Origin of the sequence: Bradyrhizobium sp. BR 10289, assembly GCF_019455385.1 — a bacterium.
Taxonomy (GTDB): domain Bacteria; phylum Pseudomonadota; class Alphaproteobacteria; order Rhizobiales; family Xanthobacteraceae; genus Bradyrhizobium.
Window position 1 is genome coordinate 1 of the sequence record NZ_JACOFR010000020.1, and the last position, 57,671, is coordinate 57,671.

49 protein-coding genes and 2 tRNA genes (1 of these 51 running past the window's edge) are annotated in these 57,671 nt (G+C 64.9%); 13 read left to right on the forward strand and 38 right to left on the reverse strand.

The features are described 5' to 3' along the window. Positions 1-154 precede the first annotated feature (154 nt). Positions 155-868, reverse strand: coding sequence for a 7-cyano-7-deazaguanine synthase QueC (gene queC, locus HYH08_RS27070; RefSeq protein ID WP_220012883.1), 714 nt, complete (start codon positions 866-868; stop codon positions 155-157). Positions 869-994: 126 nt separating this feature from the next. Here queC and mazG point away from each other — a divergent pair, with 126 nt between their 5' ends. After that, a complete protein-coding gene (gene mazG, locus HYH08_RS27075) occupies positions 995-1,840 on the forward strand; it encodes a nucleoside triphosphate pyrophosphohydrolase (protein WP_220012884.1) in 846 nt (281 codons plus the stop codon). A 90-nt stretch (positions 1,841-1,930) separates the two neighbouring features. Here the strand turns inward: mazG and hflX are convergent, their stop codons facing one another. From hflX to dusB, 7 genes are all read right to left on the reverse strand, one after another. Further along, complete coding sequence (hflX, locus tag HYH08_RS27080; protein WP_220012885.1) at positions 1,931-3,313, reverse strand: GTPase HflX; 1,383 nt, start codon at positions 3,311-3,313, stop codon at positions 1,931-1,933. A gap of 11 nt (positions 3,314-3,324) precedes the next feature. Continuing rightward, positions 3,325-3,573: an RNA chaperone Hfq gene (hfq, locus tag HYH08_RS27085; RefSeq protein ID WP_007591126.1), complete on the reverse strand. Its 249-nt coding sequence runs from the start codon at positions 3,571-3,573 to the stop codon at positions 3,325-3,327. A gap of 247 nt (positions 3,574-3,820) precedes the next feature. Then, positions 3,821-5,191 (reverse strand): nitrogen assimilation response regulator NtrX, encoded by a 1,371-nt coding sequence (gene ntrX / locus HYH08_RS27090; protein ID WP_220012886.1) that lies wholly within the window; start codon positions 5,189-5,191, stop codon positions 3,821-3,823. A 17-nt stretch (positions 5,192-5,208) separates the two neighbouring features. Continuing rightward, positions 5,209-7,611 carry a sensor histidine kinase NtrY-like gene (locus HYH08_RS27095; protein ID WP_220012887.1) on the reverse strand — a complete coding sequence of 801 codons (2,403 nt, stop codon included), beginning with the start codon at positions 7,609-7,611 and terminating at the stop codon, positions 5,209-5,211. A 484-nt stretch (positions 7,612-8,095) separates the two neighbouring features. After that, positions 8,096-9,538, reverse strand: coding sequence for a nitrogen regulation protein NR(I) (gene ntrC / locus HYH08_RS27100; protein ID WP_220012888.1), 1,443 nt, complete (start codon positions 9,536-9,538; stop codon positions 8,096-8,098). Positions 9,539-9,547: 9 nt separating this feature from the next. Beyond that, positions 9,548-10,723 carry a two-component system sensor histidine kinase NtrB gene (locus HYH08_RS27105; protein WP_220012889.1) on the reverse strand — a complete coding sequence of 392 codons (1,176 nt, stop codon included), beginning with the start codon at positions 10,721-10,723 and terminating at the stop codon, positions 9,548-9,550. Continuing rightward, positions 10,720-11,721: a tRNA dihydrouridine synthase DusB gene (dusB, locus tag HYH08_RS27110; RefSeq protein ID WP_220013020.1), complete on the reverse strand. Its 1,002-nt coding sequence runs from the start codon at positions 11,719-11,721 to the stop codon at positions 10,720-10,722. Before dusB ends, HYH08_RS27105 begins: the two co-directional genes overlap by 4 nt. Positions 11,722-12,004: 283 nt before the next feature. Here dusB and HYH08_RS27115 point away from each other — a divergent pair, with 283 nt between their 5' ends. Continuing rightward, positions 12,005-13,186, forward strand: coding sequence for a bifunctional 2-C-methyl-D-erythritol 4-phosphate cytidylyltransferase/2-C-methyl-D-erythritol 2,4-cyclodiphosphate synthase (locus HYH08_RS27115; RefSeq protein ID WP_220012890.1), 1,182 nt, complete (start codon positions 12,005-12,007; stop codon positions 13,184-13,186). Between the two features lie 3 nt (positions 13,187-13,189). After that, the gene (locus HYH08_RS27120) at positions 13,190-13,801 is read left to right on the forward strand and encodes a CinA family protein (protein ID WP_220012891.1); all 612 of its coding nucleotides are present in this window, start codon (positions 13,190-13,192) and stop codon (positions 13,799-13,801) included. 6 nt (positions 13,802-13,807) lie between these two features. Here the strand turns inward: HYH08_RS27120 and HYH08_RS27125 are convergent, their stop codons facing one another. Beyond that, entirely contained in the window at positions 13,808-14,587 is a 780-nt protein-coding gene (locus HYH08_RS27125; protein ID WP_220012892.1) for a mechanosensitive ion channel family protein, read from the reverse strand. Positions 14,588-15,528: 941 nt separating this feature from the next. Here HYH08_RS27125 and HYH08_RS27130 point away from each other — a divergent pair. From HYH08_RS27130 to HYH08_RS27155, 6 genes are read left to right on the forward strand one after another with little or no spacing between them, the layout of a single operon-like run. Continuing rightward, a complete protein-coding gene (locus HYH08_RS27130) occupies positions 15,529-16,236 on the forward strand; it encodes a c-type cytochrome (protein WP_220012893.1) in 708 nt (235 codons plus the stop codon). 11 nt (positions 16,237-16,247) lie between these two features. After that, positions 16,248-17,498: a c-type cytochrome gene (locus tag HYH08_RS27135; protein ID WP_220013021.1), complete on the forward strand. Its 1,251-nt coding sequence runs from the start codon at positions 16,248-16,250 to the stop codon at positions 17,496-17,498. A gap of 8 nt (positions 17,499-17,506) precedes the next feature. Further along, a complete protein-coding gene (locus tag HYH08_RS27140; RefSeq protein ID WP_220012894.1) occupies positions 17,507-17,683 on the forward strand; it encodes a hypothetical protein in 177 nt (58 codons plus the stop codon). Beyond that, a complete protein-coding gene (locus HYH08_RS27145) occupies positions 17,680-18,246 on the forward strand; it encodes a cupredoxin domain-containing protein (RefSeq protein ID WP_220012895.1) in 567 nt (188 codons plus the stop codon). Before HYH08_RS27140 ends, HYH08_RS27145 begins: the two co-directional genes overlap by 4 nt. Next, positions 18,233-19,855: a b(o/a)3-type cytochrome-c oxidase subunit 1 gene (locus tag HYH08_RS27150; protein ID WP_220012896.1), complete on the forward strand. Its 1,623-nt coding sequence runs from the start codon at positions 18,233-18,235 to the stop codon at positions 19,853-19,855. Before HYH08_RS27145 ends, HYH08_RS27150 begins: the two co-directional genes overlap by 14 nt. Further along, positions 19,855-20,670 carry a c-type cytochrome gene (locus HYH08_RS27155; RefSeq protein ID WP_220012897.1) on the forward strand — a complete coding sequence of 272 codons (816 nt, stop codon included), beginning with the start codon at positions 19,855-19,857 and terminating at the stop codon, positions 20,668-20,670. Before HYH08_RS27150 ends, HYH08_RS27155 begins: the two co-directional genes overlap by 1 nt. 78 nt (positions 20,671-20,748) lie before the next feature. On the opposite strand, the gene HYH08_RS27160 is transcribed toward HYH08_RS27155, so the two are convergent. Together HYH08_RS27160 and lipA are read right to left on the reverse strand one after the other, a co-directional pair. Continuing rightward, the gene (locus tag HYH08_RS27160) at positions 20,749-21,219 is read right to left on the reverse strand and encodes a type II toxin-antitoxin system RatA family toxin (RefSeq protein WP_220012898.1); all 471 of its coding nucleotides are present in this window, start codon (positions 21,217-21,219) and stop codon (positions 20,749-20,751) included. A 6-nt stretch (positions 21,220-21,225) separates the two neighbouring features. Continuing rightward, positions 21,226-22,182 carry a lipoyl synthase gene (gene lipA, locus HYH08_RS27165; RefSeq protein ID WP_220012899.1) on the reverse strand — a complete coding sequence of 319 codons (957 nt, stop codon included), beginning with the start codon at positions 22,180-22,182 and terminating at the stop codon, positions 21,226-21,228. A gap of 130 nt (positions 22,183-22,312) precedes the next feature. Here lipA and HYH08_RS27170 point away from each other — a divergent pair, with 130 nt between their 5' ends. Beyond that, on the forward strand, positions 22,313-22,915 hold the full coding sequence (locus tag HYH08_RS27170) for a DNA-3-methyladenine glycosylase (protein WP_220012900.1): 603 nt from the start codon (positions 22,313-22,315) through the stop codon (positions 22,913-22,915). Positions 22,916-22,917: 2 nt separating this feature from the next. Here HYH08_RS27170 and HYH08_RS27175 read toward each other — a convergent pair whose 3' ends face one another. From HYH08_RS27175 to HYH08_RS27235, 13 genes are all read right to left on the reverse strand, one after another. Then, positions 22,918-25,794: a valine--tRNA ligase gene (locus tag HYH08_RS27175; protein WP_220012901.1), complete on the reverse strand. Its 2,877-nt coding sequence runs from the start codon at positions 25,792-25,794 to the stop codon at positions 22,918-22,920. 128 nt (positions 25,795-25,922) lie between these two features. Next, a complete protein-coding gene (locus tag HYH08_RS27180; RefSeq protein ID WP_220012902.1) occupies positions 25,923-26,690 on the reverse strand; it encodes a PopZ family protein in 768 nt (255 codons plus the stop codon). A gap of 304 nt (positions 26,691-26,994) precedes the next feature. After that, a complete protein-coding gene (locus HYH08_RS27185) occupies positions 26,995-28,380 on the reverse strand; it encodes a TolC family outer membrane protein (protein WP_220012903.1) in 1,386 nt (461 codons plus the stop codon). A 216-nt stretch (positions 28,381-28,596) separates the two neighbouring features. Beyond that, positions 28,597-29,259 carry a protein-L-isoaspartate O-methyltransferase family protein gene (locus HYH08_RS27190; protein ID WP_220012904.1) on the reverse strand — a complete coding sequence of 221 codons (663 nt, stop codon included), beginning with the start codon at positions 29,257-29,259 and terminating at the stop codon, positions 28,597-28,599. A 139-nt stretch (positions 29,260-29,398) separates the two neighbouring features. Continuing rightward, positions 29,399-29,578 carry a hypothetical protein gene (locus HYH08_RS27195; RefSeq protein WP_220012905.1) on the reverse strand — a complete coding sequence of 60 codons (180 nt, stop codon included), beginning with the start codon at positions 29,576-29,578 and terminating at the stop codon, positions 29,399-29,401. A gap of 214 nt (positions 29,579-29,792) precedes the next feature. After that, a tRNA-Asn gene (locus HYH08_RS27200) sits at positions 29,793-29,867 on the reverse strand. Between the two features lie 147 nt (positions 29,868-30,014). Next, positions 30,015-30,383, reverse strand: a complete 369-nt coding sequence (locus HYH08_RS27205) for a hypothetical protein (protein WP_220012906.1) — start codon at positions 30,381-30,383, stop codon at positions 30,015-30,017. Between the two features lie 937 nt (positions 30,384-31,320). After that, on the reverse strand, positions 31,321-31,704 hold the full coding sequence (locus HYH08_RS27210; protein ID WP_220012907.1) for a RidA family protein: 384 nt from the start codon (positions 31,702-31,704) through the stop codon (positions 31,321-31,323). Positions 31,705-31,718: 14 nt separating this feature from the next. Then, positions 31,719-34,049 (reverse strand): acetamidase/formamidase family protein, encoded by a 2,331-nt coding sequence (locus HYH08_RS27215; protein ID WP_220013022.1) that lies wholly within the window; start codon positions 34,047-34,049, stop codon positions 31,719-31,721. Between the two features lie 262 nt (positions 34,050-34,311). After that, positions 34,312-35,553: an acetamidase/formamidase family protein gene (locus tag HYH08_RS27220; protein ID WP_220012908.1), complete on the reverse strand. Its 1,242-nt coding sequence runs from the start codon at positions 35,551-35,553 to the stop codon at positions 34,312-34,314. 43 nt (positions 35,554-35,596) lie between these two features. Then, positions 35,597-37,219 (reverse strand): amino acid ABC transporter permease/ATP-binding protein, encoded by a 1,623-nt coding sequence (locus tag HYH08_RS27225; protein WP_220013023.1) that lies wholly within the window; start codon positions 37,217-37,219, stop codon positions 35,597-35,599. 255 nt (positions 37,220-37,474) lie between these two features. Then, positions 37,475-38,374 (reverse strand): ABC transporter substrate-binding protein, encoded by a 900-nt coding sequence (locus HYH08_RS27230; protein WP_502788922.1) that lies wholly within the window; start codon positions 38,372-38,374, stop codon positions 37,475-37,477. Positions 38,375-38,819: 445 nt separating this feature from the next. After that, positions 38,820-39,083: a hypothetical protein gene (locus HYH08_RS27235; RefSeq protein WP_220012910.1), complete on the reverse strand. Its 264-nt coding sequence runs from the start codon at positions 39,081-39,083 to the stop codon at positions 38,820-38,822. 267 nt (positions 39,084-39,350) lie between these two features. On the opposite strand from HYH08_RS27235, the gene HYH08_RS27240 reads away from it, so the two are divergent. Next, positions 39,351-39,545, forward strand: a complete 195-nt coding sequence (locus tag HYH08_RS27240) for a hypothetical protein (protein WP_220012911.1) — start codon at positions 39,351-39,353, stop codon at positions 39,543-39,545. 71 nt (positions 39,546-39,616) lie between these two features. On the opposite strand, the gene HYH08_RS27245 is transcribed toward HYH08_RS27240, so the two are convergent. From HYH08_RS27245 to HYH08_RS27300, 12 genes are all read right to left on the reverse strand, one after another. Beyond that, positions 39,617-39,763 (reverse strand): hypothetical protein, encoded by a 147-nt coding sequence (locus HYH08_RS27245; RefSeq protein WP_220012912.1) that lies wholly within the window; start codon positions 39,761-39,763, stop codon positions 39,617-39,619. Positions 39,764-39,954: 191 nt separating this feature from the next. Beyond that, positions 39,955-40,028: transfer RNA gene (locus tag HYH08_RS27250), tRNA-Cys, on the reverse strand. A gap of 56 nt (positions 40,029-40,084) precedes the next feature. Further along, entirely contained in the window at positions 40,085-40,837 is a 753-nt protein-coding gene (locus HYH08_RS27255) for an ABC transporter ATP-binding protein (RefSeq protein WP_220012913.1), read from the reverse strand. A gap of 7 nt (positions 40,838-40,844) precedes the next feature. After that, positions 40,845-41,669: an ABC transporter permease gene (locus HYH08_RS27260; protein ID WP_502788883.1), complete on the reverse strand. Its 825-nt coding sequence runs from the start codon at positions 41,667-41,669 to the stop codon at positions 40,845-40,847. Between the two features lie 84 nt (positions 41,670-41,753). Then, positions 41,754-42,482: a tRNA-uridine aminocarboxypropyltransferase gene (locus tag HYH08_RS27265; RefSeq protein WP_220012914.1), complete on the reverse strand. Its 729-nt coding sequence runs from the start codon at positions 42,480-42,482 to the stop codon at positions 41,754-41,756. 37 nt (positions 42,483-42,519) lie between these two features. Beyond that, positions 42,520-45,627 (reverse strand): efflux RND transporter permease subunit, encoded by a 3,108-nt coding sequence (locus HYH08_RS27270; protein ID WP_220012915.1) that lies wholly within the window; start codon positions 45,625-45,627, stop codon positions 42,520-42,522. Next, positions 45,627-48,776 (reverse strand): efflux RND transporter permease subunit, encoded by a 3,150-nt coding sequence (locus HYH08_RS27275; RefSeq protein ID WP_220012916.1) that lies wholly within the window; start codon positions 48,774-48,776, stop codon positions 45,627-45,629. The genes HYH08_RS27270 and HYH08_RS27275 overlap by 1 nt, the downstream gene beginning before the upstream one ends. A gap of 37 nt (positions 48,777-48,813) precedes the next feature. Further along, a complete protein-coding gene (locus HYH08_RS27280) occupies positions 48,814-50,211 on the reverse strand; it encodes an efflux RND transporter periplasmic adaptor subunit (RefSeq protein ID WP_220012917.1) in 1,398 nt (465 codons plus the stop codon). Beyond that, positions 50,201-51,685, reverse strand: coding sequence for an efflux transporter outer membrane subunit (locus HYH08_RS27285; protein ID WP_220012918.1), 1,485 nt, complete (start codon positions 51,683-51,685; stop codon positions 50,201-50,203). Before HYH08_RS27285 ends, HYH08_RS27280 begins: the two co-directional genes overlap by 11 nt. 514 nt (positions 51,686-52,199) lie before the next feature. Continuing rightward, a complete protein-coding gene (locus HYH08_RS27290) occupies positions 52,200-53,417 on the reverse strand; it encodes an SAM-dependent methyltransferase (RefSeq protein ID WP_220012919.1) in 1,218 nt (405 codons plus the stop codon). 3 nt (positions 53,418-53,420) lie between these two features. After that, positions 53,421-54,209: a DUF1365 domain-containing protein gene (locus tag HYH08_RS27295; RefSeq protein ID WP_220012920.1), complete on the reverse strand. Its 789-nt coding sequence runs from the start codon at positions 54,207-54,209 to the stop codon at positions 53,421-53,423. Between the two features lie 5 nt (positions 54,210-54,214). Then, positions 54,215-55,528 carry an NAD(P)/FAD-dependent oxidoreductase gene (locus tag HYH08_RS27300; protein ID WP_220012921.1) on the reverse strand — a complete coding sequence of 438 codons (1,314 nt, stop codon included), beginning with the start codon at positions 55,526-55,528 and terminating at the stop codon, positions 54,215-54,217. A gap of 153 nt (positions 55,529-55,681) precedes the next feature. Between HYH08_RS27300 and HYH08_RS27305 the strand changes: the two genes are divergently transcribed. After that, complete coding sequence (locus HYH08_RS27305; RefSeq protein ID WP_220012922.1) at positions 55,682-56,476, forward strand: DUF1295 domain-containing protein; 795 nt, start codon at positions 55,682-55,684, stop codon at positions 56,474-56,476. A gap of 137 nt (positions 56,477-56,613) precedes the next feature. Next, positions 56,614-57,015, forward strand: coding sequence for a DUF2177 family protein (locus HYH08_RS27310; RefSeq protein ID WP_220012923.1), 402 nt, complete (start codon positions 56,614-56,616; stop codon positions 57,013-57,015). A 48-nt stretch (positions 57,016-57,063) separates the two neighbouring features. Here HYH08_RS27310 and HYH08_RS27315 read toward each other — a convergent pair whose 3' ends face one another. Together HYH08_RS27315 and HYH08_RS27320 are read right to left on the reverse strand one after the other, a co-directional pair. Then, complete coding sequence (locus tag HYH08_RS27315) at positions 57,064-57,366, reverse strand: hypothetical protein (RefSeq protein ID WP_220012924.1); 303 nt, start codon at positions 57,364-57,366, stop codon at positions 57,064-57,066. A gap of 19 nt (positions 57,367-57,385) precedes the next feature. Further along, on the reverse strand, positions 57,386-57,671 hold the end of the coding sequence (locus HYH08_RS27320) for an RNA polymerase sigma factor (protein ID WP_220012925.1). 296 nt of this gene lie beyond the right edge of the window; only the last 286 of its 582 coding nucleotides appear in the window; its start codon lies off the right edge, out of view — the gene reads right to left on this strand; it ends in the stop codon at positions 57,386-57,388.

Sequence of the window (57,671 nt, forward strand, 5' to 3'; positions counted from 1 at the left end):
AACCTCATTCTGGCACAACTGATGCCGTAGGGGGCCGTCCACACCATCAGAAAGCCACATGGCACCCTGCAGAGACATGGGCCCCGGCTCTGCGGCGCACCGCTGAAGGAGCGCTGCGCCGCGTCCGGGGCACGAGAGGAGTGTGGCGAGACAGCTACCTGCCTGCCACATACTCCCGCCAACCCTTCGCGCGCAGGCTGCAGGCCGGGCACTCGCCGCAGCCATAGCCCCAATCATGCTGCGCGCCGCGTTCGCCGAGATAGCAGGTGTGCGACTGCTCGCGGATGAGATCGACGAGCCCGTCGCCGCCGAGATCGTGCGCGAGCTGCCAGGTTGCGGCCTTGTCGATCCACATCAAGGGCGTATGCAGCTCGAACGTCCTCGCCATGCCGAGCGAGAGCGCGGCCTGCATGGCGCGGATGGTGTCGTCGCGGCAATCGGGATAGCCGGAATAATCGGTCTCGCACATGCCGCCGACGATGTGGCTGATGCCGCGCCGATAGGCCAGCGCCGCGGCAAAGGTCAGGAACACCAGATTGCGGCCGGGTACGAACGTATTGGGCAGGCCGTCGGCGCCCATCGCGATCGCGACATCGCGCGTCAGCGCCGTCTCGGAGACGGCTGCGAGCGTCGGGATCGACAGCGTGTGGCTCTCGCCGAGCTTTGCCGCCCAATCCGCGCGCAGGCGCTTGAGGCCAGCGAACAGCCGGTCACGGCAATCGAGCTCGACGGCGTGGCGCTGGCCGTAGTCGAAGCCCAGCGTCTCCACCCGCGCGAAGCGGCTGAGCGCCCAGGCGAGGCAGGTGGTGGAATCCTGGCCGCCGGAGAACAGCACCAGCGCGGTTTGTGATGAAAATGCGTCGCTCATGGGCCGCGCTTTAGCACTGCGGGAGGTATCAGCCAATCGGTGGAAATCGCCCTGTTCCGCGCCGCCACGCTGGGATCGGCCGGCCGCTTTTGGCATAAGGTTGGGGACCCCGGAGACTGCCCCGCAATGACCCCTTCCCGCGAAATTTCCCGCCTGATCGAGATCATGGCAGCGCTGCGCACGCCGGTGACTGGCTGCCCCTGGGACCTCGAGCAGAACTTTTCGACCATCGCGCCCTACACGATCGAGGAGGCCTATGAGGTGGTGGACGCCATCGATCGCGGCGATCTCGACGACTTGCGTGAAGAGCTCGGCGACCTCCTGCTCCAGGTCGTGTTCCACGCCCAGATGGCGTCGGAGCAGAACGCGTTTGCGTTCGGCGACGTCGTCGAGGCCATCACGCGAAAAATGATCCGAAGGCATCCCCATGTCTTCGCCGACAAGGACGGCAATCTCGCCCCGCACCACGTCAAGGAGGTCTGGGACCGCATCAAGGCCGAGGAGAAGGCCGAACGCGCGGCGCGCCGGCCGAAGGAAGAAGCTTCAGAACACAAGTCCCTGCTCGCGGGCGTGAAGGCCGGCCAGCCCGCGCTGACCCGTGCGATGGAGCTGCAGCGCAAGGCCTCAAAGGTCGGCTTCGACTGGAATGATCCGCGTGCGGTTTTGCAAAAGATCCGCGAAGAAGCCGACGAGATCGAGGCCGCGCTCGACCGCAATGACAAGCAGGAGATCGCGGAAGAGACCGGCGATCTCATGTTCGCCCTCGTCAACCTCGCCCGCCATGTCGATGCCGATCCGGAAGCTGCGCTGCGCGCCACCAATGCGAAGTTCGAGCGGCGGTTTGCCTATATCGAACGCGCGTTGGAGGCGCAGGGCCGCACGCTGGAACAGGCGTCGCTGGCGGAGATGGATGCGCTATGGAATGCGGCGAAGGGTGCGGAAAAGCCGGGGCCGGAATTGTCCGGCCTGTAGCCCGTATGGAGCGAAGCGCAATCCGGGGTCGTTGGCTTGTGACAAGAATCCCGGATTACGCTTCGCTCCATCCGGGCTACAAACTATGCCTCACGCGGCATCGCGCGGCACGGCGTCGAACCTCGACACCACGATATCCCGCTTGGTCTCGTCCACCCGCACGGTCATGTCGAACCGGCCGTCGTGCAGCTCTTTCGCCAGCACCTCGGAATTGCGGTGCAGCCAGCTGATGCCGGCACCATCCGCTGCGTCGATCGAGAGATCGAGCGTGGTGCGTTTCGCCGCGAGCCGTTCCTCGATCGCGGCGAGCAGCGCATCGATCCCCTCGCCCGACACGGCCGAGACCAGCATGGCCGGATGATCTTCCGGCCGGCGCGCGGCGATGTTCAGGAGCTCTTCGCGCTGCTCCGCTCCGTATCGATCGATCTTGTTCCAGACCTCGATGATGCGGCCGCTATCATCTGGGTTGATGCCGAGCTGCCGCAGCACGGCGTCGACGTCGCTCTGCTGCGCTTCGGCGTCCTCGTGCGAGATGTCGCGCACATGCAGGATGACGTCGGCCTCCAGCACCTCCTCCAGCGTGGCGCGGAAGGCGGCGACAAGCTGGGTCGGCAGATTGGAGATGAAGCCGACGGTGTCGGACAACATCGCCTTGCCGCCATGCGGCAGCGTCAGCGCGCGCAGGGTCGGATCGAGCGTGGCGAACAGCATGTCGGCGGCCTGCACGTCGGCACGGGTCAGGCGGTTGAACAGCGTCGACTTGCCGGCATTGGTGTAGCCGACCAGCGCGACGACGCGGTACGGCACGCGCTGGCGCCCGGCGCGGTGCAAGCGCCGTGTTGCCTGCACCTTCTTCAGCTCGCCCTCGAGCTTGGTGATGCGCTCCTGGATCAGGCGGCGGTCGGCTTCGATCTGCGTCTCGCCGGGACCGCCCATAAATCCGAAGCCGCCGCGCTGGCGCTCCAGATGGGTCCACGAGCGCACCAAGCGCGAGCGCTGGTAGTTGAGATGGGCGAGCTCGACCTGGAGCGAGCCTTCTTTCGTCTTGGCGCGGCGGCCGAAGATTTCGAGGATCAAGCCGGTGCGGTCGAGCACCTTGGCGTGCAATTCCTTCTCGAGGTTGCGCTGCTGGATCGGCGCCAGCGCGCAATCCATCACCACGAGCTCGACGTCGAGGCTCTTGGCGAGCGCGGCGATCTCCTCGACCTTGCCCTTGCCGATATAGGTGGCCGGCCGGATCTGGCTGATCGGCGCGATGATCGCATCCGCAATGACGAGGTCGATCGCACGGGCAAGGCCCGCGGCTTCGTCGAGCCGGGCCTCGGCGTTGCGCTGGACATGAGCCTCCGATTGCGCGTCGGCACTTCCCGCGCGCGCTCGTAGATAGGGGCCGACGACAAGCACCCGCCCCGTTTGCTTAGCCCCTGCCGACCGCGGACGGTCGGCATCCCCGTCGAAGTTTCGGGGTTCCAATCAAATCACTCTCAAGCCGGCTGATCCTCGCCGCCTTCGAACAGCTGGATCGGAGCGCCCGGCATGATGGTCGAGATCGCATGCTTGTAGACCAGCTGCGAGTGACCGTCGCGCCGAAGCAGCAAACAGAAATTGTCGAACCAGGTCACGATGCCCTGGAGCTTCACTCCGTTGACCAGAAAGATCGTCAGTGGCGTCTTGGTTTTGCGAACGTGATTGAGGAAGGTGTCCTGTAGGTTTTGTGCGCGGTCTGCCGCCATTGTTTTTTTCTCGCTTTGAGTTTCTTTTTATTGCGCCGGTTGTGCCCCGCTTCTGAAAATGTGGGGTCTCATCCGGTTGCCGTTCCCATGAGATCCCCCTCGGAGGAACAGCGGTTCGATTAGAGGGCAGGATGGCTTATTAGGCAAGCCGCTTCACGCGGCAGGCCATGCCCAATTGGCCCGAAAGACTACGGAAACCGATGATTTTCCTTAGCTATCCCTGACGGATACCGGCGACATCGAAATATTAGCCGACGCCGAGCGCCTTCAACTTCCGATGCAGTGCCGAGCGTTCCATACCAACAAACTCGGCCGTGCGAGAAATATTTCCTGAAAAGCGGCTGATCTGTGCAATCAAATAGTCGCGTTCGAACACTTCGCGGGCCTCGCGCAGCGGCAGGCCCATGATGTGCTCGCCATTGTTGCTGGTCGGCATCGCCGGCACCATCGAGCCGACGTCCTGCGGCAGCATATCGGCGGTGATGATCACCTCCGGCCCGCCCGCGGCCAGAATCATGACTCTCTCAACGTTATTGCGGAGCTGGCGCACATTGCCCGGCCAGACATGCGATTGCAGCACCGCCATCGCATCCTGTCCGATCTGCCGCTTCGGCAGGCCGCTGCCGGCCGAGATCTGCTCCATGAAATAATCGATCAACTCCGGGATGTCCTCGCGCCGCTCCGACAGCGCGGGCACGCGGATCGGCACCACCGAGAGGCGGTGATAGAGGTCCTCGCGGAAATGCCCCGCCGCGATCTCCTCTTCGAGATTGCGCGCGGTCGATGAAATAATGCGGACGTCGACCTGCACCTTCGAGGTGCCGCCGACACGCTGGAACGACTGCTCGACCAGCACGCGCAAGATCTTGTTCTGGGTCTCGCGCGGCATGTCCGCGATCTCGTCGATGAACAGCGTGCCGCCATGGGCTTCCTCGAGCGCGCCGGGCTTGCGCGCCTGCTCGCCGTTGGATTGCTCGACGCCGAACAGCTCGTGCTCCATCCGCTCGGGCGTGATCGCGGCGGCGTTGATGACGACGAACGGACCGTCGGCACGGCCCGAGGCCGTATGCAGCGTGCGCGCCGTCAATTCCTTGCCGGCGCCGGCGGGGCCGACGATCAGGATGCGGCTGTTGGCTTTGGCCGCCCGCTCGATGGTCTGGCGCAGCTGGTTCATGCTGGGCGAGCGGCCGACCAGCTGGCTTGCGCTCGGCGCGAGCTGCTTCAGCTCCTTGACCTCGCGCTTGAGGCGCGAGTTTTCCAGCGCGCGGGTCGCGACCAGGATCAGGCGGTCGGCCTTGAACGGCTTTTCGATGAAGTCATAGGCGCCGCGCTTGATCGCCGCGACCGCGGTCTCGATGTTGCCGTGGCCGGAGATCATCACGACCGGCAGATCGGCGTTGTCCTTCTTGACCTGCTCCAGGAGCTGCAAGCCGTCGAGCTTGGAGCCCTGCAGCCAGATGTCGAGGAACACCAGATGTGGCCTGCGATTGGCGATTTCGGCCAGCGCCGTATCGCTGTCGCGCGCGGTGCGGGTGACGAAACCCTCGTCTTCGAGAATGCCCGCAACGAGATCCCGAATATCGGCCTCATCATCGACAATCAGAATTTCACTTGCCATGGGTCGCGCCTGTCTTGTCAGCTGCCTGTTGAGGCTTCGATTTTCGTTGAATCATTGGTCTTTTCAGCGGGCTCTTTGGTTTCGCCCGCCACCTCTTTTGTTTCCGGCGCCGCGTCCTTGACCGGCTCCGTCGCGGCTTCCTTGGTCGTGTCCTTGCCCGTTTCCTTGACCACCGGCCCCGGCTCGGCGCCGTCGGACTTGGCCGGCTGGCCGGAGATCGCAAAGCGCATCCGCATCCAGGCGCCGCGCTGGCCCTCGCGGAAGTCGGAGGCGTCCTTCAGCTCGATGCGGCCGCCATGGTCTTCCAGCACGCGGCCGACGATCGCAAGGCCAAGGCCGGTGCCCTTGGCGCGCGTTGTGACGTACGGCTCAAGAAGCCGCGAGCGTGCGACCTTGGGCAGGCCGATGCCGTTGTCGATGACGTCGATCAGCACGTCCTCGCCCTCGCGCGAGACCACGACGTCGATGCGGCCTTTGCCGAGCTCCTCCTGCGGCACCTGCTCGATCGCCTCGGTGGCGTTCTTGATGATGTTGGTGACCGCCTGCGAGATCAGCCGCCGGTCGAACTGCGCGCGCAACGGATCTTCCCTGAACTCGGCCTCGATATCGAGCTCGGGATGGGCGACCTTCATCAGGAACACCGCCTGCCGCACGGTGTCGGCGACGTCCTCGCCTTCCATCACGGGTTTCGGCATCCGCGCAAAGCGCGAGAACTCGTCGACCATGCGCCTGATGTCGTCGACCTGGCGCACGATGGTGTCGGTGCACTGGTCGAAGATCTGCTTGTCCTTGGCCTCGGTGATGTCCTTGCCGAATTTGCGGCGGATGCGCTCGGCGGAGAGCTGAATCGGCGTCAGCGGATTCTTGATCTCGTGGGCGATGCGGCGCGCCACGTCGCCCCAGGCCGAGGTGCGCTGCGCCGAGACCAGCTCGGTGATGTCGTCGAGCGTGATGATGTAGCTGTCGTGCGGCTGGTTCTTCTCGGCGCTGACCCGGACCGACAAATTGCGCTCGTTGCCGTCGCGCGTGATGGTGATCTGTCCCTGCACCAGGCGCTGGGTCCCTTCCCGCGCCGTCTTCATCATCTCGTCGAGCTCGGGCAGCACGTCGGAGAGCGGATGGCCGAGCGTCTCCGCCTCGGAGTGCCCGATCAGCTTTTCGGCGGATCGGTTGAGGATGCCGACGCTGCCGGACGTATCGACGCCGATGATGCCGGCGCTGGCCGAGGACAGCACGGCCTCGATGAAGCGGCGCCGGCTGTCGATGAGGTCGCTGGCGTTGACGAGCTCGTCGCGCTGGCTGCGCAGCTCCTGCGTCATCTTGTTGAAGGTCTCACCCAGCTGGGCGAGGTCGCCTTCGGACTGATGCACCGGCACCTTCACATGGAGGTCGCCGGTCGAGACGGTGTGGGCGGCGTTCATCAGCCGCCGGATCGGCGCCACCAGGGAATTGGCGAAGTTCAGCCCGATCAGCACCGAAGCCATCAGGATGGTTAGCGCGATCACCGCAAACATCAGCGCAAAGGCGACCTGGATGCCGAGCCTGCGCGACTCGATCTGGGCATATTCGGCGACGCTGACCTCGGTCTGCTTGAGCTGATTGACCACGTTAGGATCGAGCGGCCGTGCGACATAGAGGAAGGTGTCGCTGAAGGCCCGCAGGCGGATCACCGCGGCGACATAGCTCGCATCCGGCAGCACCGCGATCTCGGGCTCGTTCTCGTTGACGTTGCTGAGGAAGTCCGGCGCCGGTGGCGAATAGGCCAGCCGCATGCCGGTGTCGGCGGATTCCAGAATGTTGGTGTTCTTGTCGATGATCATCGCACCCGGCAGGTTGCGGGAGCTGGCGCTGGCGGTCAGCAGCTCGCGGAACGAGCGGCGGTCCTGGTCGTAGAGCGGCCTTGCATGGGCGATGTCGTTGGCCATACCGAGAATGTCGCCGCGGATCAGCTGCGCGTGATCCTGCATGTAGGCCCGCGCGATGTTCAGCGAGTTCTGGATCACCTCCTTGGTCGGCCCGGAGAACAGCCGGTCGAGACCGCGCTCGAGGGTCACGTTGGCGACGACCGAGACCAGCACCGCCGGCAGCACCGCCACGATCGAGAACAGGCTGACGATCTGGACATGGAGACGGGCGGCCGCCCTGCCCCGGCGCCTGGCCAGGATGAGCTGCCAGAGCTCGCGGACGATGATCCCGACCAGCAGCAGGATGGTGCCCGCATTGATCAGGTAGAACGAGCGGACCACCTCGGGCGTCGGATCGATCCGGGTCAGGCCGGTCAGCACCAGGAAGGTCAGAAGGCCCGAGAGCAGCGCCAGCGCCACGGCAAACGGCGCCAGCCAGCGGCGCGGCGACCAGCGTCGCGCCTCTTCGGCTGGGGCCGTGTCAAAGGATGCGGCCGAGGTATCTGCGCTGGTCATTCCGGCAATGGGTGCTGAAAACTGGGTCCGCTAAGGGCGGATACTGATGTATTCGTACCACATTGTTGCCGAATTGCGACAATTCCGCGGCGTCTCAGGCGCGGCCGACCGGCGCATCCACAGGCCATGCAGGATCAGCCGGAACGGAATCGGCCCGTTCCGGCTTGTCCCGGCATGGACAGGTTCTTTCTCGCAATGATGGTGTCGGCGGTGTTGCTGCTGATCGTGGCTTCTGACCTGCTGGTCAATGGCCCCGGCATACAGCCCCCGGCGGCTGTCGTCATGGTGCCGGCATCAACCCGCGTGGTCCGATAGGCGCGACCACGCGCCACGCGGCCGAATGTCCAATTTGAATGTTCCGCCGGAACGTTTCAGCCTGATTCCGACTTCTGATCTCCGCGTCAGCCATCAAGGCCAGCGCGATCCGGACAGGCTCAGCTCCGCTGTGGTAGGGGAGCTGAGCCATTCGTCCGAAGCGGGAGGCCTAGCCCCCGCTCCTGTACACCTGGATATCGAGATCCCGGATCTTCTTCCGCAGCGTGTTGCGGTTGAGGCCGAGCAGGTCGGCGGCGCGGATCTGGTTGCCGCGGGTGGCGGCGAGCGCGGCCGTGAGCAGCGGCACCTCGATCTCCTTGAGGATGCGGTGGTAGAGGCCCGGCGGCGGCACGCCGTTCGGAAAGCCCTGGAAGTGCGAGGACAGATAGGCTTCCACCGCGCCGCCAAGATTGTCGACACCCTGCTGGACCGCGGCACCCGGGCTGACCGAGGGCGGCGCCAGCTCGCCGTCGATGACGGAGGACGTGATGACGTCCTGCGGATAGAGCGCGGCGAGACGGCGTGCGAGGTTTTCCAGCTCGCGCACGTTGCCGGGCCAGCGGTGCTGCTTGAGCCGCTCCAGCGCCAGCGCATCGAGCTTCTTCGGCGGCAGGCCGTCCTTCTCGGCCAGCGCGAAGAAGTGCCGCACCAGATCGGGCAGGTCCTCGATGCGTTCGCGCAAGGGCGGCAGCCGCAGCGGCACGACGTTGAGGCGGAAGAACAGATCCTCGCGGAACAGCCCCTGCTGGATCAGCACGCGCAGATCCTTGTTGGAGGCCGCGACGATGCGGACGTCGGTCTTGATCGGGGTGCGGCCGCCGACGGTCGTGTATTCGCCCTGCTGCAGGACGCGCAGCAGGCGGGTCTGCGCCTCCATCGGCATGTCGCCGATCTCATCCAGGAACAGCGTGCCGCCCTCGGCCTGCTCGAACCGGCCGGAGGCGCGGGTGTTGGCGCCGGTGAAGGCGCCGCGCTCATGGCCGAACAATTCGGATTCAATGAGGTCGCGCGGGATCGCCGCCATGTTGACCGCGACGAACGGCCCGTTGCGACGCTTGCCGTAATCGTGCAGCGCGCGCGCCACCAGCTCCTTGCCGGTGCCTGATTCACCCGTGATCATCACGGTGAGATCGGTCTGCATCAGGCGTGCGAGCACGCGGTAGATTTCCTGCATCGCCGGCGAGCGGCCGACCAGCGGGATCGCCTCCATCTCGGCGTCCTCGTCCGGCGTCGAGACCCGCTCCTTCGGCTCGGCCAGCGCGCGGCCGACGATGGCGATCAGCTCCTTCAGGTCGAAGGGCTTTGGCAGATATTCATAGGCCCCGCGCTCGCTGGCGCGGATCGCCGTCATGAAGGTGTTTTGCGCGCTCATGACGATGACGGGCAGATTCGGCCGCATCTTCTTGATCCGCGGCAGCAGGTCGAAGGCGTTTTCGTCCGGCATCACCACGTCGGTGATGACGAGATCGCCCTCCCCCTGGCTGACCCAACGCCACAGCGTTGCGGCATTGCCGGTGAGCCTGACTTCGTATCCGGCCCGGGACAGAGCCTGATTGAGAACCGTGCGGATGGCGGTATCGTCATCAGCAACGAGAATGCTACCTGCGGGCATTGTTAATCCTCATTTTGCCCCCTGTGACGCAGACGACGACTTCCCGGCAGAGCCGTCGCGACTGCTGTGATCGGCATGTTTCACCGATGTGGAATACATCGGCATCAGCACGCGGAAGGTGGTTTTGCGCGGCTGAGATTCGCACTCGATGATGCCCCCGTGATCGCCGATGATCTTTGCGACCAGAGCAAGACCGAGGCCAGAGCCGGTCTGCTTGGTGGTGACGAAGGGGTCGAACAGATTGGGCAGAAGATCATCGGGCACGCCTGGTCCGTTGTCCCGCACGCAGAATTCCAGCGGCAGGGATACCCGGGATTTTTGACCGGGGACTGACAGGCGCACGCCGGGGCGGAATGCGGTGGTGAGCTGGATCTCGGCGTCGGGAACGTCGATCAGGGCTTCGGCGGCATTCTTCACCAGGTTGAGGAACACCTGGATGAGCTGGTCCTGGTTCGCCAGTACCGGCGGCAGCGAGGGATCGTAGTCCTCGATGAAGCGGATGTTGCGGGCAAAGCCTGATTGCGCCAGCCGCTTCACGTGATCGAGCACCGAATGGATGTTGACGGGCCCGCGCACCACGGGGCGCTCGTCGCCGAACACCTCCATGCGGTCGACCAGCGTCACGATGCGGTCGGCCTCGTCGCAGATCAGCCGCGTCAGCATGCGGTCTTCGGAGGAGGCCTGCTGCTCGAGCAGCTGCGCCGCGCCGCGGATGCCCGAGAGCGGATTCTTGATCTCGTGTGCGAGCATGGCTGCCAGCGCGATCACCGAGCGCGCGGCGCTGCGATGAGTGAGCTGGCGATCCATCTTGTCGGCGATGGAGCGCTCCTGAAGCATCACGACGATATGCCCGGGCCGCTCCGTCAGCGGTGCCACATGCAGATCGACCTGGCGGTCGCCGCCCATGCGCGGCGTGCCGAGATCGACCTTGTATTCGTTGACCGGCGAGTTCGACGAGCGCACCTGATCGATCAGCGCCAGCAACGGGCTGCCGAACGGCACCAGCTCTTTGAGCGACTGGCGCTTCAGGAACTGGGTCGAGATCTCGAAAAAGGCTTCGGTGGCGATGTTGGCGCCGACGATCTTGCCGTCCGGCCCGATCAGGAGAACCGGATTGGGAAGCGCGTCCAAAATCGCATCGCTGTCGGACGAAACGTGCCGACGATGTTCAGCAGCTGAGCTCATGCAGCAGCGCTCCATGCGAAGTCGTCGAAGGCATCTTGCAGTGAACCGTGAACGAGACGCGGGTCTTCGGAGGTGAGAATGGTCTGGCGCCAGGCCTTCAGCTTCTCAACCGGCGCGCCGCTTGTCTCGGCGGCGACGTCGAGCGCCCAGCCGAGATGCTTTCGCGCATGTTTCAGGCCCACGCGCAGGCCGTAGAGCGCGCAGACGCCGTCATAGAGGGTGCGGACGTAATGCAGCTGCGTCTCGAGCGACGGGGTGGCTTCCGCCGCCCCGCCCATCAGGCGCCGGCCGATCTGCCCGGGCAGCCAGGGCTGTCCGTTGGCGCCGCGGCCGATCATCACGGCATCGGCGCCGGAGGCCGCGAGCGCGGCGAGCGCCTTCTCATACGAGGTGATGTCGCCATTGACGATCAGCGGGATCGAGATCGCCTCGCGCACGGCGCGGATCGCATCCCAATCGGCCTCGCCCTTGTAGAACTGGCAGCGGGTGCGGCCGTGCACGGTGACGAGCTTGATGCCGGCGGCTTCCGCGCGCCGCGCCAACTCCGGCGCGTTGCGGCTGCGGTCGTCCCAGCCGAGCCGCATCTTCAGCGTCACTGGCACCTTCACCGCCGCGATCGTCGCATCGATCAGGCTGACGGCATGGTCGAGGTCGCGCATCAGGGCCGAGCCGGACTGGCCGCCGGTGACGTGGCGGGCCGGGCAGCCCATGTTGATGTCGATGATGTCGGCGCCTTCGGCCTCGGCGATCCGGGCGCCCTCAGCCATCCAGCGCGCCTCGCAGCCGGCGAGCTGGACCACATGCGGTCCGACCCCCGTGGCTTCGCAACGCAACCGCGACATGCGGTGGCCGTTGGCGAGCTCATCGCTGGCGGTCATTTCAGAGACGACCAGGCCGGCCCCCAGCTCGACAGCGAGCCGCCGGACGGGTGAGTCCGTCACTCCCGACATCGGCGCCAGGACGACCGGGGTGGCGATTTCAATATCGCCTATTTTCAAGGGCTTGGAGCCTGATCCTGCCGGGCCGGTCACAGTGGTCTCGTCAAGTAGGCAGGGCCTCATCGCGCCTGCCATGACCTATCTTGCGCACAATTCTTGTGCAGTCAAGCGTCATGCCTACACTTTAACCAGTTCTGCAAATCTTTCAAGTGCAGTGCAGCAAAATGCCGAATCCCACAATCCGGGGAAACCCCCTTTTTTTGCGGGCCTGCCGTGGTAGAGGCATGCCGGCAAATCACCCCACTCCCCGACTCCTTCCCTAGCAACTGAGTATTAGAGTCCTATGGCGAAATCACAGCGCACCGCAGTCGTTCTCGTCGCGGCCGGACGGGGCCTGCGCGCCGGTGCCGGCGGGCCGAAGCAATATCGGACGATCGGCGGGGTGCCCGTGATCTATCGCGCCATGGAAGCCTTCAGCCGTCACCCCGATGTGTTCGCCGTGCAGCCGGTTGTGAACCCCGATGACAGCGCCATGTTCACGGCAGCGGTCGCAGGACTCAAGCATGAGGCGCCGGCCAGCGGCGGCGCGACCCGCCAGGCCTCGGTGCTCGCAGGTCTCGAAGCGCTCGCCAGGCATAAGCCCGATATCGTGCTGATCCACGACGCCGCGCGCCCCTTCGTCTCTTCAGGCGTGATCTCGCGCGCGATCGAGGCGGCGGGCCGTACCGGCGCTGCGATCCCCGTCGTCCCCGTCACCGACACCATCAAGATCACCGGCGCGAGCGGCGATGTCGAGGACACGCCGGACCGCGCGGCTTTGCGAATCGCGCAGACGCCGCAATCCTTTCGTTTCGACGTCATCCTCGAGGCGCATCGTCGCGCGGCGAAGGACGGGCGCTCCGATTTCACCGACGATGCCGCGATTGCCGAATGGGCGGGATTGACGGTTGCAACCTTTGAAGGCGATGTTGCCAATATGAAGCTCACCACTCCCGAAGATTTTGTCCGCGAGGAAGCGCGCCTCGCCAGCCTGCTTGGCGACATCAGGACCGGCACGGGCTATGACGTGCATGCCTTCGGCGAAGGCGACCATCTCATGCTCTGTGGCGTGCGCGTGCCCCACACCAAGGGGTTTCTTGCGCATTCCGACGGCGATGTCGGCCTGCATGCACTGGTGGATGCGATCCTCGGCGCGCTGGCCGACGGCGACATCGGCTCGCACTTCCCGCCGAGCGATGCCAAGTGGAAGGGCGCCTCTTCCGATCAGTTCCTGAAATACGCCATCGACAGCGTCACCGCGCGCGGCGGCCGCGTCGCCAATCTCGAAGTCACCATGATCTGCGAGCGGCCGAAGATCGGCCCGCTGCGCGATGTCATGCGCGCGCGCATTGCCGAGATCTCCGGCGTCGACATCTCGCGTGTCGCAGTGAAGGCGACGACCAGCGAGCGGCTCGGCTTCACCGGCCGCGAGGAAGGCATCGCCGCTACCGCGAGCGCCACCATCCGCCTGCCCTGGAGCCTGTAGATCATGGCCGGCAGCGACGCACGCGCCCTCTCCCGCTCGCTGCTCGACCTCTGCCGGATGCGCAAGCTGACGATCGCCACCGCCGAGTCCTGCACCGGCGGACTCGTCGCGGGCGCACTCACTGACATTCCCGGCTCGTCCGACGTGATCGACCGCGGCTTCGTCACCTATTCCAACGACGCCAAGCGCGCGATGCTCGGCGTCGAGGCCTCGACGCTCGCCAATTTCGGCGCCGTCAGCAAGGAGACCGCAACCGCGATGGCGGTTGGCGCGCTGGAACGCGCCGGCGTCGATCTCGCGGTGGCCATCACCGGCATTGCCGGCCCCGGCGGTGCCACGCCCGGCAAGCCGGTTGGCCTCGTCCATTTCGCCGCCGCCGCGCGCGACGGCCGCATCATCCACCGCGAGCATCGCTTCGGCGCCATCGGCCGCAGCGCCGTGCGCCAGCGCTCGGTGGTCGAGGCGTTGCGCATGCTGATGGACCTCGCCCGCGGCCCGCAAGTCGCAGCCAAGCCGCGCCCTGCGGCCGCGGCAACGCGGCTGCGTCCGCGCGTGACGCGCTCGCCGCGCCGGCACGCCGTGAAGCGCCGGCCGCCGCGATCGCCGCGGGGGTGAAGTGCCCTACGCCGCCGTGAGCAGCGCGCTCGCATGATCGAGCACGCACTGCTTGACCGCATCGGCGTCCGCGGGCTTCGCCTTCGCGCTGACCGTCAATTCCAGGATCGGCGCGGCGGGGTTTGCGACATCGAGGACCTTGGTGACGGAGACGGCGGGTTGCGCCTGATCGTCGATGCGGGAGTCGTTGCGCAATTCCTCCAGGATGCGATCGGCCAGCGTATTGGCCGCGCCTGCCGGGACCGGGAACGCCACCTTGACCTCGCCCGTGCCGGGATAGGCGCTGTGGTTCACGATCGCCGCACCCCAGACCTGACCGTTGGGCAACAGGATCTGCGTGTTGTCGGCCGCGACCAGCTCGGTCATGAACAGCGACAGGGACTTCACCTTCCCCGCCTTGCCGGCAACCTCGACGTCGTCGCCGATGTGGAAGGGCCGGAACAACAGCAGCATGACGCCGGCGGCGAGATTGGACAGCGTGCCCTGGAGCGCGAGGCCAATGGCAAGTGATGTCGCGCCCAGCACCGCGACGAGGCTCGCGGTCTGAATGCCGAACAGCTGGAGCACCGCGATGCCGACCACCGCCAGCACGCCGTAGCGTGCGAGACTGCCTACGAACACCGTGACCAGCGGATCGACGCGGTGGGTGACGCTCAAGAGGCGCGTGACGAAACGCTGCATGGCGCCGGATAGATACCAGCCAACCGCCAGCAGCAGGACCGCGTAGATTGCGTTCAGCCCATAAAGCACGAGCGATGCTTTGAGCGTGTCGAAATTGATGGTCATGAGGTCTCCAACCCGGACGATCGTTGAGAACGCACTGCGATACGAAATGATCCCGCAAGGGTATCAATGGGAACCACGGTCCCGTAGCCCAGACGAAGCGAAGCGCAATCAGGGGCCTCTGTGTCCGCGGATACCAATCCCGGATTCCGCTTCGCTCGGTCCGGGCTACAAGAGTTTGCGCTGCCCGACAGGCAAAACACACCAGCTGTGGGGCAACCCGCGCCGGCGAAAATATTCGCCTTTACAGAAATTCGGCTTTGGCGTATTCCAGCATCACCTCATCCCGGTCAGAGGGGCGTATCGCGATCGTCACGAAACGTGGGGTGAGCTGCGGTGGACGTGGACAGCATCGGCGCGACAGGTTCGCAGGGCGGAGAGCCGTGAGCGAAAACCGGCGTGCCAACGACAGTTGCTGTCCGCGTACGGCAAAACCGTGTGGTCCTGGCGCCCGGGGTCTGTGCGCCAAGTCTTGTAGTGATGCGGCGGCCCGACCGGGCACGCGCGTCAGTCATCTGCGAGGCGACGGGGGCAATAGTGCATCGCTCCCCGGGGAGAGCTCGGCATAAGCCGTAAAACCACTGCGCAGGGAAGGCCGTGTGTTGGGCTTCACCTGTATGCCGCTGTGCAGCCTCTTGTAGCGCAACCTTCGCACAGTGGACCGTGGGTGCCAGCCGGCACCTGGTCTTCCCTGCGCCCTCTGACATTCGAGGGCGGCACGACGAAGCAAAGCTCGGGCGAGATGCGCCGCGAGATTGCTGCGTCATGTTTGCTTTTTCAAAAAGCACGCAAATCTTGTCGAATCCGATCAGGATCGCAAATGTGCAGGCGCGACCAAACGTCGTCGCCTCTGTCCGATCTTGCACGCGAAAGCATTGGCGCAATAATGCCGCTTTACGTTGTGACCCGGAATCAACCGGACCAGCCTTGTGGAGTGCGACAAATTGTTTGCTCGCGCCGCGGCCTCCGCCGCCGTCATTGTCACTATTGCCGCGTTTGATGGTGCGGCCGCGCAAACGACCAGCCAACCGCCTGACACGATGGCGGCGCGGGTGGAGGCGTGCACGCCCTGTCACGGCAACAAGGGCGAAGGCACCAGCGATGTCTATTTCCCGCGGCTCGCCGGCAAGCCCGCCGGCTACCTCTACAATCAGCTCCTCGCCTTCCGCAGCGGCCGGCGCAAATATCCGCCGATGAACTATCTGCTGGAATTCCTGCCCGATCCGTATCTCGCAGCGATGGCCGAGTATTTTGCGAGCGAGCACCCGCCTTTGCCGCAGCCTGCGCCGAGCGAGGTCAGCAAGGATGTCCTCGCACAAGGCGAGTTGCTCGCCACCAGCGGCGATGCCGGTCGTAACATACCGGCGTGTGTCAGCTGTCACGGTCCGGGTCTGACGGGCATGCAGCCTGGAGTCCCTGGCCTGCTCGGCCTGCGCGCCGCCTATATCAGCGCCCAGCTTGGCGCCTGGCGCTACGGCACCCGCACGGCGAAATCGCCCGACTGCATGCAGCTCGTGGCGGGACATCTGACCGAGGCCGACGTCACCGCGGTCGCGGCCTGGCTTGCGACGCGCCCCGCGCCCGACAACCCGGCTCCCGTCCCGAAAGGCACCTACGCGCTGCCGTTCGGCTGCGGCAGCCAGCCCAACTGACGAGGCGGATGATGGGCTCAAGACTGTCGATCGCACTGCTCGTTTTCGCCGCGTTCACGGCGGCTGCGCAGGCACAGGAGAAAACAAGCGACAAAAGCAGCGACATCATCGCGCACGGCGAATATCTCGCCCGCGCCGGCGATTGCACGGCATGCCACACCGCGGCGGAGGGGCGCCTGTTCGCCGGCGCCCGCCCGATGCCGACCCCGTTCGGCACGATCTATACGTCCAACATCACGCCGGATCCGGAGACGGGAATCGGCAAGTGGAGCGCGGACGATTTCTACAAAACCATGCACAACGGCCGCTTCCCGGATGGCGGGCTGATCTACCCCGCGATGCCGTTTGCGTCCTACACGAAGGTGACACGCGCCGACAGCGACGCGATCTTTGCCTATCTCCGCTCGATCCCGCCGGTGAACCAGAAGAACAAGCCCCACGAGCTGCGCTTCCCCTATGACAACCGCCAGCTCGTCCTGGGATGGCGCACGCTGTTCTTCAGCGAGGGCGAGTTCAAGCCCGATCCGACCAAATCGGCCGAATGGAATCGCGGCGCCTATCTCGTCGAAGGCCTCGGCCATTGCGGCATGTGCCATTCGCCGATCAATGCGCTCGGCGGCACCTCGCAATCGGACGCGTTCAAAGGCGGCCTGATCCCGATGCAGAACTGGTACGCGCCGTCCCTCACCTCCAACCGCGAGGCAGGTCTCGGCGACTGGAGCATCAAGGACATCACCGACCTGCTCCAGACCGGCGTCTCCGCGCGCGGCGTAGTTTACGGCCCCATGGCCGAAGTCGTGCACAACAGCCTGCAATATCTCAACGACGAAGACACCCGCGCGATGGCGGTCTACCTCAAAGGCATCGCGGAAGGCTCGTCACCGCCGCCGGCGAGCACGGCGCTGCCGACCGCCGAGAGCAGCCTGCTGATCAGCCTCGGCAAGACCGTTTACGACAAGAATTGCGCGAGCTGTCATGGCAGCCAGGGCGAAGGCAAGCCGCCGCACTGGCCACCGCTCGCCAACAACCAGTCGATCGAGATGCAGTCAGCGGTCAATCCGATCCGCATGGTGCTCAATGGCGGCTATCCGCCTGGCACCAAGGGCAATCCGATGCCCTACGGCATGCCGCCGTTCGCAGGCCTCCTCTCCGACAACGAGGTCGCCGCCGTCGTCTCCTACATCCGCACCGCCTGGGGCAATCGCGGCTCGCCGGTCTCGGCGCGCGAGGCCAACGAGCTGCGCTCCGCACCGCTGAACTGAGAGGCGTCATGTTCAATTCCGATCCGCCGACCAGCCCAGCCGTGGCCGACCAGGCCGTCGAGGAGGTCGTTGCACAAGGCCCGTCCGGCGCGATCGTGCTCGCCGGCATCGCCACGGCCTGCGTCGTCGCGATGTGGCTCGCCTTCTATCTGTTCGTGTTCCTGCCGCGCGGATCGCTGCAATGAGCGCCGAGCAGGCCCATGACGGCAGCGCCGAGGTCGCGGCCCGCGTCGAACGGCGCTGGGCAACCATTGCCGTGGCCATCATCGTGATGATGGCGCTGCTGGCCGCCTTCGCCGGCATTCATCGCGCCACCATGCCGCAGCCGCGCGTCGAGATCATAGATCCTTCACGCATTCATCTCTCGGGCGAGTTCGTCGAGAGCAATCTCGGCAGCGTGCTCGAGGCGAGCGGCAATGTCACGGTGCGCGCGATCGGCCAGCAATATTCCTTCACGCCGGCCTGCATATTGGTGCCCGCGGACACCCCCATCACGCTGCGCGCCACCAGCGCCGATGTCGTGCACGGCATCCTGATCCAGGGCACCAACGTCAATACCATGCTGGTGCCGGGCTACATCTCCGAGCAATTGATGCGTTTTACGAAGACCGGCGACTATCTGATGCCGTGCCAGGAATTCTGCTCCTTCGGCCATGAGGGCATGTGGGGCAAGGTCAAGGTGATCGACAAGACCGACTTCGCGAACCGCGCGAAGGCCGGCGGGAGGCTGAGCTGTGTTGGCCAATAGGAAGCTCATCCTCGCCCATTTCTGGCTGGCCTTCGCCGTGTTCGGCGTCGCGCTGACGCTCGGCGCCTGGCAGATGTTCATCCGCAGCCCGATCGGCACCTGGCTGTCCGATCCCGAGCTCTATTACCGGTCGCTGACAGCGCACGGCACGGTGATGGGCTATGTCTTCCCGACGCTCGTCGCGATGGGCTTTGGCTATGCCATAGCTGAATCCGCGCTGGAGCAGCGCCTCGTCGGCGTGCGCTGGGCCTGGACCGGATTTGGGCTGATCGTCGCCGGCAGCATCATGGCGGTGATCCCGATCGCGCTGGGACGGGCGTCGGTGCTCTACACCTTCTATCCGCCGCTGATCGGCAACGTCTTCTACTATCTCGGCGTCGTCCTCGTCGTGGTCGGCTCCTGGATCTGGGTTGCGCTGATGTCGCTCAACCTGCGGATCTGGCGCAAGGCCCATCCCGGCGCGCCGGTGCCGCTGGCGATGTTTGCCAATGTCGCGGGTTCTTACTTATGGGCCTGGACCGCCGTCGGCGCCGCGCTCGAGCTATTGCTCCAGATCATTCCTGTCGCGGCAGGCCTGAAGAACACCATCGATGCCGGCCTTGCCCGCATCTTCTTCTCCTGGACCTTGCACGCCATCGTCTATTTCTGGCTGATGCCGACCTACATCGCCTATTACACCATCGTACCGCGTGCGATCGGCGGACGGGTCTATTCCGACAGCATGGCGCGGATCTCCTTCATCCTGTTCCTGGTGGTGGCGATGCCGATCGGCATGCACCACACCTTCGCCGATCCCATGGTCGGCGCCGGCTTCAAGTTCATCCATTCGACCTTCACGGCGCTTGTCGCGCTGCCGACGCTGCTGACGGTGTTCACGATCTGCGCCTCGGTCGAGATCGCGGCGCGCCTGCGCGGCGGCCGCGGGATGTTCGGCTGGATCAGGGCCCTGCCCTGGGACAATCCGATGATGCTGGCGCTGGCGTTCTCCTTCGTCATGCTCGGCTTCGGCGGCGCCGGCGGCCTCATCAACATGAGCTATCAGCTCGATGCCTCCATCCACAACACGCAGTGGATCACCGGCCATTTCCACCTGATCTTCGGCGGCGCCATCGTCATCATGTATTTCGCGATCGCCTATGATCTGTGGCCGCATCTGACCGGGCGCGAGCTGATCGACGTCCGCCTGATCCGCACCCAGCTCTGGCTGTGGTTCATCGGCATGATCGTCACGACCTTCCCATGGCACTGGGTCGGCATTCTGGGCATGCCGCGCCGCATGGCCTATTTCGACTTCGGCGATCCCGCGATCGCGCCGCAGGCGCTGTCCGTCACCTTCTCGGCGATCGGCGGCTTCATCCTGCTGACCTCGGGCCTCATGTTTATCGTCATCCTGGCCCGCGGCATGCGTGCGCCGCAGGTTGACGCCGGCCCGTATCGCTTCGCGATTGCCGTGCATCAGCCGAAGACAGTGCCCGTCGCACTCAACACGCATGCGCTGTGGGTGGCGCTGATGATCGCGCTGACTCTTACCAATTACGGCTATCCGATCCTGAATCTGGCACTGAGCTCGGGCACCTCGGTGCCGGCCGTCTATGTGGGAGCGCAGTGATGAGCACGCGCGACCTTTTCACCCTCCGCAACAGCCATTTCCGGATTGGCGTCGGCCTCACCGCCGCGATCCTGATCGTGACCGCGATAGGCGGCTTCATCGTGCTGCCCTTCGCGCAGCCCTGGGTGCAGTTTGCCAATGTCTGGGACGCGATCTGCAGCGCTGCCGGCGTGCCGCAGCGCGTGGCGAGCGTGACGGCGCCCGAGCAGAGCAAGCGGTTGTCGGAGGTCGTGCTGACGTCGAACACGCTAGCCCGCCCGAGCCAGGAGGCCATCGGCCGCGGCGCCACGCTGGCGCAGCGCTGCGCGATCTGTCATGGCCCGACCGGCATCAGCCGCGCTGACTCGCCGAACCTCGCCGGCCAGTATGCCGCCGTGATCTACAAGCAGCTGCACGATTTCCGCTCCGGCGCCCGCACCAATGCCGTGATGTCACCGTTCGCGGTGAATCTCACCGACCAGGAAATTGCCGATCTCTCGAACTATTACGCGTATCTGCCGCGGCTGCCCGCCTACCATCCGACGCCGCAATTGCCGAAGCCGAACATCGTGATATACGGCGCGCCGCTGCGCGGCATCGCGCCCTGCGGCGCCTGCCATGGCAGCCTCGACAACAAGACCGGCAGTCCGTGGCTGGAGGGACAGTCCGAAGCCTACATGAAGGCGCAGCTCCAGGCGTTTGCGACCGGTGAGCGCCGCAACGACATCAGCCAGCAGATGCGCAACATCGCGCGAGCGATGACGCCGCAGGAGATCGAGGCCGCCGCGGCCTATTACGCCTCGCAGCCGCCGGATGTCGTGAAGGCGGTGGATTGAGGAAGGTTCCCGTGCCCCCGGCGCTGCGCAGCAACGCTCCGCGTTGCAGCGCGTCCGGGACACGAGAGTTACGACAACCTACGTCGGCGCCAGCTTCGGCCGGCCGTAGATCGCATCCGCCCGTTTCTCGAACGCCGTCGAGAAACGCGCGAACGCGGCATCGAACATCGAGCCCATCAGCATCGCCAGCATGCGGCTCTTGAATTCGTAGGCGAGGAAGAAACCGACGTCGCAGACGCCCTCGCCTTTGGGCTCGAACGTCCAGCGGTTTTCGAGGTTGCTGAACGGACCTTGCAGATATTCGACCAGGATTTTCAGATTGGCGCGATCGAGCGTCACCCGGCTGGTGAAGGATTCCCTGACCAGCTTGAACGACACCGTCATGTCGGCGACCAGCACCTCGGTGCCGTCGGGCTTGGCCATGCGCTGGCGCACCTTGAGCGCGCTGCACAGCGGCACGAATTCCGGGTAACGCTCGACGTCGGCGACCAGATCGAACATCTCGGATGCGCTGTGATCGACACGGCGCTTGCTCGAAAATTTGGGCATGTCAGTTCAGCGCGCGCTGGCTGCCCGCGCGGCCTTCAGTCTCGCAAAGTCCTCGCCGGCGTGATGCGAGGAACGGGTGAGCGGGCTCGCCGACACCATCAGAAAGCCCTTGGTGTAGGCGACCTTTTCATACGAGGAGAACTCGTCCGGCGGCACATAGCGCATCACGGCGTGGTGTTTGCGGGTCGGCTGGAGATATTGGCCGATGGTGAGGAAATCGACGTCGGCCGAGCGCAGATCGTCCATCACCTGCTGTACCTCGTGGCGCTCCTCGCCGAGGCCGACCATGATGCCCGATTTGGTGAAGATGCTGGGATCGAGCTCCTTGACCCGCTGCAGCAGCCGGATCGAGTGGAAATAGCGCGCGCCGGGCCGCACCGTCAGGTAACGCGACGGCACGGTCTCGAGATTGTGGTTGAACACGTCGGGCCGCGCCGCGACGACGACCTCGAGCGCGCCTTCCTTGCGCAGGAAGTCCGGCGTCAAAATCTCGATCGTGGTCGTGGGACAGGCAGCGCGGATGGCGCGGATGGTCTGGGCGAAATGCTCGGCGCCGCCGTCAGTGAGATCGTCGCGGTCGACCGAGGTGATGACGACGTGGGCGAGGCCCAGCTTGGCCACGGCCTCGGCGACATTTTGCGGCTCGGCCGCATCGAGCGCATTGGGCAGGCCGGTCTTGACGTTGCAGAACGCGCAGGCGCGGGTGCAGGTGTCACCCATGATCATGAAGGTCGCGTGCTTCTTGTCCCAGCACTCGCCGATATTTGGGCAGCCCGCCTCCTCGCACACCGTGTGCAGGCCGTTGGCGCGCACGATGTTGCGGGTGTCGGCATAGCCGCGGGTGTTGGGCGCGCGCACGCGAATCCAGTCCGGCTTCGGCGGCGAAGCGGAATCGGGGCGATTCACCTTTTCGGGGTGGCGCGGGCGCAGCGGGTTCGTGATGGTATCGACAATAACGACCATGATCTGTCCGGTCTGTTCAGGTCCTACCTAGTCGGTCTGGCTGCCTGCCGCAACCCGGCTCGCCCCGCTTCAGGGAACATGGCAGATATGGGCAATATCCTGCTCAGTTCTCAGGCGATTCTCACCTCAAATGGCTCCAGTCTCGAAGGCTTCCACATCCCGGCTCGGCAAACGGCTCAAGCGCGACTTTTTCGACCGCGACGTCCGCGAAGTTGCCCACGACCTGATCGGAGCAACCATGCTGGTCGACGGCGTCGGCGGGATCATCGTCGAGGTCGAGGCCTATCATCATACCGAGCCGGCCGCGCACTCCTTCAACGGTCCGACGCCGCGGAACCAGATCATGTTCGGCCCGCCCGGCTTTGCCTATGTCTACCGCTCCTACGGCATCCACTGGTGCGTCAATTTCGTCTGCGAGGAAGCGGGCTCGGCCGCCGCCGTCCTGATCCGCGCATTGGAGCCGACGCATGGCCTGGCCGCGATGCGCCGCCGCCGCCATCTCCAGGAGGTGCAGGCGCTGTGCTCCGGCCCCGGCAAGCTGACCGAGGCACTCGGCATCACCATCGCTCACAACACCTTGCCCGTGGACCGGCCGCCCATTGCGCTGCATGCGCGGACGGAAGACGTCGAGGTCGCGACCGGCATCCGGATCGGCATTACCAAGGCGGTCGAGCTGCCCTGGCGCTATGGCGTCAGGGGCTCGAAGTTCCTCAGCAAGCCGTTCCCGAAATAGGCCTAGGAGGCCTGTTTCAGCCGCTCCAGCGCCTCCAGCAGCTTGGCCTTGCGGGCCAGCGCGGCCTCGCGCTTTTCGCGCTCCTCCTCGACGACCTCCTCGGCCGCGTTGGCGACGAATTTTTCATTCGCGAGCTTGGATTCGGCGCGCTTGATGTCGGCGTCGGCCTTGGCGATCTCCTTGTCGAGACGCGTCTGTTCGGCGCCGACATCGATCACGCCCTTCAGCGGCAGCGCGGCTACTTCGCCGCGTACGAGCAGCTGGACGGCGCCGTCAGGCACTGTGTCGGCGAAGGAGATATCGGACAGCCGCGCCATCCGCTTGATCACGTCGGTCCAGCGCGGCGCACGCTCCTTGGTCTCGGCCGAAGCACCTGCGAGCACCAGCGCGGTCAGCGTGGCCGGCTGGATGTTCATCTCGGCGCGCACCGAGCGGATCTGCGTGACGAGGTCGATGACCCAGCCGATCTCGGCTTCCGCCTTGGGATCGCTGAAATCGGCATGGTTGAACATCGGTATGACGAAAGCCGGCGAGACGAATGGATCGGTCGCACCGGTTGCTGCGGTCAGCATCGCGAGCTGCTCCGGCGTCGGCGCAGACGTCTTCAACGGCCATTCCGCCAGGGCCAGCAGGCCGTCACGCTTGGCCGTGACCTCCCACAGCTCCTCGGTGATGAAGGGCATGAAGGGGTGGAGCAGCTTCAGGATCTCGTCGCGTGCCCAGGCAACCATGGCGCGGGTCTCGTCCTTGGCGGGGCTGTCGGGACCGAGCAGCACCGGCTTTGCGAGCTCGAGATACCAGTCGCAATAGACGTTCCAGACGAAACGGTAGATCGCGCCGGCCGCATCGTTGAAGCGGTAGGCCTCGATCGCCTCGGTCACCTCACGCGTGGTGTGCGCGCTCTCATGCGCGATCCAGCGGTTGAGCGTCTCCTTCACCTTCGCCGGCTCAAAACCCTCGGGCACGGCGCAGTGGTTCATCTCGGCGAAGCGCGAGGCGTTCCAGAGCTTGGTCGCGAAGTTGCGGTAGCCCTCGACGCGGCTGGTGGCGAGCTTGATGTCGCGCCCCTGCGCCGCCATCGCGGCCAGCGTGAAGCGCAGCGCGTCGGCGCCGTATTCGTCGATCAGATTGAGCGGGTCGATGACGTTGCCCTTCGACTTCGACATCTTGGCGCCCTTCTCGTCACGGACGAGCGCGTGGATGTAGACGGTCGAGAACGGCACTTCCTTCATGAAGTGCAGGCCCATCATCATCATGCGGGCGACCCAGAAGAAGATGATGTCGAAGCCGGTGACGAGCGCGTTGGTCGGGTAATAGCGCTTCACCTCGGGCGCGTCTTCCGGCCAGCCGAGCGTCGAGAATGGCCACAGCGCCGAGGAGAACCAGGTGTCGAGCACGTCCTCGTCGCGCGTGATGAAGCCTTCGCGCTTGTTGCGGTCGAGCGCCATCTCGCGGCCCTGCTCGGCCGTGATGACCTCCTGCTCGACGTAATAGCCGAGCGCGTGGCTGATGGCCTCCTCCTCGGTCTCGGCGACGAAGACCTTGCCGTCCGGGCCGTACCAGGCGGGGATCTGATGGCCCCACCAGAGCTGGCGCGAGATGCACCAGGGCTGGATGTTCTCCATCCACTCGTAATAGGTCTTTTCCCAGTTCTTCGGCACGAAGGAGGTCTCGCCCGAACGCACCGCGGCGATCGCGGGTTTTGCCAGCGTCTTGGCGTCGACATACCACTGGTCGGTCAGATAGGGCTCGATCACGCTGTTGGAGCGGTCGCCATGCGGCACCATGTGGGTGTGCGGCTCGATCCGCTCGACGAAGCCGAAACTCTCCAGCCGCTCGACGATGCGCTTGCGCGCCGCGAAGCGGTCGACCTTGTGAAACTCCTCGGCGAATTGCGCCGCGCCTTCCGGCAGGTCGCGCAAATAATCCTCGTTGCCGACAAGGTCGAGGCATCCCTCCCTGTCGAGCACGCTGATGCGGGCGAGGCCGTGGCGATTGCCCACCTCGAAATCGTTGAAATCGTGCGCCGGCGTCACCTTGACCGCGCCCGAGCCCTTGTCCGGATCGGAATATTCGTCGGCGACGATTTTGATCTTGCGGCCGACCAGCGGCAGGATGACGTTCTTGCCGATCAGCTTCTGATAGCGCTCGTCCTCGGGATGCACGGCAACGCCGGTGTCGCCGAGCATGGTCTCGGGGCGCGTCGTGGCGACGACGATGAAGGTCAAGGGATCTTCGGGGTTGAAATTCTTGCCCTCGATCGGATAGCGCAGATACCAGAGGTGGCCCTTCACCTCGGTCTGCTGCACTTCGAGATCGGAGATCGCGGTCAAGAGCTTGGTGTCCCAGTTCACCAGGCGCTTGTCCTTGTAGATCAGGCCGTCGCGGTGCAGCGCGACGAACACCTTGATGACGGCCTTGGACAGGCCCTCGTCCATGGTGAAGCGCTCACGCGACCAGTCGCAGGACGCGCCAAGGCGCTTGAGCTGGTTGATGATGGTGTCGCCGCTCTCGGCCTTCCACTGCCAGACCCGCTCCAGAAATTTCTCGCGGCCCATCTCGCGACGGCCGGGCTGCTGGCGCTCCATCAGCTGCCGCTCGACCACCATCTGGGTGGCGATGCCGGCATGGTCGGTGCCGGGCTGCCACAGCACGTCACGGCCGCGCATCCGCTCGAACCGGCAGAGGATGTCCTGGAGCGTGTTGTTCAGGGCATGGCCCATGTGCAGCGAGCCCGTCACGTTGGGCGGCGGGATCACAATGGTAAAGGGCACGGCGTCGCGGCGATCGGGGCGGCCGGCCTTGAACGCAAGGCTGTCCTCCCACACCACGGACATGCGGGCTTCGATATCGGCGGGCTGGTAATTTTTCTCGATCATGGGGTCGCTAGAAAGCCGCGCGCGGGGCTCAAGTCAACGGAAAGCTCAGCGGCAAAAGGGCTTTCCGGCCCGACCGGCAGGCCGGTCATGGCACAGGAGCAGGGCTTTATCGGGGCCGGCCGGGCGTCCTACCTGCCGCCGCGCGAGACCCGCTCGATTTCTGCCTTCACGATGCGTTCGACCATGCCCGGCAGATTGTCGTCCAGCCAGGATTTCAGCATCGGGCGCAGCATCTCCTTGACCAGATCCTCCAGCGTCCGCGCGTTGCTGCTCAGCACCGTGTGGGCCAGGGAGTTGAAGGCGGATTCGACTGCAGAAACGGTCGATTGCGCCAGGATCGGCTGCTGCGGCGGCAAGGGCGGTGCGTCGAAATCGACAGGCGCGTATGACGGTGCCGGTGCGGGGCGCGGCGGCGGCGCCTCGGCGAATTCGAGATCGTCACGCGGCTCGACCCTGCGGAAGCTCGGCGGCGGCGGGGCCGGTGTCGGCTCCGGATCCATCGCCATCTCGTCAGTCAATTCGAGGACGTCGGGCTCGGGCTCTGGTTCCGGCGCGCGGACCTCGGGCGCAGGCGTCGCTGAATCGAGCCCTGCCAGCAGCGCGTCGATATCGTCCTGGCTGTTGGGACCGGCATCTGCCGCCGGCGCGGGCGGTGGCGGCGCAGGAGCCGGCTTTGCGGCCGGCGGCGCTGCGGGCTTCTCGGCAGCTGGCTTGGCGGGGGCAACCTTTGAGGGTGGAATGTCGTTCATCGCCTGCGGCTTTGGCGCAGCCGCGGCGGGCGCAGGCTTTGCAGCTTCGGCCGGCGGCGGCTTGGCCTCATCGTCGGCAATGATGCGCCGGATCGAGGCCAGAATCTCCTCCATCGAGGGTTCTGTGACCTTTGCAGGCTGCGTCATCTCCGACTCCACATCATCAACGCCCTCGCATGCGTTGTTTTACACCAAGCACGACAGGATTGGCCGGTTCCGCAACGGACGCCCCGACATTTTCGTCGCGGCGACCCGACTTGTCCCCAGTTCACGGCTCAATTTGCGGCGGTGCGCCCCTGCCCCCGGCACTCAAGCTTTACGCACACGACAACGGTTGCGGGCGAATCGACCCGCACCTTCTTGGCAAGGCTATGTCAGGGATTTTGACGATTGCAAGCAAAGCACCGGTCGACCTCAACTGTTTGCGAGGTCGACCGGGGAATTACGGCAATCAGCGTCCGTCAGGCGTGCGAACGCCGGCCCAGCTGTCGCGGACCTGCTGATAGTGCACGCTGGGATCGTAGACAGTGGTGTTGAGACCGAGCACCTGCGGTGCGAGACGACCGACCGCGTTGAGCACCGAGTAGGACGCAACCACGCGATCGTGCTGCGCGGTCACCAGTGCAACGCGGGCATTGACCAGCGCCTGCTGGGCGTTGAGTACGTCGAGCGTGGTGCGCTGTCCTGCCTTGGCTTCTTCGCGCACGCCGTTCAATGCGATTTCAGAGGCTGTGACCTGCGCCTGTGCGGACTGCACTTGCGCCTTGCCGGCTTCCAGCTGGCCCCACGCCTGCACGACGTTGGCGCGGGTCTGGTCGCGGGTGGTTTCGAGGTTCAGACGCTGCTGCGCCAGGTTCTCTTTCGATTGGCGGATCAGCGCATATTCCGCGCCGCCCTGGAAGATCGGAATGGACGCTGTCGCGATGGCGGATGCCGTATTCGTTCGGAAGACGCTCAAGGTCTGTTGATAGGCCGTGCTGACACCAGCCTGGACCGTCACCGTCGGCAGCAGTGCGCCTTCGTTGATCTTGACCTGGAGATAGTTGACGTCGATGCCGAACATCGCCGCCGTGACGTTCGGGTTCTCCACCAGGCTGAGATTGACCGCCGAAGCGATCGTCGTCGGCAGGAAACGATCGACTGGCGAACCCGGAGCCAGGTTCGTTGGCTCGTTGCCGATGATCCGGCGGAAGTTCGCGCGCGTCGTCGTGAGATTCGATTCGGCGGTCAGCGCCTGGGTCCGGCCGGCGGCAAGCTGCGCTTCTGACTGCGCCACGTCGGTGCGCGTCACCTCGCCGACATTGAAGCGGTCGCGCGTCTGCTTGAGCGTCTGTTCCAGCACGCGCACGTTGCTGCGTTGAACTTCGAGCGTCGCCGCGTCACGCAGATAGTCCATGTAAGTCGTGGCGGCCTGCAGCAAGACAGTCTGCTCGAGCACGCGCAACGCTTCGCGCGCCCCCGAAACCTGGCTCTCGGCCGCGCGCGTCCTGTTGGCGGTCTGGTTGCCGTTGTAGAGCGTCTGGTTGACGGTCAGACTCGCGCTGTTGGGCTGAAGGGGAAGTGTGACGATCGTACCCTTCTGTGACGTCTGGACATCCTGATAATTATACCCGGTGCCGAGAGTCACATTGACCTTCGGGCGATAGCCCGACAGGGCCTGCGGCACGTTTTCGTCAGTCGAGCGCACCTGGGCGCGCTGTGCGTTGAGCTGCGGATTGTTCTGATAGGCGCGCACCAAGGCGGCCTCGATCGTATCCGCCAAGGCAGGCGTCGGCCCTGCAAGCGCCAGCAACAGGACCGAAACCGCAGCTCCGGTGAAGAGCTTCACCCCATGCATCCCAAAAATTCCGTTCATTCTAACGCCCGGCTCGTGCCCGCGAGCTGGGTTACCGTAACCGAGTGGAGTCGTTGCCCCGCCGCAACATAGGATGCGGATGGGCGTGACGGAACTACCTCACGGTATTTCCCGGTGGAAACTCTTCACGTGCAGCATCCCGGCCACACTTCTGATTCAGAATGGGATTTTAACAGGCCGAAGTCGCCAATCAGGCCGTCAGAAGACGAAGGTGGCCGCCCGCTCCAGCCCGGGGAGGACCGGGGCTGCGGCATCGAACAGGGCCCGGTGGCCGAATTCGCCGTGGGTACGGGTCACGATCATGGCCCGGGGCGGCTTGGATTCCGCAGACACTCCCACCAGACGCCCGCCCTCTTTGAGCTGACCGAGCACCGCCTCCGGCGTCACTTCAGTGGCGCCATTGAGGATGATCACGTCATAGGGAGCGGCAGATGCATCGCCCTCGGTGCAGGCCGCAGCCTTGCAGGTGACATTGGCGAGGCCGAGGCCGGCACATGCATCCTTGGCCTTCGCGGCCAGAGTCGGATCGCAGTCGGTCGCCGTGACCTGTTTCGCGAGCTTGGCCGCCAGCGCGGCCAGATAGCCCGTGGCACAGCCGACCACCAGCACGTTGTCACCCTCGCCGATCTCGGCGGCCTGGAGCAGCTTGCCGGTCAGCTGCGGCTTGATCAGGAAGCGCTTGGCGCCGCCCTCGCTCACATCGAGGTCGAGATCGAGATAGGCCAGAGCCTGCTTGGCCGCGGGCACGAAGGCCTCGCGCGGAACCGTGAGCATGGCGTCAAGAATACGGCGATCGGTGACGTCATTGGTGCGCACCTGGCCATCGACCATTTTTTGGCGCGCGGTCGAGAAACCGGACATTTGCGGACCCTGAAATGCGGACGATGCCGCGGACGGAAGTTGGCGGCATCTTTGGAACATGCCCGGCAAAAACGCAACATGGCCGTTGGCATGCGCCAGCCGGCGCTTCCGCAACTCGCCGTATCAGGGGCGTGACGGACTATTCGATCGTCACCGCGAGGCGGCCGATCAGGGCCGCGACCTCGTCCAGCCGTGCCGAATCGGGAGTCTCGACTGCGCGCTGGAGACAGGCGAGACATTCATCGTCGCTGAGTTCGGGAACGTCGGCCGGCAGAATCGAGGGAGCCAGGTGGGCGCGGTCGATCTGGATGTCGGGCATGGGAATCAGCTCCGTAAAAATCCGGCGATTGCGAAGCTCAATGCGAATTAAGTCGATTTGTTGCCGCCCGCCCGGTGCGAAGAGTGCCTGTGGACACATCTGCTTGAACGCGATTCTGCGCCTGATCGGCTGGACAAGTCTTGAGATCCCGCTTGAACGGCATCGCGCGCCGCATCAGGACACGGCGTCAAGTTTTTGAATTTTAAGCGGAAATTGGCTCCCCGGGCTGGATTCGAACCAGCGACCATCCGATTAACAGTCGGATGCTCTACCGCTGAGCTACCGAGGAAAAGGCGAACCGTTCGTTCGCGCGCGGCTGCGTATAACAAAGCCGATTGCGCTTGCAAAGGACGAATTCGTCATCTTCCGCAACGCATGTGAGGAAGGGCCCTCCTGACGTTTCCTGGCGGCCCCTCTTCCGGTCATGAGCGCCGGACTATTCGGCGATGAAGGACGTGGTCTTGGTGCCGGGGTCGTAGCGCAGCCGCAGCGCTGTGATTTTGCAGAGATTGACGTTCTTCCAGAGCACGGCCTCGTCATAGTTCTGCCAGTCGACGCGGATGTTCCAGACGCAGCCCTCGTCATCCTCGTCGAACTCGACATAGGTCGAGGTCTGGTTCTGCAAAACCTTGTCCAGCTCGTTGTCCCATTCGTCGAGGCCATCGTCCGGAGCGTTGAAGCCGAGGAACTTGATGGCATAGCCCGTCTCGTTGACGACGTTGACGTTGCGGGCGTCGGCCGCGAATGACGGCGCGGCAGCGATCGAAAGGCCGATCGCGAGCAGTGCGGACAGAAAATACTTCATGAGAAAATCTCCCGATCGAAACAGGCTCGCGGCGCCTGACGTCGACTGGCGCAGGCGCAGCAAGCAAAAATGGCGTTGCCTTGAAAACTTCGTCCGGAGCCGGATCGAGGGGTGCAACACGCCATCGATCCGCACTCCGGCTGCTGCACGACGCGAGACGCGCAACGACCTAGTTCATATCGATTCGAATTCTCCGCAGCAATGAACCGGCATTCATAGATCCGCGGAGTTTGTTGTCTCCGCGCCGCGGTATCGTCGCCACACACCACACGGATTGCCTCTCGAAAGATGGGCCCTGCTCTGCAGCGCAGGACATCGCGTGTGCAGACACGCCTTCGCAGCCTCGCGGCTCATCCCGCCCGAGCTATTGCCTGGTCACATCACCCTCCTCGTCAGAGGGTGCAGGGAAGACCGAGTGCCGGCCGGGCACCCACGGTCCACTGTGCGAAGGTTGCGCTACAAAAGGCTGCACAGCGGCATACAGGTGAGGCCAAACATCCGGCCTTCCCTGCGCAGTGGTTTTACGGCTTATGCCGCGCTCTCCCCGGGGAGCGATGCACTATTGCCCCCGTCGCCTTGCAGATGACTGATGTACGTGCCCGGTCGGGCCGCCACATCACCGCAAGACTTGACGCACAGACCCCGGGCGTCAGGACCACACGGTTTTGCCGTACGCGGACCGCACCGGTCGTGTGCGCGACGGTTTTCGCTCACGGTTGCCCGCCCTGCGAACCTGCCGCGCCGGTATGGCCAGCGTCCACCACGGCTCACCCCGCGTTCGTGACGATCGCGATACGCCCCTCTGACAGGGATGAGGTGACGCAGGAATACGCCAAAGCCGAATTTCTGTAAAGGCGAATATTTTTACTCGCGCAGATTGACCGGGCTCTTGTGTGTTTTGCCCGCCGGGCAACACAAGCGGTCGTAGGCCATGATCTCAAGGCCGCCGGCACACCAGATCGATCTCGATCAGCGCGTCATAGGCAAGGCCGGTGACGCCGACGCAGGTGCGGGCCGGCAGCCGGTCGGGTGGGAAGAAGCTGCGATAGGTCTCGTTCATCGCGGCGTAGTCCTCCTTGAAGCGCGTCAGATAAATCCGCGTCATCACCACGTGCTCAAGGCCGAGATCGAGACCGGCGAGAACCACCTTCAAGTTCTCCATCACGGCCCGCGTCTGCGCGACGATGCCGTCAGGCAGCACGCCGGGCGCCTGCGGCGTGTCGGGCATCTGGCCGGTGACGAAGACGAAGCCGTCGGTCTCGACGGCGTGGCTGAAGGGCGCGACCGGCTTCGGGCCGCCGCTGATCATGTGGAATTTCACCTGACTTGTCCTTGTTACGATGCGTCCTGAAACAGGCGCTTGCTGAGAATGGCATGTACGCCCCAATTGCCGTCGACGACTTGCGTGACGCCGAAATCGACCGCGGCCGACATCAGCGCGATCGCTTCGTCCTCGCTGAGGGCCTTGGTGTTCATCAGGAAGCGCCGCATCTTGCGGAACGCGTCCTTCATGGCGAGGTCGAGCGAGGACTTTGCGTAGACCTCGCTCTGCCCCTGGGCGCCGAACTCGGCAAGGTAGTTCGGGTGGCTGAATCCGGTCAGCACCCAGTCGGTCGCGGTCTCGATCAGGGGATAGGAGAGATCGGCAAAGGGTTGGCCGGCGAGATCGGCCTTCTTGTGCAGGATCACCTCGAATGTCCCTGTCATCGAGCATTCGATCGCGGTGCCGCTGAGCTCGCCGTCACCTTGCGTCGCATGGGAATCACCGACCGACAGCAGCGCGCCGGGCACGGAGACCGGGAGATAGACGGTCGATCCCTTGCCCAGCCGCCAATTGTCGAGGTTGCCGCCGAAATAGGACGGCGGCACGGAATCGACGAAATCGACCTCGCGCGGCGCCACCGCGATCACACCGAAATGCGGCCGCAACGGAATACGGATACCATCGAGCACGGCGTGGCGGCGCTTGACGGTGCCGGGCGCGACGGGAACGCCGGGATAGTCATAGGTGCTGTGCACGACGCCGGAGGGATCGGTCTGCGGTTCCCAGCGGTAGGAATACAGCGCACGGGCGTGCGGCTCCTCGGGATCGTCGAATATCTCGTAGATGGTGACGATCTCCCGCGGCTTGGGACCGCCGAGAAACTCGTTGTAGTGATAGCCCCACCAGGCCGCGACCGAGGAGCCGAACACCCGGCCAGCATGCTGCGGACTGCGGCTGGCGCGCGGCACGATGTCGAGGATGCGCACTTCCAGCACGTCGCCGGGCTGGGCGTCCTTCACCGCAACGGGCCCGGTGCAGATGTGCACGCCAAACCCCTCGCCGGCGCCGCGGCCGAAGACACTCGCATTCATGGGCCCGGCGCCGCGACGATCGACGTTCTTTGTCTCGGCGGTCCAGCCGAACACGCTTTCGGCGCCGGGATCGCCCGCAATCATCATCTCCGGCGCGTCGGAGGCATGCTGGGTCAGCGTCTCGATGGTGATGGTGTCGCCCGAGGCGATCTCGATCTGCGGCGGCAGCGAGCGGCTGAAATAGCCCCAATGGACACGGCTGGCCTCGACCGGGAGATGGTGATGCCTGCGCTCCGCTGTTCGCGGTTCCGCAGCGTCGGTGCGGGACACGCTGCTGCGCGCTTCCAGGTTTTGATGGGCGCGAAGCTGGGCCAAGGCCTCCTGCGGCCAGCCGCGCTGGCCGGCCACACCGTGCTGCGACGTCACCCGCTCCGCCTCCTGCTGGCGGAATTCGCGCGGCGGCAGGCCGAAGCGATGCCGGAAGGCGCGGCTGAAATGCGCGGAATCGCCAAAGCCATAGGCATAGGCGATCTCCGAAATCGAGCGATGCGCCTCGGTTGGGTTGGACAGATCGGCCCAAGCGCGCTGGAGCCGGCGCTCGCGGACGTAATGCGTAAAGTTGTCGCCGACCGTCTCGAACAGCTTTTGCAAATAGCGCTCGGAGATGCCCTCAGCCTGCGCAACGCGGGCGGGCGCAAGCTCGGGATCGTCGAGCCGGCGCTCGATGGTCTGGCAGATCCGGTGCAGCAGCGCGGCCTGTGTTGCGCTCGATCCGCCATCGGAGGTCGAGGCCGCCAGCTGATGCGCAAGCGTCAAGAGCAGATCGACCAAGGACTGCGCCAGCAAATTCCATTCGCCGTCGCTCAACGTGTCGAGCGTGCGTGCGGTCGCGTCCAGCATGCGCGCGAACACATCGGCAAAGCCGCCTGGCGGCACAACGCGGGGCTCGCCGAGCCGCGGCTTGCCCGAGAGACGTCCATGCAGCGCTTGCGATGTCACGGACAGCACGATGGCGCGCATGTCGCGCTGGAACACGATGCTCCAGTTGCCGCTGCGCGGCAGCAGCACGAGATGGCCGACGGGAACGATGCGGTGGCCGGCGCCGCTCTTGAGCACCATGCCGTCCTCGACTGGCATCAGCGCGATCGGAAGATCTTCAGTCGATTGCGCGAGCGGCGCGACGCTCTGCGCGCCCGCGGCCATGCGGGTCAGTGCAACGCCGGTGGCATGACGATGCGAGGCCGTCGCGTGTCCGTCGTAGAAGGTATGATTGCCTGCCGGCTGCAAGCCGACCGCGGCCAGCACGTCCCGCCAAGCTTCGGGGCGGTCGCCTTGCGCGTAGGACTCGCTCGTGAACGGGCGGAAGCTCATCGGATCGACCCAGATTGCGGTCGATCGAAGCAACCTCTGTGCCAGCCGAACGCGGTCGTCCGTCGCAGCGACGGGTCGTAGATGAGGTTCGTTTGTCACGCGTTCATCCGGGAAATGGACTTTGCTTCAGAGTGTTAGGGTCTCCGTCATTCCGGGGCGCGCGTCAGCGCGAACCCGGAATCCATCAGGCGCAGAGAACGGTGGAGGAATGGATTCCGGGTTCGACGCTTCGCGTCGCCCCGGAATGACGAGACGGAGAGCATCAATCGCAACGGAACATGTTCTTGCGGATCGTGCCGTGGACGCCCCAATTGGCGTCGACGACCTGGGTGACGCCAAAATCGGCGCCGACCGACATCAGCGAGATCGCCTCGTCCTCGCTGAGGCCGTGCACGGTCATCAGGAACCGCCGCAGCTTGCGGAACGCATCGCGCATCGCCCGGTCGAGGCTGGAGTGATTGGCAATCTCGGTTTGCGCGTCGGCGCCGAGCGTCGCGAGATAGTTCGGATAGGTGAAGCCGTAGAACGACCAGGCATGGTCGGTCTCGAGCATGGGATGGTCGAGGCCTTCCAAATTGGTGCCGGCGAGGTCCGCCTTCTTGTGCAGGATGAATTCGAAATCGCCGGTCAGCGAGGTCTCGATCGCGGTGCCGCCGAGCTCGCTGTCGCCTTGCGCGGCATGGGGATCGCCGACCGAGAAATAGGCGCCGGGGACTGCGACCGGATAGAACATCCGCGCGCCCTTGCCGATGCGCCAGTCGTCGATATTGCCGCCGGTGTAGCTCGGCGGGATCGAGCTGACGAAATCGGCTTCCGACGGAGCAAGCCCCATGGTGCCGAAATGCAGCCGCGCCGGCACCTTCACGGCGGAGAGAATGTTCTCGCGTTTTTTGATGGTGGCGTGATCGACGCGGACGCCGGGATAATCGATGGTCGGATGCACGATGCCGTCGGGGTCGGTCTGCGGCGTCCAGACGTAATTGTAGACGGCCTTCGCATAGGGCTCGCCCGAGGTGTCGAGCTCGAAGATGGTGACGACCTCGCGCGGCTTCGGCTCCTCGATCAGGTCGTGATAGTGAAAGCCCCAATTGGCGGCGACATTGGAGCCGAAGCAGCGCCCGGCATGGCAGGCGCTGCAGCTCGGCCGCGGCCTGACATCGAGGATGCGCACCTCCAGAATGTCGCCGGGCTCGGCGCCTTCGATCGCCACGGGACCGGTGAGCAGATGCACGCCGATCCCCTCGCCTGCGCCGCGAATGAACGGGCCTTGGGTCGGGCCTGAGCCGCGGCGCGCGACCGCCTTGTGCTCGCGTGTCCACTGGAACACGCTCTCGGCGCCGGGATCGCCCTGGATCATGCGCTCGTAATCGTCATTGGCGTGGTGGGTCAGCGTCTCGATGGTGGCGCGATCCCCCGAGCGCAGCGTCAGGGCTGGCGCGACCTTCTTGGAGAAATAGCCCCAGTGGACGGTCTTCGGCGAAACCGGCAGGGTGACGTGCTTCATGAGATGGCCTCTTCGGGAGTCTTGAACGTTGCGGAGGCCGTGCTCATCGCACCGTCTCCGGAGTCTTGTCGGCGTCCATCACGCTGAGGAAACGCGCCGTCAGCGGATTGCGGGGATTGGAGAGCACCTCGTGCGCGGGCCCCTCCTCGATGATCCGGCCGCCGTTCAGGAACGCGACGCGGTCGGCGACCTCGTCGGCGAAGCGGATCTGGTGCGTCGAGATGATCATGGTGAGACCGTCGTCGATGGCGAGGCGCCGGATCACTTCCAGCACCTCGTTGACCAGTTCAGGGTCGAGCGCCGAGGTCGGCTCGTCCAGCAGCAGCACGCTCGGATTGGGCGCGAGCGCGCGGGCGATGGCGACGCGTTGCTGCTGACCGCCGGAGAGGTGCCGCGGCAGCGCATAGGCGCGATGCGAAAGGCCGACGCGGTCGAGCAGCTCGGTGGCGCGGCGATCGGCATCGATGCGGGTCATGCCGTGGACCCAGCGCAAGGGGCCGGCGATGTTCTCCCTGGCCGACAGATGGGCGAACAGGTTGAACTGCTGGAACACCATGCCGACGCCGACGCTGGCGCGCTCATTGGCGAGGTCGCGGGGCGACAGCGCCTTGCCATTGTCGCCGAAACCCAGCCGCCGTCCGCCGACGCGCACGGTGCCGCTGTCCCAGCTTTCGAGATGGTTGATGCAGCGGAGCAGCGTGCTCTTGCCGGAGCCGCTGGGACCGAGCAGCGCGACCACCTCGCCGACGCGGACGGTGAGGTCGAGGCCGCCAAGCACCTTTTGCGGGCCGTAGCTCTTGGTGAGGTCCTTTGTCTCGACCGCGATGTTGTTGCGCGCGATCGTGGCGGCGCGGCGGGCGCGTTCCTCGCTCGTCAGGGCGAGCGGCGGGGTTTCGACGAGCTCTGGCTGTGCGGGCTGCGGCTCATCAGCGGTGGCTGCGGCGAGCTCGAGCTTGGTGCCGAGATCGACGCGGCGCCACGGCAGGTAATCGGCGAGCTTGCGCTGGCGGCCGTCGGCGCGATCGAGATCGAGCAGCCACTCGACGAACAGCTGGATGACGCTGATGCTGGCCGTCAGCACGAGGTAGAGAAGACCCGAGGCGAAGAAGATCGAGAAGAAGTCGAAGGTCGAGGACGCCAGTTGCGTCGAGCGCAGCGTCAGCTCCTGCACCGCGACCACGGAGGCGAGCGAGGAATTTTTCAGCGCGCTCACGGCCTCGTTGCCGAAGGCCGGGATCATGGTGCGGATCGCCTGCGGCGCGATGATCCGCCACATCAGGATCCGGGGCGTCATGCCGAGCGCCTGCCCCGCGGTCACCTGCCCGCGGTCGACGCCGAGCACGCCGGCGCGCAGCATCTCGGCGATGAATGGCGCTTCGTTGCAGGCGAGCGCAAGGCCCGCCGCCAGCACCGCCGGCAGCTTGATGCCGATATGCGGCAGCGCGTCGTAGGCGAACACCATCTGCAGGATCAGCGGCGTGCCGCGGAAGATCACGGTGTAGGCCCTGGCGATCGCCGAGAGCAGCCAGAAGCGCGAGAGCTGCATGCCGGCGAGGATCAATCCCAGGATCAATCCACCGCCGAGCCCGAGCGCGGTCACCTCGAGGGTGAGCTCGATGCCCTCGAGCAGATACGGCATGCTCAGATAATGGAGGAACAGGGACATCAGCCGGCCGATGAGAGCGGGGATCAGATTTCGTGGAAAGGCAGGCGCCAGGAGCACGGTCCACCTCTCCCGGAGGGAGAGGCAGAGGCCGCCTCCGGCGGCCGTTCTTGACGTAAGGACGCCGAAGCAAAGCTTCGGCTACGTCGCATCGAAAGATGCGATCCGGGTGAGGGATTACGCTGCATCACGTTTGCCGCGCCCCCTCACCCGGCGCTTTGCGCCGACCTCTCCCCGTCGGGAAGAGGTGAGCCGCACTCAGTCGGCGGTCAGGATGTCCGGCTCCTTGAAGTTGTTCACATCGAGCCCGTGCTTCTTCAGGAGCTCCATATGCGTGCCGGCCTTCTGCACCTCGATCAGGGCGGCGAGCACGGCGTCGCGGAATTTCGGCTTGTCCTTGGGGACGGCGATGCCGACCGAGTACGGAATCGTCACCGCGATCGCCTTCTCCAGCTTGTCCGGATAGGCTTTGACGGCACTGTCGACGGTGTTGACGTCGTTGACATAGGTGTCGGCGCGGCCGGCGAGGATCGCCTGGATGCAGTTGGCGTTGTTGTCGTAGAGCTGGATGGTCGGCTCGGCCTTGCCGGCCTTCTTGCACTCGGGGATCAGCGCCTGGATCAGGGGCACCTCGACATAGCCGGTGTTTTCGGCGGCGGCGGCGCCGCACATCGACATGTTGATGCCGTTGATGCCCTTCGGATTGCCCTTGGCGACCAGCACGCCATCGAACACCTTCGAATAGGTGATGAAGTCGGCGGCCTTGGCGCGCTCCTTGGTGGCATAGATGTCGGAAATGACGATGTCGGCCTGCCCCGCGGCGAGCGTGGTCAGGAGCGCCGCGAACACCACGGGCTTGTAGGTCAGCTTGAAGCCGAGGCATTCGCCGATGGCTTCGCCGAGATCGATGTCGAAGCCGATATATTTGCTGGGGTCCTTCGGGTCGATCGTCTCATAGCCCGGCGTGTGCGGGTTGATGGCGTTGACGAGCGTCTTGCCCTTCCAGTCCGGATATTTCTCCTGGAGCGCGGCGCAGGCGGCGGGTGCGGCCGCCTGCGCGCTCAGCGGCGCGGCGGCGACGAGGCCGACAGCGATGGCGGCGCCGAGCGCGACCTTGCGCCATGGCAAGGCGCGCGACATCCCCCGCGTGTGGGGCATTACCCGTGTCTCCATCTCCTGCTCCTTCGAATTGCCATGGCTGTGGCCATGTTCCAGATCTCGGGAGGGAGCCTAGGTGGAGGGCGAGCTGAAAAGCTTGTCCGCGGGCGTACAAAAAATTGGACGGAGGGGGCCCGCGATTTGGGCAAGCGGCTGCACAAAAACTGTTCGGAGCCGAGGCGCGCTACGGCGCACCATTCCGGATTCGGACGAACCAAATCATTCCAGATGGCGCAGCGATCTGTACAATCCAGGAATCATCTGACAGGTTTTCTGACAGATATGTGACGGATTCTAGCGGAGATAAGGCGCCGGGCTGGCGCATCTATTTTCGGTACCCACAGCAATTCCACAGCCTGTCCGCAGCATATCCACAGCGCCACCATGCCGGATTCGCGAGCCGCTGCGGGCCACTTGCTGCGCACAAACCCACAGGCCAGCCATGTCAGCCGCCGGCCTGGTCGAACACGGTGCGGCAAGCCTCGCTCAAGCTTGACCGGTTACGGCGCAGGCAGGCCGTGATGGCGCGGACGTTCGGGATCTCGCCGGCACAGAGCCGGTAGACGTCGGGGGTGCAAGCCCGGCGCTGCTCCGGGGTTCCCTGCTGCGCATTCGCGGCGCTCGCGAACAATGTCAGGAACAGCCCGAGCGTCGAGGCGCGGCGCGCCCGGCTTTTCACAGCGGCGAACCGCAAGAACCTTGCCTTCATGACCAAGTCTCCTGTCTGCCCGTCCCGGCCTGCATTGGCCTGACCTGCGAAGGGGTAGGAGAAATAAATCGCGGAGAATGTGATCTCTTTCACACGGCCAGCCCGGCGGGGCCGCCTAGGGTTCCCGCGGGGATTTCGAGGGGCTTTTTCAGAAATCGCTAACCAACCGGGACCCGATCGGCCGATCGTTAAAATGCGAACGATCGGCTCAATCGGGTAACAAACCGGCTTTGCGACATTGCGCCATCCGCGTTGTGCGAGGGTGTGATGAGCGAAGCCGAATTCAACTTGATGCTGGATGCCGTCCGGGACGCCATGATCAACGAAGATTTCGCACCCGTGCCGGAGCAGGACTTTGCGCCTCGCTCATGGTCGTACGCTGCAACACCCAAAGCCGCCAACGACAACGAAGGCGCCTGGCCCCTGCTGCCGTTTCCCGACGGCTGGTACGCGGCCTCCTGAGGCCGGCTTCGACGTCAACCGATGCGCCCGCTTCCGCGGGCGTTTTGCTGTCAGCCCCCAGGCTGCAGCGATCAGGTCTTGACGTGCTCCTTGCCGTCCTGGCGCACCTGGTCGGGAGCGGCCGGCGGAAAGATGCTGTCATAGATCGCGCGCGCCTCGGCAATGAGGCGAGCCCGCTCCAGCTCTGATTTCGGGACAAACCGGACGATGTCGCCCACGTGATCTCCAGCGCTTGTTGATGGCATTTGCATCCCTTCGCAGATGCGAAGTCTATGCCATCCGGCCTGAATCGGGGGTTTCCTGGGGGCCCCGGGCAAACCCGGTGTGCCCGGCCGGACAAGCCGCGCTGCATGGCTCCGCGGGAGCCTGCGGCGAAATCAATTTGTCCTGGGATATCAGAGGGTTGCGATGGAGGCCACGACCAGAATTGAACTGGTGTACACGGTTTTGCAGACCGTTGCGTAACCACTCCGCCACGTGGCCCCGTAAGGGCGGACCAATATAGGGGATCAATGGCTTAGGCAACCCCGACCGGGCGGTTACGCCTTCGCGCCGCCGAGATATCGGCTGAGGATCTCATCGGTGGACCCGGCGGCCGTGATCCGCCCCGCCTCCAGCAGGATCGCGCGGTTGCAGGTGCTCTTGATGAGGTCGACGTCGTGCGAGGCCAACACCAGGATGCCGGCGCGGGCGACGATCTCGTCCAGCCGCTGCCGCGCCTTCTTGCGGAATTGCTGGTCGCCGACGCCGATCCATTCGTCGAGCAGCACGATCTCGCCCTCGACAGCGGTGGCGACGGCGAAGATCAGGCGCAGCATCATGCCGCTGGAATAGGTCCGCAGCGGCAGGTCGAGCCGGTCGCCGAGCTCGGTGAATTCGGCGATCTCTGCCCGCCGCGCGTCAATCTCGGCCCGCCGCGCGCCGATCACGAGCCCGCGCCGCATGATGTTCTCATAGCCGGTCGCCTCCTCGTCGAAGCCGGCCTGGAGGTCGAACAGCGACAGGCAGCGGCCGTGGACGTCGACGCTGCCCGCGGTCGGATGGTAGATCCCGGCGAGGACGCGCAGCAGCGTGGTCTTGCCGGCGCCATTGGCGCCGACGATGGCAAGGCGGTCGCCGGCGCGGATGTCGAGGCTGACGTCGCTCAGCGCGGAGACGATGCGCGGGACTGCCGCCGTCCTGCGCAGCGTCACCGCGTTGACGAAGCGGCTGCGCAGCGAGCGGTCACGGAACGACAGCACGGGAAAGGTCACCGCGACGTTGCGGAGCAGGATGTGGGCGGCAAGGCTCATGCGCGCCTCATAGCCAATACGCCACGCGGTGGCGGTAGCGCGCGTAACAGAACAGCCCGACCACGGTGACGACAATTGCGTAGATGACCCCGAGCAGCCATTGCTCCGGATCGGTCGGCTGCGACAGCAGCGGCCGGCGCACCAGGTCGAGCAGCGTCGCGAACGGATTGACGCGGGTCAGCCAGGAGAACGCGGTGCCGCGCACGGTGTCCTCGGTCCAGATGATCGGCGTCAGGAAGAAGACGAATTGCAGGCCGCTGACGATCGCAGAGCCGATGTCGCGAAAGCGCGCGCAGAGCATGCCGAGGATGACCGAGCCGCCGAGCAGCACGGTGAGCAGGATCGCAAAACCGGGCAACGCGAGCAGCATGGTCCAGTGCAGCTGCCACGGCATCACGGTGTAGAGCAGGACGACGATCACCAGGTGATGGGCGAAGATCAGGACGTTGCGCGCGATCATCTGGAGCACGTGCACGACCAGCGGCGCCGGCACGGCCTTGATCAGATGGCCTGAGGCCACGAAAATGTTGGAGCCCTCCTGAAGCGTGGTCGCGATCAGGGTCCAGACGATCAGGCCGACGGCGAAGGTCGGCAGAAAGCTGCTGATGTCCTGCTTGAACAGCGCCGCATAGACCGTGCCGACGCTGGCGATCGTCGCAGCCAAGGTCAGCGTGATCCAGAGCGGGCCGATCACGGTGCGCCGGTAGCGCAGCGAAATGTCCATCAGCGCGAGCGTGCCCCAGCGATCGAGCCGCGTCGCCTGGGCCAGGATCTCTCTCGTTGCGAGCTGAATGCGACTGCCCCTTCCGCGTCCGGTTTTCCGATGCTGCACTGGGATAGCAGGCCGATCGGCCGACCGTCTTTATCTGCCCGCCCCCTGTGCAGCAATCAACCGTATGGGGGAAGACGGCCGAAGTCAGGCGCGCTTGCGCCGATAGTCGCGCCTGCGGCCCTTCGGAGCCGGCTTTGGCGCCAGTTCCGGCATCTCGGCCTGGACCTCCCGGTAGCGTGCCAACATCCGTTCAAAACTGGCGTGCAGGGTCTCGGCGATGTCGGGGCGCCGTTCGAGGCCGGCCAGAACAGACGCGGCCGCCTCGATGGTCGAGAGCCCGTCCTTGCGTGGCTCCTTGCGCAGGTGCCCGTAGCGCGACGGCTGCGCCGGATTGAGGATCACGCGCTGGCATTTCAGCATCCAGGGATTGCGCCACCATAGCGCCTTGGCCTGGCTCCAGGTGCCGTCGAGCAGCACGACGCCTTCGAGCTTGCCGAGGCGCTCGCGCTGCTTGTCGGCGACCCCGCCCTTGCGGTCGAGCGCCACGATCTCGGCCTCGGTCTCAAGGTCGGCGGCGCGCGCCGAGCCGAGATAGAGCACGGCCCAGTGCGAGGCGTTCTCGACCGGTCGGCCCAGCGCCTTGGACAGGCTCGGCCAGGACAGGCCGACGCGCACCATGGCATCCGCAAAGTGCCTGGCCAGCAGCCGTGCGGTGCCGAGCGCCCTGTCCTGCTCCTGCGGATGCTGGAGGATCAGGAGAGAGAGGCGGTTTTCAACCGGCGTGACGCTGTCGCAGATGCACAGCGGCAGCGGCTTCTGGCAGTGCGGGCATTCGGGGATCTGTTCGGGCGCGGCGGCTGTGGGGTTCGACATGGCCGCCGCTATACGCTTTGCGCCGGCCTTCAACAACCTATTCCGCCGGCGCGGCCAGCGGGCGCGGCTGCGAACGCCGGCGCAGGCGGTCGATCAGCAGGTAGATCACGGGCGTCGTGTAGAGCGTCAGGATCTGCGAGACGAACAGGCCGCCGATGATGGTGATGCCGAGCGGACGCCGCAGCTCGGTGCCGGGCCCGGTTGCGATCACCAGCGGAATGCCGGCGAACAGCGCCGCCATGGTCGTCATCAGGATGGGACGGAAGCGCGCCTGGCAGGCCTCGAAGATCGCCTCCGCGGAGGACAGGCCGCGCTGGCGCTCGGCATCGAGCGCGAAGTCGACCATCATGATGCCGTTCTTCTTGACGATGCCGATCAAGAGGATGATGCCGACGAAGGCGATCACGGTCAGCGGCGTGTTGGTGATCTGCAAGGCCAGCAGCGCACCGAGGCCGGCGGACGGCAGCGTCGAGATGATCGTGAGCGGATGAGCGAGACTCTCGTAGAGCACCCCGAGCACGATATACATTGCGACCAGCGCGCCGAGGATCAACAGCGGCTGGCGGCCGCTGGTCCTGGCGAAATCGCCGGCATTGCCGTCGAAGCTGCCGCGGATGCCCTCGGGCATATGCAGCTCCTCGACGGCGCGCTGGATGTTCTGGGTCGCGGTCTGGAGCTGCACATCGGGGAGCAGGTTGAACGACACCGTGGTCGAGGGGAACGACTGCGAATGATAGACCGCGAGCGCGGCGAGCCCGCGCGTCACCCGTACCACCGCCGACAGCGGCACCTGCGCATCGCCGGAGCCTGCGACATAGATGCGGTCGAGGTTGGAGGGATCGACCTGGAATTTCGGGTCGATCTCGAGCACGGTCATGTATTGGTTGCGCTGGGTGTAGATGATCGAGATCTGGCGCTGCGAGAAGGCATTGTTCAGCGCGTTGTCGATGTCCTGGACGCGCACGCCGAGCGCCGAGGCCTTCTGGCGGTCGATCGACAAGGTCAGCTGGAGCCCGCCGGGGTCGCGGTCGCTCGAAATGTCGGTGATGCCCTCGACGCTCTCCATGCGCTTGGCGACGATCGGGGCCCATTTCTGCAACAAATCGAGATCGGTCGAGGACAGTGTGTACTGGTAGTCGGAATCGCTCTGCCGTCCGCCGGCGCGCACGTCCTGGGCCGCGAACATGAAGAGGCGGATGCCGGGCACCGGGAACAGCGCACGGCGCAGACGGTCGATCACCACCTGCGTCGAGACGTGGTCGCGTTCCTCCGGCGGCTTCAGGCTGATGAACATGGTGCCGCGGTTCGAGGTCGCGGCCCCCGGCCCCCCGCCTCCGCTGCCGACCGTCGAACCGATGCCGGCCACGGCCGGATCCTGCATAACGATGTCGGCGAGCCGCTGCTGCAGGCCCAGCATCGACTGGAACGAGATGTCGGCCGAGGCGCGCGTCGCGCCGATGACGAAGCCGGAATCGTCGGTCGGGAAATAGCCCTTGGGGACCTTGATGTAGAGCGTCACCGTTAGCGCAATGGTGGCGAAGAACACCAGCAGCGTCAGCAGCGGATATTCCAGCACGTTGCGCAAGGAGCGGGCATAGAAGCTGACGATGCGCGACAGAGAGCCCTCGATCAGGCGGTCGAACAGCGTCGCCGAGCCGGACGTGGTCTGCTTGATGTAATGGGCGCAGATCATCGGCGTCACCGTGAGCGACACCAGCGTCGAAACCAGGATCGCGAAGGTCAGCGTCAGCGAGAATTCGCGCAAGAGACGGCCGACGATGCCGTCCATGAAGATCAGCGGCGTGAACGCCGCGATCAGCGACAGGCTGATCGAGACGACCGTGAAGCCGATCTGCCGGGCTCCTTCGAGCGCCGCCTGCATCGGCCGCATGCCGTGCTCGAGATTGCGGAACATGTTCTCGATCATGACGATGGCATCGTCGACCACGAAGCCGACCGAGATCGCGAGCGCCATCAGCGACAGATTGTCGATCGAGAAGCCGGCCACCCACATCCCGGCGCAGGTGCCGGCCAGCGCCAGCGGCACCGAGATGCCGGCCGCGATCGTCGGCGTGACCCGGCGCAGGAACACGAACACCACGACCATCACCAGGACGGCGGTCGCGAGCAAGGTCCATTGCATGTCCAGCACGCTGGCGCGGATCGTCGAGGTGCGATCGACCAGCGTGGAGATCTCGACGCCGGCGGGAATCCATTGCTTCAGCTCGGGGATCAGCGCCTTGACCCGGTCGACGGTATCGATGACGTTGGCATCGCCCTGCTTGGTGATCTGGATCAGCACGGCCGGCTGCTTGTTGAACCAGGCGATGGAGCGGGCGTTGCGGACGGAGTCTTCGATATCGGCGACGTCGGAGAGCCGGACGAAATTGCCGTTCGCGCTCTTGACGATGATGTCGCGGAACTCCTTCGCCGTGCGCATCTGCTTGTTCAGCGCCAGCGTCTCGCTCTGGCGCTCGCCGTTGAAGATGCCGACCGGGCCGAGCGGGTTGGCATTGATGATCGCGGTGCGGACGTCGTCGGTGGCGATGCCGGCATTGGAGAGCGCCACGGGATTGAGCTGCACCCGCACCGCCGGCTGGTCGGCGCCGCTCACGGTGACGTCGCCGACACCGGGAACTTGCGAGATGCGCTGCGCGAGGACGGTATCGGCGACATCGTAGATCGCGCTGGCCGACAGTGTCTTCGAGGTCAGCGCCAGCACGAAGACGGGCGCGCCGGCGGTGTTGGCCTTGCGGAAGCGCGGCAGCGTCGGCAGGTCGCTCGGCAGGTCCACCAGCGCGGCATTGATCGCCGCCTGCACGTCGCGCGCGGCCTTGTCGATATTGCGGCCGATGTCGAACTGGAGCTGAATGTTGGAGACGCCGAGCGAGCTCGTCGAGGTGATCTGGTTGATGCCCGAGATCTCGCCGAGCCGCCGCTCCAGTGGCGAGGCGACCGTCGCCGCCATGACGGACGGATCGGCGCCCGGGCGGCTGGCCGAGACGAAGATGGCGGGAAAATCGACGTTCGGGACCGAGGCGACGGGCAGGAACTCGTAGGCGACGACACCCAGCAGGAACAGCCCGATCGAGAGCAGCGTGGTCGCGACCGGACGGCGGATGAACGGCTCCGAGATCGATGCCATCACTGCATCCCCTCGGTTGCCCCGGCGACCGGCGGGCCGCCTGATGCAGCCGGCGGCAGCGCCTGCTCGAGCCGGCGGTTGATGCGGTCGAGCGCGAGGTAGATCACCGGCGTGGTGTAGAGCGTCAGGAGCTGGCTCAGCAGCAGGCCGCCGATGATGGAGATGCCAAGCGGAAAGCGCAGCTCGGCGCCGGTGCCGCTCTCGATCGCCAGCGGCAGCGCGCCGAACAGCGCGGCCAGCGTCGTCATCATGATCGGTCGGAAGCGCAAGAGGCACGCTTGCACGATCGCTTCGTCCGGCGGCATGCCCTGCCCGCGCTCGGCCTCGAGCGCGAAGTCGATCATCATGATCGCGTTCTTCTTGACGATGCCCATCAAGAGGATGATGCCGATCAGGCCGATCACCGAGAGATCCTGCCCGCACAGCAGCAGCGCCAGGATGGCGCCGACACCGGCCGAGGGCAGCGTCGAGAGGATGGTGATCGGGTGGATGTAGCTCTCATAGAGCACGCCCAGCACGATGTAGATCGTGATCACCGCGGCAAGCAGCAGCCAGGGCTGCCCCGCCAGCGCCTTGGCGAATTCGGCGGCATCGCCGGCATAGACGCCGACGATGCTGTTGGGCATGCCGATCCGGGTCTCGATCGTCTTCACGGCCTCCACGGCGTCGCCGAGCGCTGCGCCCGGCGCAAGGTTGAAGCTGAGCGAGATCGCCGGGAACTGGGCCTGGTGCGAGATCGCGAGCGGCGCGGTGGTGCGTTTCAAGGTCGCCACGGCCGAAAGCGGCACCTGCGCATTCGGCGCACCCGCGGTCGCACTCGCGGCGCCCGGCAGATAGAGTTTTGACAGCACCGAGGGGTCGCGCTGGTACATCGGCAGCGCCTCCAGCACCACGCGATACTGGTTGGCCTGGCCGTAGATGGTCGAGACCTGGCGCTGCGCGAACGCATCGTTCAGCGTATCGGTGATGCCCTGCAGGCTGACGCCGAGCTGGCCGGCCCGGGTCCGGTCGACGTCGAGCTGCGCCCGCAGGCCGCCCTCCTGCGCCTCCGAGGAGACGTCGCGGAACAGGGGATCGCGCCGCATCTCCGCGACCAGCTTGCGTGCCCATTCCGACACCAGCACCGCGTCCGTGCCTGTCAGCGTGTACTGGTATTGCGAGCGGCTCGACTGCGTCGAGATCTGCACGTCTTGCACCGGCTGGAAATAAACGGTCATGCCGGGAATGCCCGCGACCTTGTCCTTGAGCCGGGTCACGACGACCGCGACATCGTCTCGGCGCTCGCCACGCGGCCTCAAGGTCATCACCAGACGGCCGACATTGGTGGTGGGGTTGACCGAGCCCGCGCCGATCACCGAGACGACGCCGACCACATCTGGATCGGCCTTGATGGCGTCGGCCGCCTCGGCCTGCCGCTTCTGCATCTCTGCGAACGAGACGTCAGGCCCCGCCTCCGTCACCGCCGTGATCGAGGCGGTGTCCTGGAGCGGCAAGAAGCCTTTTGGCGCGACCACATAGAGCACCAGTGTTGCGGCCAGCGTGGCGAAGGTCACGACCAGCGTGAGGCGCTGGTGCTGCAAAACCACCAGCAGCGTGCGGTGGTAAAACTCGACCGTGCGGTCGATGAAGCGGCTGATCGCAGCAAGGCCCGGCACCGCCAGTTCCTCATGCGCATGCTTGAGCAACCGCGAGCACATCATCGGCGTCAGCGTCAGCGAGACCACCGCCGAGGTCACGACTGCGATCGTCAGCGTCAGCGCGAATTCGCGGAACATGCGGCCGACGAGGCCCGACATGAACAGTAGCGGGATGAAGACCGCGATCAGAGATACCGTCAGCGAGATCACGGTGAAGCCGATTTCGCTGGCGCCCTTCAGCGAGGCCTCCATCGGCCCGTCGCCATTCTCCATGTGGCGGACGATGTTCTCGATCATGACGATGGCGTCGTCGACGACAAAACCAGTGCCGATGGTGAGCGCCATCAGCGACAGATTGTCGAGGCTGAAGCCGGCGAAATACATGATGCCGAAGCTGGTGATCAGCGACAGCGGCAGCGCCACGCCCGCGATCAGCGTCGCCCGCAACGAGCGCAGGAACAGCAGCACCACCAGCGTCACCAGCACGACGCTGAGGATCAGCGTGAACTGCACGTCGCGGACCGAGGCGCGGATGGTGACGGTGCGGTCGGAGACGATGGTGAGGTTGACGCCGGCCGGAATGGCGCGCTGGACTTTTGGAATTTCGGCGCGGATCTGGCTGACGACGTCGATCACGTTGGCGCCGGGCTGGCGCTGGATGTCGATGATGACGGCGGGCGTGCCCTGGTACCAGCCGCCGGTGCGATCGTTCTCGAGGCCGTCGACGATCTGCGCGACGTCGCCAATCGTGACCGGCGAGCCGTTACGGTAGGCGATGATGACGGGTCTGTAGGCATCGGCGGCGGCGATCTGGTCGTTGGCGGCGATGATGTAGGATTGCTGCGCGCCGTCGAGCGAGCCCTTCGGACCCGAGACGTTGGCATTGGAGATCGCGGTGCGCAGATCTTCCATGGCAATGCCGTAGGAGGCAAGGCGCGCGAGATCCGCCTGGATGCGCACGGCCGGTTTCAGCCCGCCGAGCACCGAGACCCGTCCGACGCCGGAGATTTGGCTCAGACGTTGCGCCAGCAGCGTATCGGCGATGTCGCTCATCGCGCGCAGCGAAATCGTGTCGGAGCGCAGCGCCAGCGTCATGACCGGCGCATCGGCCGGGTTCACCTTGGCGTAGGTTGGCGGGTAAGGCAGCGTCTTCGGCAGCACGCCGGCGGCAGCATTGATCGCGGCCTGCACGTCCTGTGTCGCGCCGTCGATATCGCGGTTGAGATCGAACTGGAGCGAGATCTGGCTGACGCCGAACGAGCTCGTCGAGTTCATCGCCGACAGCGACGGGATCTGGCCGAGCTGCCGCTCCAGCGGCGCGGTGATCAGCGAGGCAATTACGTCGGGGCTCGCACCCGGCAGCTGCGTCGTCACCTGCACGGTCGGGAAATCGACCTGCGGCAGCGCGGAGACCGGCAGCGCGAAATAGCCGAGCAGCCCGCCGATCAGCAGGGCGACGCCGAGCAGCGAGGTCGCGATCGGCCGGCGGATGAAGGGTTCGGAGACACCCATGGGATCTGCCTGCCGCGTTAAGCGGCTGTTGTCGGGATCATGGCTGCTTGGCTCCAGATCCCGGTTGCTCAGCCCCAGTCCCCGGAGCGGGCGCCGGCCCCGTCTGGCCCTTCTGGTCGCCCTCGCTGCTGCTCCGCTTGGCGCGGAACTCGCCGTCCTTGCCTTGACCGTCCTTGGCCGGCCCGTCCTTCTTCTGGCCATCCGGCGCGCGCGTGCGCTTGCGCGGGGCGAGATCGGCTGACGGGGTCTGGTCGTCACGGCCGATGATCACCTTGGAGCCGTCGGACAGATTGGCAAAGCCCGTCGTCACGACCCGGTCGTTCGCCGACAGGCCACTGGCGATCACGGCATCATGCTCGTTCTGCTGCGTCACCGTCACCGGCTTGGCCGCGACGACATTGTCCGCGCCGATGACATAGCTGAAGGTGCCGATCGGGCCGCGCTGCACCGCCGAGGTCGGCACCACCAGCGCCTGCGTCAAGGTCTCGACCTTGAGGCGGACATTGACGAACTGGCCGGGCCAGAGCTGGTAATGGGCGTTCGGGAATTCCGCCTTGAGCTTGAGCGTGCCGGTGGTCTGATCGACCTGGTTGTCGATGCCGGTGAGCTTGCCGGTGTCAATCACGGTGACGCCGTCATTGCCGAACACGTCGACCGCGAGCGGCCCCTTCGCCGCGGCGGCGTTGACGCGCATGATCTGCTGCTGCGGCAGGCTGAACCACACCGCGATCGGCTGCAATTGCGTGATCACCACGAGGCCCGTCGTATCGGCTGCGTGGATGATGTTGCCCTGGTCGACCTGGCGCAGACCGGCGCGGCCCGAAATCGGTGCCACGATCTTGGTGTAGCTCAGCGTTGCCGCCGCATTGTCGATCGCGGCCTGATCGGCCTTCACCAGCGCCTCGGTCTGCGCGACCAGCGCACGCTGGGTGTCGGCCTGCTGCTTGGAGCCCGCGTTGGAGGCCGCAAGCTGCTCGTAGCGCGTGAGGTCGATGCGCTGGTTGGCGAGCTGTGCCTGGTCCTGCGCCTTCTTGGCGACCGCCTGGTCATAGGTCGCCTGATAGAGCGCCGGATCGATCTCGCCGAGCACGTCGCCCTTCTTGACGTCCTGTCCCTCGGTGAAGTTGACCGCGATCAGCTTGCCGTCGACCTGCGAGCGCACGGTCACGGTGTTGAGCGCGCGGATGGCGCCGACGCCGTCGAGATAGACCGGCACGTCCTGGATACGCGGGGTCGCCGCCAGCACAGGCACCGGCAGGTCCGGCCGCTGGTTGCGGTTGTTGGCCTGCGGCTGCTGGTGCATGACGATCCAGCCGACATAGAACAGGCCGCCGAGGATCGCGAGCGTGATCAGGGTCATGACGAAGCCGCGGCCGCGCGATCGCTTCACCGTGCCCTCCTTCGCACCTTGCTTGTCATCCGGCTTAAAGAGCATTGACCGGTTTCTCCATCCGCGGCTCCCAGCCGCCGCCGAGCGCCTGATACAGGCTGACGATCGCGAGAAGCCTTGCGAGTTGCGCCTGCGACAGCGCGTCTTCCGCCGTGAACAGGGTGAGCTGGGTGTTGAGCACGGTCACGATGTCGGCGGTGCCGGCCCGCAATTGCTGCTCGGACAGGTCGAAGGCGCGCCGCGAGGCGTTGAGGACATCGCGCTGCAATTGCAGCTTGATCGTGGTCTGCTTGATCGAGAACAGCGCGTTGTCGACGTCGGTGAAGGCCTGAACGATGGTCTTGCGATAGGTCTGGAGCAGTTCGTCCTGCCGCGCCTTGGCAAATTCGAAATTGCCCAGAATCTTGCCGCCGTCGAAGATCGGCTGCGTCGCGCTGCCGACGAGCTGGAAGAACGCCGCATGCGGCTGGAACAGCGACACCAGCGCCGAGCTCTGGTAGCCGCCATTGCCGGTGAGCTGGATGGTCGGAAAGAACTGCGCGCGGGCATTGCCGACGTTCGCGGTGGCGGAAGCGAGCTGCGCTTCCTGTCGGCGGATGTCCGGCCGCTGTGTCAACAGCTCCGACGGCAGGCCGGGCGTGACGCGCGGGATCGCGATGTTGTTCAGCGAGCCGCCGGCGAGGCGCACGCTCTCCGGCGGTCGCGACACCAGCACGGCGAGCGCGTTCCGGTTCTGGTCGAGCGTCTGGCGCAGCGGCGGCACCAGCGCCTTCTGGTTGGCGAGCACGCTCTCCTGCTGGGCGACGTCGAGATCGGTACCGGTGCCGGCCTTGCGGCGTTCCCGGACCGCATCGAGGATGCGCTGCGCGCTCGCAATGTTACGCTGCGAGGTCCGGATGCGATCCTGCGAGGCCAGGACCTGGAAATAGGCGTTGGCGACGCCGGCGAGCGTCGTCAAAGCGACGGTATCGCGATCGAAACGGTTGGCATTCGCCGTCTCTTCCGCCGTCTGCAGCGCATCGCGGTTCTGGCCCCAGAAATCGAGCTGGTAGCTGGCGCTGAGCGAGGCCTGGTAATTGACGACCTCACGTCCGCCATTGGTGAGGCCCGAGGCTGACGAGCCGGATGTGCGCGAATAGGTCTCCTGCCCCGTGCCGGACAGGCTCGGCAGCAGCGCAGCGCCAGCCTGCCGCGCCTGCGCGTCGGCCTGGACGATGCGCGAGACCGCGGCGGCGATGTCGAGGTTGACGGTCTGCGCCTCCTCCATCAGCTGCGTCAGCTCCGCCGAGCGGAAGCCGCGCCACCAATCCAGCGACGGCGGCGCATCGCCTTTACCGGCATATTTATAGGTCGTGGGAACGTCGAGCGCGGGATCCGGAAGATCCTGCGTCAGCACGCAGGCGCCCGAACCCGTGGCGAGGCACAGCACCGCGAACCAGCGCGCCGCCCGGCGCGTCCGGAACGAAACACCAAGAGACCGCCGCATGGCGATCACCGGAACTTGCTGTGTCACATCCACCCCCCGCCGGGCAGATCGAGCCGCCACCGCGCAGCCGGATTAGCCGATTCGCGGGCGGACAGTCGGGGGGCGTTCGGCAACTCGTTCACAGGTGATGCTTTCTGCGGAACCTTGAGCCTCATACTAGCCGGGCGCGGAACAAGGGGACAGTCCCGCAGGTGCGAAGCGCACAGCCGAGCGTCGTGATGTCGATGTCGCAAAAATGCAAGATATCCCTGTCTTGCAGTGGCTTTTCGCATCGGCGAAACGTCCGGAAGCACGCGCAAGCTTACCAAGATTTCATGTGATATTAGCGCCACACCGATGCCGGAGCCATCGCCGGTCGGCCTCGCGGGCCTTAAACGGCGCACGGCTCCGGCCGAAGGTTCGCAGGGAGAGTTGCACCGGCCACCACCGCTGCGAGGAGGGTTCCGAATTTGACACGTCCGGGGGCAGATAGCGATCATCGGGGCTGGCATTGCCGGCAATGCAGCCGCGCGTCAGCCTCTGCGCAGATCAACGCTCCTGCGAGCGTCTAACCTTGGCGCGCAAAGACCAATTGGCGGACGTCGATCTTTCCGGCCGTGAAGCCCGCCTCACAGTAGGACAAATAGTATTCCCATAGTCGTCGGAATTGGTCGTCGAACCCAAGGGCGATCAGATCGGCCCAAGCCTGGCCGAAATTTGCTCGCCAGATTGCAATCGTCTTCGCGTAATCCTGTCCAAAGACGCGCTCATGCCTTATGGGGATTTCGAAGCGTTCCCCCAACGAGCGCAAGACAGCAGCAGAAGGCAGCATGCCCCCTGGGAAGATGTACCGCTGTATGAAGTCTACCCGACGCCGGTAGCTGTCGAAGAGGTCGTCCTGGACGGTGATCGTCTGGATACCCGCCAGCCCGCCCGGCTTAAGCCTTTGACGCAGCTGATCGAAGTATGTGGGCCAGAACTGCTCGCCGACGGCTTCGAACATTTCAATGGAGGCAATGCGATCGAATTGGCCCGTTTGGTCCCGATAATCCTTTAGCCGGATCTCGACTTTTTCGGCAAGCCCGGCTTCGTGGATCCGTCGGCGGGCGAAGTCGTGCTGCTCCTTGCTGATGGTCAGTGCCAGGATGCGGACATCACGCGTCTTCGCGGCGAATTCGGCGAATCCTCCCCAACCGCATCCGATCTCGAGCAGGCTTTGGCCGGGCTGCAAATCGATGTCCTTCGCCAGTTGCTCGTATTTATTTCGTTGCGCGGCGGCGAGGTCCGTCGTCTCGGCCGAGAAAAGAGCCGATGAATACGTCATGCTGGGATCGAGCCACGCAGCGAAGAACTCGTTTCCGAGATCGTAGTGCTTATGGATGTTTCGCTTCGATCCCTGCCTGGTGTTGCGACGCAGGTGATGAAGTGCCCGCCGGCAGAGGCGGACCAGCATGTTTCCGGCAAAGGCGCTGCCGACCAGGTCCTCGTTGAGACAGAATACGTACAGAAGCTGGGCGAGATCTGGCGTGGTCCAGTCGCCTCGAAAATAGGCCTCGGCCATGCCGATATCGCCGCCGATGACGAGACTCCGCGCGAACTTGTAATTCCTCAGCTCAATCGTGGCCGACGGACCTGAAAGCTGCCCTCGCAACGTGACCATCCTCTGATCGGGAAGGCGCACATGAAGGATGCCGCATCGAAGTTGTGACGCAAGGCGCAACACGAGCCGGGCGAAGAAGGGGACGCCATCAAATTGAACGGCGTGATGGGTCGCTGCCAGGTCCATTGTTCAGATCTCGCGTTGTTTGAAACGAGGCACGTAAGGAACACCTTTCAGCCAGAGCCGCATCGCTTCCCAGTGAATGGCTGCGACTACCTTCAAGGTCAGAAAAGGCAGACCAAAGAGCGCCACCAACAAGGAGCGGTTCGTCAGAGCACGGCGTCGCCCGCAAAATGCTGCGGCAAACATCGCGCCCTGTGCGCTGCTCTGCAGGATACGCACGCTCACATCCTGTTGCGGTGGACAAACGCTGAAGCGGTAACTCGTTTCCATTTCCATGAAGGGCGAGACATAGAACGCCTTTGCATGGCTTTGGCGGATCGTCGAGCTTGCACGGTCCTCTTGCACGGGCAGAATATAGGAATGCATCTCGCCGAAGGTGTTGCGGACTTCATAGATCAGCAGTGAAAGATTGCCCGACGCGCCGTAGCAAAAATATATCGAGAGTGGATTGAATACGTAGCCAAGGACCCTGGGATAGCAGAGCAGGAGGACGCGGCCCATGGAAAGGTCGATGCCGCGTTCCGCTGCGAGGCGCCGGGCGTACTGGCTGAGGCCCGCGATCTTAGCGTCCCCGTGATCGCGCTCGTGGAAGCTGAAGGGCGCCGCCCGATTGATGCCGAACAGCCACGACTGGCGATCCGCCTGCTTCAGCCGGTCGAGGTCGATCAGCAGGCTCATCACGCGGTAGGTGAATCTGTGGTGCACGGGGCGCCATCGCGCGTGCATCACTTTGCCCCAATAGAGCGCGGCGGGTGCTGTCGTGTCGTTGGCCCTGATCGGCTTCGTTCGGAGCATCGGCGTTACTCGGCCGCCTCGGCCAGCAACGAATCCGACCGGCGCCAGGGAACCTCGCTGCCAAGCGCCTCGGCAACGGAGATACCGGCTTGCAGACCGTCCTCGTGAAAACCGTAGCCTGTCCAGGCGCCGCAGAACCAGGTGCGGCGGCGCCCTTGGATCGCTGGGAGCCGCCGCTGCGCCGCGAACGCAGCCAGGTCATATTGGGGATGGGCGAAGGTGAATTTTCCAAACGTCAGGTGTGCCGCCGGTTCGAAGGGCGGGTTGAGGCTGACGAACAAGGGTTTGCGCTCGTCGATGGCCTGCAGCCGGTTCATCCAATAGGTAACTGCAACGTCGTTCTGGGCCGGCGTTTGCCGCGGCCAGCGCAGGAAGTTCCAGGAAGCCCATGCCTGACGCCGCCGGGGCATCAGACTGGGGTCACGATGCAGGTAAATGGTGTTCGGGGCGTATCTGATTGCTCCGAGAATGGAACGCTCAGGCGCATCGGCATCCGACAGCGTGGCCAGAGCCTGATCGCTATGACAAGCCATGACAACGGCATCGTAACTTTCCACGCCGCCGTGACTGTCGCGAACGGTCACGCCATGCCCTCCCCGGTCGATCGATGTGACCGCGCAGCCTAACCGCATGTTGCGTTTGAATGAAGCAGTCAGCTTGTCGACATAGCGCCGGCTGCCGCCCTCCACGGTACGCCAGCGCGGCCGATCGAGATTCAAGAGCCGGTGATTGTCGAAGAACGCGACGAAGTTTTCTGCCGGAAAGGACAGGATGTCGTCCGCTGAGGACGACCAGATCGCCGCGCCCATCGGGCCGAGATAGTCGGAGAACAGGCGTGGCCCGAAGGATTGCCGGCGCAAATACTCGCCGAGCGTCAGGCTGTGCAGCCGGCCGGCGCGCAGATCGGCGACGCTCTGCCTGTTGAATCGCATGACCTCGGCCAGCATGCGAAAGTATGAAGGGGACATGAGGTTGCGTGGTTGTGCGAAGAGTCCAGAGACCGTTTGAAGCGCGGTCTCGCCGCCGCCGCGCCATTCAAATCGACCATGATCGCCCGACATGGCGAAGCTCATGCACGTCTCAACGGTCTTCACGCCCAGATGCGCGAACAGCGAGGTCAATTGCGGATAGTTGGTCTCGTTGAAAACGATGAAGCCGACATCGACGTCAATGGGCTCGCCGTCATAGTCGATGTGGACGGTATGACTATGCCCGCCCGGCTGCAACTCACGCTCGTAAACGGTGACTGCGTAACGTTTCGACAGGAGCCACGCGGCCGCATTGCCGGCAATTCCCGTTCCGATCACGGCCAAACGCATCCTTATAGCCCCCGTCAGCTACGGCTCTTCAAGCAACTATCAGGAAACGTTTGGCGAAACGGCTCGGATCACATCTGCTCGCCGAATCGAGGCGCCATAGCGAAACCCGGTCCTCAGATGAGCGTATCGACAGAGGTCACTTTTGGTGAGGGTATGATTCTCCTGCACGCTCAAGCCATAGTCTGCATTGGGCTGGCCCTCAGCGTTTTGATGGGCCTCGCCTGGGTCGTTCAGCAGCGCACGGGTAATTCCGGCTGGGTCGACGCAATCTGGTCCTACGCGACCGGGCTCGTGAGCGCGGCCGCTGCGTTGTGGCCACTTGACGACGGTTCCCCGGCCCGTCGGGGACTCGTCGCAGCGCTCGTGCTGCTCTGGTCGGTGAGGCTCGGGACGCACATTGCGCGCCGTTCCGCAGCCGGCATCGACGATCCCAGATATGCGAATTATGCGCGCCAATGGGGCCCTGACGCTCCCCGCCGGATGTTCCTGTTCCTGCAATCACAGGCGCTGGTTTCGGTCCCGCTGCCATTCGCGGTCTTCCTCGCGGCGCATGCGCCGGAGCCTGGACTGCGATTGCTGGACTACGCCGGGATGGTCATCATCCTCATTGCCATTGCAGGCGAGGCCTTGGCGGACCGCCAGTTGCGGCGCTTCAAGCGTCGCCCGTCCAACGCCGGCCTTGTCTGCGATGTCGGCCTTTGGCGCTGGTCGCGTCATCCGAACTATTTCTTCGAATGGCTGGGCTGGCTGGCGTATCCAGTCATCGCGTTATCGTCAGGATATGCCTGGGGATGGGCCAGCCTGGCGGCGCCAGCCATCATGTACTGGATATTGGTCCACGTGACCGGCATACCGCCACTCGAGGAGCAGATGCTGCAATCGCGCGGCGACCGATACCGTCAATATCAGGCGCGGACCAGCGCATTTTTCCCATGGCCGCCGCGATGACCCGGTGTTTCGGCGGAACGATGCGGGCTCCTCACCCGGTGGAAAGCTGCCGCTGTGATCCGCCGCGGCGTGTGGGACGTTAACCCGACAGCCAAACCGGTCAGCAGGCCGAATGCACAGCAACGAGAAACACCGACATGAACCTTTTCCTGACCTATCTTGCGGTGGCCGTGACGTTCGTTGCCGTCGACATGGCCTGGCTCACGACCATGGTTGAAAGGCTTTACCGGCCGGTGCTGGGCGACATGTTGCGGGCGCAGCCGAACCTCGGCGCCGCCTCAGCGTTCTATTTATTGTATCCTATCGGCCTGATCTGGTTTGCCGTCCTGCCCGCACAGCAAGATGGTGGAGCGCTGCGCGCTTTCACGTCCGGCTTGCTGCTCGGCTGCTTCACCTATGCGACCTACGATCTGACCAATCAGGCGACGCTGCGAAATTGGTCGACCGGATTGACGCTTGCGGATGTTTGCTGGGGATCGTTTCTCGCCGGCGCCAGTGCCTGGATCGGCTTTCTTGTCGCGCAAAAGTTAGCGCATTAAGTCTTCGGCTTTGCCTGCGGAATTGATTTCCATCTACGCATTGTCAGGTCAAATATCCTTAGGGCTTCCGAGTTGCTCGAATGCGTCTCTGGTTTCCGCAATCTTGCTGGACAAGGATCTGAAGGCCTCGTGAGCCTGCAGCCGTGCATCCTCGTCGAGCATGAGGCTTGCGAGATCCACCAGCTGATCGCCCATCCGCTCCATCATGGCCAGCAACTGGTCGACACCCGCTGCAGGCTGGTCGGCCGCGGCACGCTCGACGTCCCTCACAATCGCTTCAAGCCTCGAGGTCGAAGAGACGAGCCGGTTTTCCCGGCCGCCTTCGGGAAATTCGATGATCTCTGCGTCCATGCCCGCGTCCCCGCCGGCTTCAGGCTGCGGCCGTCGTGGCAAGGCAATCCTTGCGTACCGCCAGAATGGTTCGATGCAGCCAAGTCTTGATCGTGCCGACCGGCACACCGAAACGCCGGGACAGGCTCGCGCGGCTCTCGCCTTCGAGATAGGCCAGCGCGACAAGCCTGCGGCGATCTTCCGGCAAGCGGGCTAACGCTCCACGGGCAAGGGGTTCGGCGCTGGCATAGTCGAACTCCTCGGCCTGCGACGGCGCCGTCGCTGCCGGGACCGCGAGTGCCTCGTCCAATTCGACGCTCGGCTGT

What these genes read in the sequence shown, in the direction of transcription:
- queC (WP_220012883.1), bottom strand. Translation starts at nt 868, where the DNA reads ATGAGCGACGCATTTTCATCACAAACCGCGCTGGTGCTGTTCTCCGGC.
- mazG (WP_220012884.1), top strand. Translation starts at nt 995, where the DNA reads ATGACCCCTTCCCGCGAAATTTCCCGCCTGATCGAGATCATGGCAGCG.
- hfq (WP_007591126.1), bottom strand. Translation starts at nt 3,573, where the DNA reads ATGGCGGCAGACCGCGCACAAAACCTACAGGACACCTTCCTCAATCAC.
- ntrX (WP_220012886.1), bottom strand. Translation starts at nt 5,191, where the DNA reads ATGGCAAGTGAAATTCTGATTGTCGATGATGAGGCCGATATTCGGGAT.
- HYH08_RS27095 (WP_220012887.1), bottom strand. Translation starts at nt 7,611, where the DNA reads ATGACCAGCGCAGATACCTCGGCCGCATCCTTTGACACGGCCCCAGCC.
- ntrC (WP_220012888.1), bottom strand. Translation starts at nt 9,538, where the DNA reads ATGCCCGCAGGTAGCATTCTCGTTGCTGATGACGATACCGCCATCCGC.
- HYH08_RS27105 (WP_220012889.1), bottom strand. Translation starts at nt 10,723, where the DNA reads ATGAGCTCAGCTGCTGAACATCGTCGGCACGTTTCGTCCGACAGCGAT.
- HYH08_RS27115 (WP_220012890.1), top strand. Translation starts at nt 12,005, where the DNA reads ATGGCGAAATCACAGCGCACCGCAGTCGTTCTCGTCGCGGCCGGACGG.
- HYH08_RS27120 (WP_220012891.1), top strand. Translation starts at nt 13,190, where the DNA reads ATGGCCGGCAGCGACGCACGCGCCCTCTCCCGCTCGCTGCTCGACCTC.
- HYH08_RS27125 (WP_220012892.1), bottom strand. Translation starts at nt 14,587, where the DNA reads ATGACCATCAATTTCGACACGCTCAAAGCATCGCTCGTGCTTTATGGG.
- HYH08_RS27135 (WP_220013021.1), top strand. Translation starts at nt 16,248, where the DNA reads ATGGGCTCAAGACTGTCGATCGCACTGCTCGTTTTCGCCGCGTTCACG.
- HYH08_RS27140 (WP_220012894.1), top strand. Translation starts at nt 17,507, where the DNA reads ATGTTCAATTCCGATCCGCCGACCAGCCCAGCCGTGGCCGACCAGGCC.
- HYH08_RS27145 (WP_220012895.1), top strand. Translation starts at nt 17,680, where the DNA reads ATGAGCGCCGAGCAGGCCCATGACGGCAGCGCCGAGGTCGCGGCCCGC.
- HYH08_RS27155 (WP_220012897.1), top strand. Translation starts at nt 19,855, where the DNA reads ATGAGCACGCGCGACCTTTTCACCCTCCGCAACAGCCATTTCCGGATT.
- HYH08_RS27160 (WP_220012898.1), bottom strand. Translation starts at nt 21,219, where the DNA reads ATGCCCAAATTTTCGAGCAAGCGCCGTGTCGATCACAGCGCATCCGAG.
- lipA (WP_220012899.1), bottom strand. Translation starts at nt 22,182, where the DNA reads ATGGTCGTTATTGTCGATACCATCACGAACCCGCTGCGCCCGCGCCAC.
- HYH08_RS27170 (WP_220012900.1), top strand. Translation starts at nt 22,313, where the DNA reads ATGGCTCCAGTCTCGAAGGCTTCCACATCCCGGCTCGGCAAACGGCTC.
- HYH08_RS27175 (WP_220012901.1), bottom strand. Translation starts at nt 25,794, where the DNA reads ATGATCGAGAAAAATTACCAGCCCGCCGATATCGAAGCCCGCATGTCC.
- HYH08_RS27180 (WP_220012902.1), bottom strand. Translation starts at nt 26,690, where the DNA reads ATGACGCAGCCTGCAAAGGTCACAGAACCCTCGATGGAGGAGATTCTG.
- HYH08_RS27185 (WP_220012903.1), bottom strand. Translation starts at nt 28,380, where the DNA reads ATGCATGGGGTGAAGCTCTTCACCGGAGCTGCGGTTTCGGTCCTGTTG.
- HYH08_RS27190 (WP_220012904.1), bottom strand. Translation starts at nt 29,259, where the DNA reads ATGTCCGGTTTCTCGACCGCGCGCCAAAAAATGGTCGATGGCCAGGTG.
- HYH08_RS27195 (WP_220012905.1), bottom strand. Translation starts at nt 29,578, where the DNA reads ATGCCCGACATCCAGATCGACCGCGCCCACCTGGCTCCCTCGATTCTG.
- HYH08_RS27205 (WP_220012906.1), bottom strand. Translation starts at nt 30,383, where the DNA reads ATGAAGTATTTTCTGTCCGCACTGCTCGCGATCGGCCTTTCGATCGCT.
- HYH08_RS27215 (WP_220013022.1), bottom strand. Translation starts at nt 34,049, where the DNA reads ATGAGCTTCCGCCCGTTCACGAGCGAGTCCTACGCGCAAGGCGACCGC.
- HYH08_RS27220 (WP_220012908.1), bottom strand. Translation starts at nt 35,553, where the DNA reads ATGAAGCACGTCACCCTGCCGGTTTCGCCGAAGACCGTCCACTGGGGC.
- HYH08_RS27225 (WP_220013023.1), bottom strand. Translation starts at nt 37,219, where the DNA reads ATGTCCCTGTTCCTCCATTATCTGAGCATGCCGTATCTGCTCGAGGGC.
- HYH08_RS27230 (WP_502788922.1), bottom strand. Translation starts at nt 38,374, where the DNA reads ATGCCCCACACGCGGGGGATGTCGCGCGCCTTGCCATGGCGCAAGGTC.
- HYH08_RS27235 (WP_220012910.1), bottom strand. Translation starts at nt 39,083, where the DNA reads ATGAAGGCAAGGTTCTTGCGGTTCGCCGCTGTGAAAAGCCGGGCGCGC.
- HYH08_RS27240 (WP_220012911.1), top strand. Translation starts at nt 39,351, where the DNA reads ATGAGCGAAGCCGAATTCAACTTGATGCTGGATGCCGTCCGGGACGCC.
- HYH08_RS27255 (WP_220012913.1), bottom strand. Translation starts at nt 40,837, where the DNA reads ATGAGCCTTGCCGCCCACATCCTGCTCCGCAACGTCGCGGTGACCTTT.
- HYH08_RS27265 (WP_220012914.1), bottom strand. Translation starts at nt 42,482, where the DNA reads ATGTCGAACCCCACAGCCGCCGCGCCCGAACAGATCCCCGAATGCCCG.
- HYH08_RS27270 (WP_220012915.1), bottom strand. Translation starts at nt 45,627, where the DNA reads ATGGCATCGATCTCGGAGCCGTTCATCCGCCGTCCGGTCGCGACCACG.
- HYH08_RS27275 (WP_220012916.1), bottom strand. Translation starts at nt 48,776, where the DNA reads ATGGGTGTCTCCGAACCCTTCATCCGCCGGCCGATCGCGACCTCGCTG.
- HYH08_RS27280 (WP_220012917.1), bottom strand. Translation starts at nt 50,211, where the DNA reads ATGCTCTTTAAGCCGGATGACAAGCAAGGTGCGAAGGAGGGCACGGTG.
- HYH08_RS27290 (WP_220012919.1), bottom strand. Translation starts at nt 53,417, where the DNA reads ATGGACCTGGCAGCGACCCATCACGCCGTTCAATTTGATGGCGTCCCC.
- HYH08_RS27295 (WP_220012920.1), bottom strand. Translation starts at nt 54,209, where the DNA reads ATGCTCCGAACGAAGCCGATCAGGGCCAACGACACGACAGCACCCGCC.
- HYH08_RS27300 (WP_220012921.1), bottom strand. Translation starts at nt 55,528, where the DNA reads ATGCGTTTGGCCGTGATCGGAACGGGAATTGCCGGCAATGCGGCCGCG.
- HYH08_RS27305 (WP_220012922.1), top strand. Translation starts at nt 55,682, where the DNA reads ATGATTCTCCTGCACGCTCAAGCCATAGTCTGCATTGGGCTGGCCCTC.
- HYH08_RS27310 (WP_220012923.1), top strand. Translation starts at nt 56,614, where the DNA reads ATGAACCTTTTCCTGACCTATCTTGCGGTGGCCGTGACGTTCGTTGCC.
- HYH08_RS27315 (WP_220012924.1), bottom strand. Translation starts at nt 57,366, where the DNA reads ATGGACGCAGAGATCATCGAATTTCCCGAAGGCGGCCGGGAAAACCGG.